At 67.7% G+C, this 40,799-nt stretch carries 41 protein-coding genes; 23 read left to right on the top strand and 18 right to left on the bottom strand.

The window, feature by feature from the left end:
• A partial coding sequence (locus V6M63_RS10270) for a trans-sulfuration enzyme family protein (protein WP_332741485.1) occupies positions 1 to 662 on the bottom strand: 662 nt, incomplete at its 3' end.
• 129 nt (positions 663 to 791) lie between these two features.
• On the opposite strand from V6M63_RS10270, the gene V6M63_RS10265 reads away from it, so the two are divergent.
• The 3 genes from V6M63_RS10265 to V6M63_RS10255 are packed head-to-tail and all read left to right on the top strand — an operon-like array spanning position 792 to position 4,076.
• Positions 792 to 1,250: an Lrp/AsnC family transcriptional regulator gene (locus tag V6M63_RS10265; protein WP_332741484.1), complete on the top strand. Its 459-nt coding sequence runs from the start codon at positions 792 to 794 to the stop codon at positions 1,248 to 1,250.
• 10 nt (positions 1,251 to 1,260) lie between these two features.
• A complete protein-coding gene (locus tag V6M63_RS10260; protein ID WP_332741483.1) occupies positions 1,261 to 3,573 on the top strand; it encodes a molybdopterin-dependent oxidoreductase in 2,313 nt (770 codons plus the stop codon).
• Between the two features lie 8 nt (positions 3,574 to 3,581).
• On the top strand, positions 3,582 to 4,076 hold the full coding sequence (locus V6M63_RS10255) for an NUDIX hydrolase (RefSeq protein ID WP_332741482.1): 495 nt from the start codon (positions 3,582 to 3,584) through the stop codon (positions 4,074 to 4,076).
• Here the strand turns inward: V6M63_RS10255 and V6M63_RS10250 are convergent.
• The gene (locus tag V6M63_RS10250) at positions 4,043 to 6,040 is read right to left on the bottom strand and encodes a sensor histidine kinase (RefSeq protein WP_332741481.1); all 1,998 of its coding nucleotides are present in this window, start codon (positions 6,038 to 6,040) and stop codon (positions 4,043 to 4,045) included. The genes V6M63_RS10255 and V6M63_RS10250 overlap by 34 nt on opposite strands.
• 465 nt (positions 6,041 to 6,505) lie before the next feature.
• Between V6M63_RS10250 and V6M63_RS10245 the strand changes: the two genes are divergently transcribed.
• The 7 genes from V6M63_RS10245 (at position 6,506) to V6M63_RS10215 (ending at position 15,616) form a co-directional block, all read left to right on the top strand.
• Positions 6,506 to 8,305, top strand: coding sequence for a sensor histidine kinase (locus tag V6M63_RS10245; RefSeq protein WP_332741480.1), 1,800 nt, complete (start codon positions 6,506 to 6,508; stop codon positions 8,303 to 8,305).
• A complete protein-coding gene (locus V6M63_RS10240) occupies positions 8,302 to 9,339 on the top strand; it encodes a response regulator (RefSeq protein ID WP_332741479.1) in 1,038 nt (345 codons plus the stop codon). The genes V6M63_RS10245 and V6M63_RS10240 overlap by 4 nt, the downstream gene beginning before the upstream one ends.
• A 76-nt stretch (positions 9,340 to 9,415) precedes the next feature.
• A complete protein-coding gene (locus V6M63_RS10235) occupies positions 9,416 to 10,777 on the top strand; it encodes a DUF3422 family protein (RefSeq protein WP_332741478.1) in 1,362 nt (453 codons plus the stop codon).
• 388 nt (positions 10,778 to 11,165) lie between these two features.
• Positions 11,166 to 13,292, top strand: coding sequence for a TonB-dependent siderophore receptor (locus V6M63_RS10230; protein ID WP_332741477.1), 2,127 nt, complete (start codon positions 11,166 to 11,168; stop codon positions 13,290 to 13,292).
• Between the two features lie 7 nt (positions 13,293 to 13,299).
• On the top strand, positions 13,300 to 13,599 hold the full coding sequence (locus tag V6M63_RS10225) for an iron uptake protein (protein WP_332741476.1): 300 nt from the start codon (positions 13,300 to 13,302) through the stop codon (positions 13,597 to 13,599).
• Positions 13,600 to 13,608: 9 nt separating this feature from the next.
• Positions 13,609 to 15,297: a PepSY-associated TM helix domain-containing protein gene (locus V6M63_RS10220; protein ID WP_332741475.1), complete on the top strand. Its 1,689-nt coding sequence runs from the start codon at positions 13,609 to 13,611 to the stop codon at positions 15,295 to 15,297.
• On the top strand, positions 15,290 to 15,616 hold the full coding sequence (locus V6M63_RS10215) for a DUF3325 domain-containing protein (RefSeq protein ID WP_332741474.1): 327 nt from the start codon (positions 15,290 to 15,292) through the stop codon (positions 15,614 to 15,616). Before V6M63_RS10220 ends, V6M63_RS10215 begins: the two co-directional genes overlap by 8 nt.
• A gap of 12 nt (positions 15,617 to 15,628) precedes the next feature.
• On the opposite strand, the gene mnmA is transcribed toward V6M63_RS10215, so the two are convergent.
• Positions 15,629 to 16,783 (bottom strand): tRNA 2-thiouridine(34) synthase MnmA, encoded by a 1,155-nt coding sequence (mnmA, locus tag V6M63_RS10210; protein ID WP_332741473.1) that lies wholly within the window; start codon positions 16,781 to 16,783, stop codon positions 15,629 to 15,631.
• 216 nt (positions 16,784 to 16,999) lie between these two features.
• Here mnmA and V6M63_RS10205 point away from each other — a divergent pair, with 216 nt between their 5' ends.
• The 8 genes from V6M63_RS10205 (at position 17,000) to V6M63_RS10170 (ending at position 23,255) form a co-directional block, all read left to right on the top strand.
• Positions 17,000 to 18,067: an extracellular solute-binding protein gene (locus V6M63_RS10205; RefSeq protein WP_332741472.1), complete on the top strand. Its 1,068-nt coding sequence runs from the start codon at positions 17,000 to 17,002 to the stop codon at positions 18,065 to 18,067.
• 3 nt (positions 18,068 to 18,070) lie between these two features.
• On the top strand, positions 18,071 to 19,186 hold the full coding sequence (locus V6M63_RS10200) for an ABC transporter ATP-binding protein (RefSeq protein ID WP_332741471.1): 1,116 nt from the start codon (positions 18,071 to 18,073) through the stop codon (positions 19,184 to 19,186).
• A 5-nt stretch (positions 19,187 to 19,191) separates the two neighbouring features.
• Positions 19,192 to 20,058 (top strand): ABC transporter permease, encoded by an 867-nt coding sequence (locus tag V6M63_RS10195; RefSeq protein ID WP_332741470.1) that lies wholly within the window; start codon positions 19,192 to 19,194, stop codon positions 20,056 to 20,058.
• 84 nt (positions 20,059 to 20,142) lie between these two features.
• Positions 20,143 to 20,997, top strand: coding sequence for an ABC transporter permease (locus tag V6M63_RS10190; RefSeq protein WP_332741469.1), 855 nt, complete (start codon positions 20,143 to 20,145; stop codon positions 20,995 to 20,997).
• A 134-nt stretch (positions 20,998 to 21,131) separates the two neighbouring features.
• Positions 21,132 to 21,389 carry a PepSY domain-containing protein gene (locus tag V6M63_RS10185; RefSeq protein ID WP_332741468.1) on the top strand — a complete coding sequence of 86 codons (258 nt, stop codon included), beginning with the start codon at positions 21,132 to 21,134 and terminating at the stop codon, positions 21,387 to 21,389.
• Entirely contained in the window at positions 21,386 to 21,913 is a 528-nt protein-coding gene (locus V6M63_RS10180) for a cytochrome b/b6 domain-containing protein (RefSeq protein ID WP_332741467.1), read from the top strand. Before V6M63_RS10185 ends, V6M63_RS10180 begins: the two co-directional genes overlap by 4 nt.
• A 27-nt stretch (positions 21,914 to 21,940) precedes the next feature.
• Positions 21,941 to 22,345 (top strand): alternative ribosome rescue aminoacyl-tRNA hydrolase ArfB, encoded by a 405-nt coding sequence (arfB, locus tag V6M63_RS10175; RefSeq protein WP_332741466.1) that lies wholly within the window; start codon positions 21,941 to 21,943, stop codon positions 22,343 to 22,345.
• 166 nt (positions 22,346 to 22,511) lie between these two features.
• On the top strand, positions 22,512 to 23,255 hold the full coding sequence (locus V6M63_RS10170) for a hemerythrin domain-containing protein (RefSeq protein WP_332741465.1): 744 nt from the start codon (positions 22,512 to 22,514) through the stop codon (positions 23,253 to 23,255).
• Here the strand turns inward: V6M63_RS10170 and V6M63_RS10165 are convergent.
• On the bottom strand, positions 23,252 to 24,625 hold the full coding sequence (locus V6M63_RS10165; protein WP_332741464.1) for a GAF domain-containing protein: 1,374 nt from the start codon (positions 24,623 to 24,625) through the stop codon (positions 23,252 to 23,254). The two genes, V6M63_RS10170 and V6M63_RS10165, sit on opposite strands and share 4 nt — an antisense overlap.
• Positions 24,622 to 25,119: a hypothetical protein gene (locus V6M63_RS10160; protein ID WP_332741463.1), complete on the bottom strand. Its 498-nt coding sequence runs from the start codon at positions 25,117 to 25,119 to the stop codon at positions 24,622 to 24,624. The genes V6M63_RS10165 and V6M63_RS10160 overlap by 4 nt, the downstream gene beginning before the upstream one ends.
• 141 nt (positions 25,120 to 25,260) lie before the next feature.
• Here V6M63_RS10160 and V6M63_RS10155 point away from each other — a divergent pair, with 141 nt between their 5' ends.
• The gene (locus V6M63_RS10155; RefSeq protein ID WP_332741462.1) at positions 25,261 to 25,863 is read left to right on the top strand and encodes a TetR/AcrR family transcriptional regulator; all 603 of its coding nucleotides are present in this window, start codon (positions 25,261 to 25,263) and stop codon (positions 25,861 to 25,863) included.
• A gap of 66 nt (positions 25,864 to 25,929) precedes the next feature.
• Entirely contained in the window at positions 25,930 to 26,817 is an 888-nt protein-coding gene (locus V6M63_RS10150) for an alpha/beta hydrolase (protein WP_332741461.1), read from the top strand.
• A gap of 1 nt (position 26,818) precedes the next feature.
• Here the strand turns inward: V6M63_RS10150 and V6M63_RS10145 are convergent, their stop codons facing one another.
• Entirely contained in the window at positions 26,819 to 27,292 is a 474-nt protein-coding gene (locus V6M63_RS10145) for a MarR family winged helix-turn-helix transcriptional regulator (RefSeq protein ID WP_332741460.1), read from the bottom strand.
• 101 nt (positions 27,293 to 27,393) lie between these two features.
• Here V6M63_RS10145 and V6M63_RS10140 point away from each other — a divergent pair, with 101 nt between their 5' ends.
• The 3 genes from V6M63_RS10140 to V6M63_RS10130 are packed head-to-tail and all read left to right on the top strand — an operon-like array spanning position 27,394 to position 30,402.
• Positions 27,394 to 28,596, top strand: coding sequence for a 3-hydroxybenzoate 6-monooxygenase (locus V6M63_RS10140; RefSeq protein ID WP_332741459.1), 1,203 nt, complete (start codon positions 27,394 to 27,396; stop codon positions 28,594 to 28,596).
• Between the two features lie 17 nt (positions 28,597 to 28,613).
• Positions 28,614 to 29,672 carry a cupin domain-containing protein gene (locus V6M63_RS10135; RefSeq protein ID WP_332741458.1) on the top strand — a complete coding sequence of 353 codons (1,059 nt, stop codon included), beginning with the start codon at positions 28,614 to 28,616 and terminating at the stop codon, positions 29,670 to 29,672.
• Between the two features lie 19 nt (positions 29,673 to 29,691).
• Positions 29,692 to 30,402, top strand: coding sequence for a fumarylacetoacetate hydrolase family protein (locus V6M63_RS10130; RefSeq protein ID WP_332741457.1), 711 nt, complete (start codon positions 29,692 to 29,694; stop codon positions 30,400 to 30,402).
• Here V6M63_RS10130 and V6M63_RS10125 read toward each other — a convergent pair.
• The 12 genes from V6M63_RS10125 to narH all read right to left on the bottom strand — a co-directional run.
• The gene (locus tag V6M63_RS10125; RefSeq protein WP_332741456.1) at positions 30,399 to 30,935 is read right to left on the bottom strand and encodes a GNAT family N-acetyltransferase; all 537 of its coding nucleotides are present in this window, start codon (positions 30,933 to 30,935) and stop codon (positions 30,399 to 30,401) included. The two genes, V6M63_RS10130 and V6M63_RS10125, sit on opposite strands and share 4 nt — an antisense overlap.
• 35 nt (positions 30,936 to 30,970) lie before the next feature.
• Positions 30,971 to 31,357, bottom strand: coding sequence for a PaaI family thioesterase (locus tag V6M63_RS10120; protein WP_332741455.1), 387 nt, complete (start codon positions 31,355 to 31,357; stop codon positions 30,971 to 30,973).
• 96 nt (positions 31,358 to 31,453) lie between these two features.
• A complete protein-coding gene (locus tag V6M63_RS10115) occupies positions 31,454 to 32,035 on the bottom strand; it encodes a hemerythrin domain-containing protein (RefSeq protein ID WP_332741454.1) in 582 nt (193 codons plus the stop codon).
• Position 32,036: 1 nt separating this feature from the next.
• Positions 32,037 to 32,441 (bottom strand): ribonucleotide reductase subunit alpha, encoded by a 405-nt coding sequence (locus V6M63_RS10110; protein ID WP_332741453.1) that lies wholly within the window; start codon positions 32,439 to 32,441, stop codon positions 32,037 to 32,039.
• 13 nt (positions 32,442 to 32,454) lie between these two features.
• Entirely contained in the window at positions 32,455 to 33,114 is a 660-nt protein-coding gene (locus V6M63_RS10105; protein WP_442909570.1) for a nitroreductase family protein, read from the bottom strand.
• Positions 33,111 to 35,525 (bottom strand): adenosylcobalamin-dependent ribonucleoside-diphosphate reductase, encoded by a 2,415-nt coding sequence (locus V6M63_RS10100; RefSeq protein ID WP_332741452.1) that lies wholly within the window; start codon positions 35,523 to 35,525, stop codon positions 33,111 to 33,113. The genes V6M63_RS10105 and V6M63_RS10100 overlap by 4 nt, the downstream gene beginning before the upstream one ends.
• 86 nt (positions 35,526 to 35,611) lie before the next feature.
• Positions 35,612 to 36,883, bottom strand: a complete 1,272-nt coding sequence (locus V6M63_RS10095; protein ID WP_332741451.1) for an NAD(P)H-dependent flavin oxidoreductase — start codon at positions 36,881 to 36,883, stop codon at positions 35,612 to 35,614.
• Positions 36,861 to 37,559, bottom strand: coding sequence for a carbonic anhydrase (locus V6M63_RS10090; RefSeq protein WP_332741450.1), 699 nt, complete (start codon positions 37,557 to 37,559; stop codon positions 36,861 to 36,863). Before V6M63_RS10090 ends, V6M63_RS10095 begins: the two co-directional genes overlap by 23 nt.
• Positions 37,556 to 38,413 carry a peptidylprolyl isomerase gene (locus tag V6M63_RS10085; protein ID WP_332741449.1) on the bottom strand — a complete coding sequence of 286 codons (858 nt, stop codon included), beginning with the start codon at positions 38,411 to 38,413 and terminating at the stop codon, positions 37,556 to 37,558. The genes V6M63_RS10090 and V6M63_RS10085 overlap by 4 nt, the downstream gene beginning before the upstream one ends.
• A gap of 26 nt (positions 38,414 to 38,439) precedes the next feature.
• A complete protein-coding gene (gene narI / locus V6M63_RS10080; RefSeq protein ID WP_291082832.1) occupies positions 38,440 to 39,171 on the bottom strand; it encodes a respiratory nitrate reductase subunit gamma in 732 nt (243 codons plus the stop codon).
• The gene (gene narJ, locus V6M63_RS10075) at positions 39,168 to 39,881 is read right to left on the bottom strand and encodes a nitrate reductase molybdenum cofactor assembly chaperone (RefSeq protein WP_332741448.1); all 714 of its coding nucleotides are present in this window, start codon (positions 39,879 to 39,881) and stop codon (positions 39,168 to 39,170) included. The genes narI and narJ overlap by 4 nt, the downstream gene beginning before the upstream one ends.
• 1 nt (position 39,882) lies before the next feature.
• Positions 39,883 to 40,799 (bottom strand): nitrate reductase subunit beta (narH, locus tag V6M63_RS10070; RefSeq protein WP_332741447.1); only part of this gene is annotated, 917 nt, incomplete at its 5' end.

Genomic DNA, 40,799 nt, shown 5'->3' with positions numbered 1-40,799 from the left:
GCCACGCCCAGCATCGCATCGGAATGGCCCACGATGTATTTGGTGGCGGCCTGCACCGACACATCGACGCCGTGCTGGAACGGCTTGAAGAACAGCGGCGTGCCCCAGGTGTTGTCCATCACCACGCGGGCGCCATGGCGGTGCGCCACCGCCGCGATGGCGGGGATGTCCTGGATCTCGAAGGTCTCCGAACCCGGCGACTCGACGTAGACCACGCGGGTGTTGGGCCGCATCAGCGCCTCGATGCCGGCGCCGATGCGCGGGTCGTACAGCGTCATCTCCACGCCGTAGCGCGAGAGCACGCGGGCGAGGAAGGTGCGGGTGGGCGAATAGGCGCTGTCGGTGACCAGCACATGGTCGCCCGCCGACAGCAGCGCCGTCAGCGTGGTGACGATGGCCGCCAGCCCCGAGGGGAAGAGCAGCGCGCGGTGGCCGCCTTCCAGCTGGGCCACGGCATCTTCCAGCGCATGGGTGGTGGGCGTGCCGAAACGGCCATAGGTGCTGACGCCGGCCACATCGTTGGCGCGGTCCGTCTTCTTCTGCTCCCATTCGGCCATGGAGCTCGACAGGATGGTCGAACCCCGGAACACCGGGGTGTTGACCATGCCGCCGAAGCGTTCGGGATCACGCCCGAGCGAGACCAATCGGGTACTTTCTTTCATGCGTTGCACTCCTTGCTGATGGCTCAGTCTAGGAGTGGCTGCGGTGACGATTCTTTCGTTGTTGCGCCTGTTCCGGCCTCAAAAGTGAAAAAAATTTACCATGGCTGTTTCAACAATCATGGACACACCATGGACAAAAAAGACCGCAGCATCCTCGCCCTGTTGCAGACCGATGCGCGGCTGTCGGTCAGCGACATCGCCGAGCGCATCAGCCTCTCCACCACGGCCTGCTGGAAACGCATGCAGCGCCTGCACGAAGAGGGCTTCATCCGCCAGCAGGTCTGTCTGCTGGACAGCGCGAAGCTCGGCCTGGGCGTCACGGTGTTCGTCTCCATCAAGACCAGCCACCACGACCTGCAATGGCTGCGCCGCTTCGCGCTGGGCGTGCGCGACCTGCCCGAGGTGGTGGAGTTCTACCGCATGAGTGGCGAGACCGACTACCTGCTCAAGGTGGTGGTGCCCGACATCCAGGGCTTCGACCGCGTGTACAAGAAGCTGATCCAGATCGTGGACCTGTTCGACGTCAGCTCCAGCTTCGCCATGGAAGAGATCAAATACACCACCGCACTGCCGCTGGACTACATCTGAGACCCCGTTCATGAGCCTTCCCGTGCAGCGCTTCCCCTCCCTGTCCCATTGGGGTGCATTCACCGCGGTCGTCCAGGGCGGTCGCCTGATCGCCTGCGAGCCCTTCGAGCGCGATCCAGCGCCCTCCGGCATCCTGGCGTCCATGCCCGGCACGATGCAGTCCGACCTGCGCATCGCGCGGCCCGCCGTGCGCGAAGGCTGGCTGAACCGGCGCGAGGCCAGCGACCGCAGCGCGCGCGGCCAGGAGCGCTTCGTCGAAGTCGACTGGGACGTCGCACTGGACCTGGTCGCCGGTGAACTGGCCCGCGTGCGCGCCCAGCACGGGCACGCCGCGGTTTTCGGCGGCTCGTACGGCTGGTCGTCGGCCGGCCGCCTGCACCACGCGCGCACGCTCACGCACCGTTTCCTCCACAGCGGCGGTGGTTGCGTCAACCAGGCGGGCAACTACAGCTGGGGCGCGGCCCAGTTCCTGCTGCCCCATGTCATCGGCACCTACGCGCCCGTCACGGGCCGCGTGACCGACTGGAACAACGTGCTGCACCACACCGAGCTGTTCATCGCCTTCGGTGGGCTGCCCCTGCGCAACGCGCAGATCACCTCGGGCGGCGCCGGTGTGCACAGCACGCAGGGCTGGGTGGAACGCGCCTGCCGCAGCGCGATCGAGTTCGTGGTCGTCAGCCCGACGCAGGCCGACGTGCCCGATGGCATGCGCGCGCGCTGGATACCGATCCGCCCCAACACCGACACCGCGCTGATGCTGGGCATGGCCCACACACTGCTCGTGCAAGGCCGGCACGACACGGCGTTCCTGCACAGCCACTGCGAGGGCTTCGACGGTTTTGCGCGCTACCTGCGCGGCGATGACGACGGCCAGCCCAAGGACGCGGCGTGGGCGGCGGCGATCTGCGGCGTCGACGCGCCCACCATCATCGAACTCGCCCTGCGGGCGGCCAGCCGGCGCACCCTGCTCAACTGCACCTGGTCGCTGCAGCGCGCCCACCACGGCGAGCAGCCCTACTGGGCCAGCATCGCGCTGGCGTCCATGCTGGGGCAGATCGGGTTGCCCGGCGGTGGCTTCGCCTTCGGGCACGGCTCCATCAACGGCGCGGCCACGCCCCGGCCCGATGTGCCGGCGCCCGAGATGTCGGCCGGGCGCAACCCGATCGGCCAGTCCATCCCGGTGGCGCGCTTCGCCGACATGTTGCTGGCACCCGGCCAGCCCTACGACTTCAACGGCCGCACCAGCACCTATCCCGACATCGAGCTCATCTACTGGGCCGGCGGCAACCCGTTCCACCACCACCAGGATCTCAACCGCCTGATGAAGGGCTGGCAGAAGCCGCAAACCATCGTCGTGCACGACAGCTGGTGGACCCCGGCCGCGCGCCGCGCCGACATCGTGCTGCCCGCCACCACCACGCTGGAGCGCAACGACATCGGTGGCTCCTCGCGCGACCGCTTCGTGCTGGCCATGAAGCAGGCGCTCGCGCCCCACGCACAGAGCCGCAACGATTTCGACATCTACCGCGAGCTCGCGGCGCGCGCAGGCCACGAGGCCGCGTTCACCGAAGGCCGGGACGAGGCCGCGTGGATCCGCTCCATCTACGACGACATGGCCGGCAAGTGGCGCGCCGCCGGCTTCGGGCTGCCCTCGTTCGACGTGTTCTGGGCCGAAGGTTTTGTCGAACTGCCCGAACCGGCGCGCGACATGGTGCTGTTCGAGGCGTTCCGCCAGGACCCGGTGGCGGCGCCGCTGGGCACACCGTCGGGCCGCATCGAGCTGTACTCGCAGAAGATCGCGTCGTTCGGCTACGACGACTGCCCGCCGCACCCGGCCTGGCTGCCGCCCGCGGAGTGGCTGGGCGCGCCCGAGGCCGCGCGCTGGCCTCTGCACCTGGTGAGCTCGCAACCGCCGGACAAGCTGCATTCGCAACTGGACGCGGGAGAGCGTTCGGTGCAGGGCAAGATCAAGGCCCGCCAGCGGGTGTGCATGCACCCGGACGAGGCCACGCGCCGCGGCATCGGCCCGCACGACCTGGTGCGCGTGTTCAACGCGCGCGGCAGTTGCCTGGCCGGCGCCGAGCTGGACGTGCGCGTCATGCCGGGTGTGCTGGTCATGTCCACGGGGGCCTGGTTCGACCCGCAGGACGAGACCCTGGAACGGCACGGCAACCCCAACGTGCTCACGCTCGACGTCGGCACCTCGCGGCTGGCGCAGGGCACCAGCGCCATGACGACCCTGGTCGAGGTGGAGCGCTGGCAAGGCGAAGCGCCGGCGGTGCAGGCGTTCAAACCACCTGCCTGGGTGCCCGCGCCACCATAATGCGCGCCATGGACACCCGATGGAAACCCAGCGTCACCGTGGCCGCCGTGATCGAGCGCGATGGCAGGTACCTGTTGATCGAAGAGCACACGCCTGAGGGTTTGCGCCTGAACAATCCAGCCGGTCACCTGGACCCCGGCGAAAGCCCGGCCGAAGGTGTGGTGCGCGAAACGCTGGAAGAGACCACCCACCGGTTCACCCCCACAGCGCTGGTGGGCGTGTACCTGTCGCGGTTTCAACGGGCCGGCCAGATCCCCGCCGAGGACGAGGACATCACCTACCTGCGGTTTGCGTTCTGCGGCGAGTTGGGGGATGTGGCGCCGGGGGTCAGTCTGGACACCGGCATCGTCAGGACGTTGTGGCTCACGCCCGATGAGATCCGTCGCAGCGCGCCACGCCATCGCAGCCCCCTGGTGCTGCGCTGCATGGAAGACCACCTGGCGGGTCTGCGCTACCCCTTGGCCCTGGTTCAAACCGATCCCTCCGTCAGAGGACCGGGCTGAAGGCCTGTCGCCCGGGCGAGGCTCGGCGACTGCGCTCGCGTCAGCGGGATGCGCAGCGAAAAGCAAGAGCCACGGCCCGGCACGGACCGCAACGACAGGCCCATGCCCAACATCGCGGCGAAGCTCTTGACGATGAAGAGACCCAGCCCGACACCGCTGTCGCTCTCGGTCTCTGGCTCCCCCCGAAAGTATTCGGTGAAGATGGTTTCGTGGAGAGTCGGCGCTATGCCCGCACCGGTATCCCAAACCTGCAGCAGCAGACACGCCCCGCTGGGACGACAAGACACCACCACCCCACCGGACTGGGTGAAGCGCACGGCGTTGGACACCAGGTTGTTGACCATGCGTTCCAGCAGCAAAGGGTCGCTGTGCACGCAGGCGATGCTCGGTGTGACCACCCAGCGCAGCCCCTTGGCCGTGGCCTGGGGCTCGAAAGTCAGGTCCACCCGATCCAGCAACGGCTGGATGGAGAAATCGGACATGTTCGCTCTCAATGAGCCGGTTTCCAGGCGCGCCATGGTCATGATCGAGTCCAGCAACCCATTGGCCGACCCGAGTGCGGATTTCATCTGCATCACGGCGGGGTCGTGCCTTGGCTCGCGCGCATGCAGGCTTTCAGTGGCTAGGCCCATGGCGAACAGCGGCTGCCGCAGGTCGTGGCTGACCGCCGCGAGAAACCGCGATTTTTCGACCGATTGACGCTCGGCCTCCTGTTTCTTCACCTGCTCGCGCAAGCCCATGGACAGCGCCAGATCCTTCGCTTCGCGATCGGCCTTGATGCGATCGGCCAAGGCAAACGACAGCAGCAGCATCTCGACCGCCGAGCCGACCATGACAGGGTGCGCCAGCAGCGTGTTCGTCGGCAACCATCCCAGCGAAATCAAGGACTCGGCAACACCGCACACCATCAGCAGAGTCCAGGCCAGCAAGAAATAGCGTGCGCCCCGGCGTCGGGCCATGAGCCGATTCCACCCCGCGAGCATGAGCGGCAGGATGGTGGCGATGACCATGGCGATCAGGACATGAGCCGCCAGCTTGTAGTCCATCCATGGCCGAAGCACGATGTAGATGGTCCAACAGACCAACAGCCCGCGCAGAACGCGGTCCAGCCCCGGCAGCTCAGCGGCACTGAGCAGGAACCGGCGCCCGAAGAGGATGGCTGCGAGACCACACGCTGCGTAGCCCAAATGCAGCGCGAGGTTGTTCCAGTCCGGCCGCTCCGGCCAGAAAAACTGGGCACCGAAACCGGAGGTGGTCAGTTGGGCCACACCCATCGCGGCGACGAACGCGATGTAGTAGAGGTATACGCGGTCGCGAACCGCCACATAAAGCAGCAGGTTGTAGGCGAACAAGCCCGTCAGCAGACCGAAGTACAGGCTCAACAGCGAATACAGGCGGTGGTCCTGGCTCAGGAGGGCCTGGGGCTGCAGCAGCGTGACGGGGATTTGCAAAGAGCTGGAGGACTGGACGCGCAGCACCAGGGTGCGTGGACCGGTCCCGTTGAAAACCAGCGGAAAAACCAGATGCCTGTGTGGGACGACGCGCGCCGAAAACGGCAGCTCATCGCCGCCCACGGACCGGCTGAGGCGGCCACCGGACTCCAGGACAAACACCTCGACCCGATCCAGTTGCGGGTTGGCCACCTGCATCAACCAGTGATCTGGCGCATGCGCAGAGACATCCAGTTCGACTTTGAGCCACAGGGTGGTGCTTTGGTAGCCGAAGTTGGGCGTGGCCGCGCCTTGCCGCAGGGGCCTGAAGCGCCACGCTTCAGGGCGAGACAGCACCTCGCGCACGGACAGTGCCCCGCTGTCGTCAAGCCGGTATGTGAACGCCGTGGACAAGTCGTAGGCCTCAGCTTCTCCCAGCACAAGGGCCTGGGCCGGGGCGCACAAGAGCGAGATCGACCAGAGCAATGCCCGGACCCACCGCCACGCCTTCTGTGCGCATTGTCGAAACGTCATGACTCCTGCGGCTCCCTTTTCGATTCAGTGGCTGGGTCTGAAATGCGCTTTGAGGGCCATCGTCTCGCGTCATGGCGAATCATCCGGTTTCCATACGGCGATTTCGATCTGCATTCTGCAAATGGGGTCGATTTGCCGCCAATACTGCATCAGCACTATATTGATTTTCAATTGAGTGCAGCCCTGAATTTGTGAATGCGCACACCACTCGTCAATTGAAATCCTGCGTATTTCCAGCCATCAGAATTGATTGGCGCGGATGGATTGCGAACAAATGCTCAATAGGTTGTCAGGCCCGCATTCAAAATACTGCCATCGCGGTATGTGGCCATCCATCGATCCTGAATACGATCAATCTTGCTGCGGTCGCCACACAATCCGGCGTCAATTCCCCAGCGAACCCGGAACCATGCTTCACGAAACCCTCAGAACATCTTTCCGCCCAATCTCATTCGATCAACCCCCATGCAACCCCGATTCAAGCTGATCAGGTATTTCACCATCACCAGTTGGTTTGCATTGGGTTGCGTGGCTGCGGCATTGATGCACTTTCAGGAAAACCAATCGAAACTCGTGGAATCCGTTCTGAACCAGGAGGCTCAGGCCATGCATGAGATGCAGACCTTGCTGGTGAACCGTTCGGAGGAAGCCGCGCGCCGCGATCTGTTGAGCACGCGCGAGGACAACAACGTCCAACTGGCCCGCCTCCTGTCGAGTGCGCTGTGGGAAGACCCGCTGACGCCGTTTCTGGCCACGGCCCGAACCATCGATTTCACCCACTGCCTGAACCTGGGCAAGCACGAAGGCACGGTCCGCGCGCCCATGCCTTCAGCGCAGACCCGGACATGCTTGAGACAACAAGGGGCACGCGTTCGGGCACTCCCCCAGTTCGCCGCGCTCGACACCCGGTTGCTCGGCGCCATGCGCGGCAGCCGGGTCGTGGAGATCCGGATCCTCGACCTTCAAGGCATCACCTTGTATTCCACCGACCACCCACAAGTGGGTGAAGACCAGTCGGGCCATCCCGGCTGGCGGCGCGCAGCACGCGAGGGGCAACCCGCCAGCGAGCGTTCATCCCCGGACCGGTCCGCCGCCATGCCAGGCGTGGTCGAACACCGCGATGTCATCGCCAGCCATTGGCCTGTTGTTGATCCACGAACGCACCAACCCATCGCGGTCTTTGAAGTGCATTCCGACATCACCGCCGACCTCAACCAGCTCCAGCAGACCGCCGCCGATGCCCGCCAGACTGCCGCCGACAACCAGGCTGGCCTTGAGCGGCAGGCGCGGGACAACCGCAACCTGGTGCGGCGCTCGGAGCAGATGCAACTCGTGATGCTGGCGGGCCTGCTCGTGCTCGTGTACGCAGCGCTCCACACCATCGTGCGGCGGGCTCAGGCGGCGATCGAAAAGCAGGCGCTGGAGAGCGAGGCGAACAAGCAGCGGCTCGCGCAGTCCGAGAAGATGGCCTCGCTCGGGCAAATGGTGGCCAGCGTTGCCCACCAGCTCAACACGCCGCTGGCATTTTCCAAAAGCAACGTGTTCATGGCCATCCGGGCGCTGGACGACATGGCGCCCGGCATCCGCAGCGCCTCCCAGGCGCTTGAGCGTGCGACCACCAGCGCGGGAGACACGGCGGCCTCCCGGCCCCTGGAGCTCGACACCGATTCGGTGCTATCGCGGCTGAGCCAGTTTCCCGACGAACTCCGCATGACGCAGGACATGCTGGGTGATGTGTTGATGGGTCTGGACCAAATGAATGAGATGGTGGACAACCTGCGCAGTTTCACCCGGCTGGATCGTTCGCGCACTGCGGTTGTCGACTTGAACACCACCTTGGCCAGCGTGATCTACATCGCCAAGGCCGTGATCTCCACCAAGATCCGGGTGGTCCACAAGTTCTCCAGGCTGCCCGGGCTGGAGTGCCACGTCTCGCAGCTCAACCAGGCCTTTCTGAACCTGATCCTGAACGCGGCCCAGGCCATCGACGGTGCCGGCGTGGTCACCGTGTCCACCGCCTCGGACGGTCAACGCATACGCATCACGGTCGAAGACACCGGCAACGGCATTCCCGATGACGTCCTGCCGCGCATCTTCGACCCCTACTTCACCACCAAACCGGTGGGGACGGGCACCGGGCTGGGGCTGGCCATCGCCCGGGACATCGTGACCGACCACGGCGGAACCTTGACCGTGAAGACCCAGGTGGGCGTCGGCACCACCTTCCAGATCGAACTTCCCATCCCAGCAGGTCAAGCCGCATGAATGCCCTCCGCAAGCCCCGTGTCCTGTGTGTGGACGATGAACCCAGTGTGCTGCGCTCGCTCAACGGGCTTCTGCAAGACCGCTTTGGCGTGTCGTCGGCCACCGATGCCTGGGAAGGTCTCGAGCTCATTTGCAACAGCGATTTCGACGTGGTGATCAGCGACCAGCGCATGCCCGGCATGACCGGCACCGAGTTCCTCAAACGGGTCAAGGAAGCGTCTCCCCACACCATGCGGCTGCTGCTCACCGGTTACTCGGAATACGCCGACGTGCTGCGCTCGATCAATGACAGCGAGGTGTTCCGCTTCATCAACAAGCCCTGGAACAACCAGCACCTGATCGACACGGTCGCCTATGCAGCGACGGTGGCGCGCGAGGTCCCCCTGCCCCGGCCTTCGAACCCCACGACCACCACGGAAATCGACATGGACCGCCTGCGCGGCAGGCGCACCGAAGCCGTGCTCCTGATGGACGAAGACCCTGCCATCGAACACCAGCTCCGAGCCATTCTGGGCGACGAGATGTTGCTGTTGTGGGCGCGAAACCCGAGTGACACGATCAGGCTGCTCCATCGCCACAAGGTGGCCGTGATCGTGGCCGATACCCGCGCGGGCTACGGCGCCACCCTGGATCTCATCCGGGCAGTGAAGCGCAGCAGCCCGAACATCGTGCCCCTGATCTACACGGCGGAAGGCGACGGCAGCAACATCGGCCGACTGATCAACGAAGGTCAGATATTCCGCTTCATTGCCAAACCCGCGGGCCCGAGTCATTTGAATCGCATGATCAGATCGGCGCTCAGGAAGCATCGGGATCTCATGGCACAACCCGCCCGCATCGCCAGGCACGCGGTGGAAGTGTCGCGCAGTCGCGAGCTCGAACACGCCGTCGATGGAGCGACTGGGTGGGAGCCCACCGAAGTGGCTCCTCGGGTGACCGCACCCGTCGACCCGTGCATGGCGGCTCGCGAGGTCACGAGCACCGCGCCCGTCTCCGGCGTGGCCTGGCTCAAGCGCCTGTTCGGCAAATCCTGATCGGGCGCGGCGCAAGCGCGCAACCCGCCTTGGCATACAGTTGACGGCAGCCCCAAATCCCGGAGTCCACGCGCCGATGAATTCGCCCACACACGCTGCCGACAGTCCCGTCCCACCCAGTGCATTGCCGCCCGACGACGCCCTGCGCATGGAGCTGCACAACGAAGTGCATGCGCGGCCTTCCGCGCGCATCCGCCTGCCGGTGCTCATCGTTTTCGTGGCGGTGCTCAACGACGGCGTGAGCCGCGAGCAGGAATGTGAGCATCTGCGCCGACTGCCCGGGCAGGACGCCCTGACCCCCGACCAGTTGCGCGGCAACTTCCTGCGCCTGCGCTTCGAGGGCTACACGCTCAAATGGGAGCGCCACACCGAGTTCACCCGCTACTCCATCGTGCAGCCCCTGCCCGAAGGCACGGGCCTGGGCACCAGCGAGCCGGCGCTGCTGGACGCGCTCGTCACGCCGCCAGGGTGGCTGAGCGAGATTCCGGGACGCACGGTGGCCGCGATCAAGATGGTCATGCTGCAGGCCGTGCTGCCCGATCAGAGTCCGGCGGCCCAGGCCGCGCTGATGGGGCCTGCGCAGCGCTGGTTCGGCGGACGCACCGTGGTCGCCTCGCAACTGGGTGGCGGCCATTCCTGGGCACTGACGGACTTCCACCTGCGGCCCTCGGGCTTCGAGCGCATGCTGGTCATCACCCCGCAGGACACCAGCGAAACCCGGGCCGGTCGCATTTCCCAGCGCCTGTTCGAAATCGAAACCTACCGTCTCATGGCACTGCGCGGCCTGCCCGCGGTCAAGACGCTGGCGCCCATGCTGGCGCAGGCCGAAACCCAGCTGGCCTCCATCACGGCACAGCTGGAGAACAAGTCCACGTCCGAGCAGGAACTGCTGGACCAGCTGATCTCGCTGGCGGCCCGGGTGGAGCGCGCCACGGCCGAGAACACCTACCGCTTTGCGGCCACGCGCGCCTACGACGCGGTGGTCACGCAGCGCATCGCCGAGTTGCGCGAGAAGCCGATTCCGGGCACGCAGACCATCGGCGAGTTCATGCAGCGCCGGCTCTCGCCGGCCATGGCCACGGTGGCCGCGAGCGCGCAGCGCCTGGCTTCGCTGTCCGAGCGCGTCTCGCGCGCCAGCGCGCTGCTGCGAACGCGGGTCGACATCGTCACGGAAGCACAGAACCAGCAGTTGCTGGCCAAGCTCACCCGGGGCCAGGAACTGCAACTGCAACTGCAGGCCACGGTGGAAGGTCTGTCGATCGCGGCCATCTCGTACTACGTGATCAGCCTGCTGCTCTACGTTGCCAAGGGCGCCAAGGCCGCTGGCCTGCCGGTCCAGCCGGAGATGGCCGCGGGCGCTCTGGTGCCACTCGTGCTGTGGGTCGTGTGGCGCACCACGCGGCGCATTCACGCACGCCTGGGCTCGCCCGCGCACTGAGCATGCACGGCCGCTGCCATCGGCATTGCTGCCGTTGTTGTTAATGAGAATTATTCCCATATAATTCGCCAACTGCTGTGCACACAGCAGTCATGCAGCCAGCCGAAAGGGCGAACACCGTCCGCCGCCAGCCATTTCTCTGGAAACCGAAGCGGCGTGGCCGTTGGCCCCCTTCCGATCTGCCTGTCTGTGCGCTCGCGCGGGTGCGGCCGTCCGCGCCGGCAGCGATGGCGTTCCCGGCAACGGGCGTCGCGCTGAAGCGATCGAGGGGGAGCCACCGGCACCCTTTACGACCATGCACACACTCCAAGACCCGTTCGCCCGCTCCTGCGGATGCCTCTGCGTTGATCCAGGCGCACCCTCACCCCTGACCCGAGCGATGGCCGCCATGATGCTGTCCGTCCTGCCGACCGTGACGCTGGCCCAGGCCGCCACTTCCGCTGCCGATGCGGCGTCAACGCTGAGCGAGGTCACGGTGACTGCGCCCGCGCAGCCGGAGGATGCGCGTGGCCCGGTGCGCGGCTACGCGGCCAAGCGCAGCGCCACCGCCACCAAGACCGACACGCCGCTGAACGAGACGCCGCAGTCGGTGACCGTCATCACGGCCGACCAGATCCGCGACCAGGGTTCGCCCAACCTGCAGGAAGCGCTGCGCTACGCGGCTGGTGTGCGCAACGAGCTTTACGGCATCGACAACCGCGGCGATTGGTTCTCGCTGCGCGGCAGCGAAGAGTCCACCCTGCTGTACAACGGCCTGCGCGAGCCGCTCACGGGCTACTACGGCACGGTGCGCACCGAGCCCTACAACTTCGAGCGCATCGAAGTGCTGCGCGGCCCCTCGTCCATCATCGCGGGGCAGAACGACCCGGGCGGCGTGGTCAACCTCGTGCCCAAGCGGCCGCTGGCCGAGCCGCTGCGGGAGGTGGGCATCCGCCTGGGCAACGACTCGCTGCGCGAGGTGCATGCCGACCTCGCCGGACCGCTCAACGCCGACGGCTCGCTGCTCTACCGCCTGGTCGCGGTGAAAAAAGACAGCGGCACGCAGGTCCGCTTCGCCGACGAGGAGCGCACCTTCGTCGCGCCCTCGCTCACCTTCAAGCCCAACGCGCGGGACAGCTACACCGTCTACGCCGAGCACCAGAAGGATTACAGCCAGAACACCAACGCCTTCCTGCCATTGGCCGGCACCTTGCTGCCCGCGCCCAACGGCCCGATCCCGCGCGACCTGTTCGCCGGCGAGCCCGACTGGGACACCTACGGCGGCACGCGCAAGCGCGTGGGCTACGCGCTGGACATCGGCCTGGGCGACCAGTGGCGCCTGAGCCACCAACTGCGCCACGACCGCGTGGACGGGCTCATGGAATCGATGTACATGGACTGGTGGTCCGGCTTCCTCGACGCGGGGGGCCACCCCGATGCGAACGGCCAGTACCTCGGGCGCCCCTGGTACATCTATGAGGACGGCTTGCGCCTGACCACCGGCGAGGCGCTGCTCAAGCGCGACTGGGAGCTGGGCGGTGTGACGCACCGCGTGGTGTTCGGCTTCGACGTCACGGACATGAAAACCAGCCTGGCCCAGGCCGACGGCATGGGCACGCCGCTCAACGTGTACGACCCGGTCTACGGTACCTTCCCGCGCCCTTCGCTGGGCAATGCCACGCCGACCGAGACGCACATCAAGCGCCACGGCTGGCTGGTGCAGGATCAGATGAAGTTCAACAACGGCCTGAGCGTGCGCCTGGGCGCACGGCACGACAAGGTGCGCAACACCGTGGTGGGCGGCGAGACCACGCGCGACTCGGCCACCAGCCTCAACCTCGGCGTGGTCTACGAGGTGCTGCCGGGCGTCTCGCCCTACGCGAGCTACTCGGAGTCGTTCAACCCGGTGGCGGGCACCGACGCCTTCGGTCGGGCCTTCAATCCCAAGCGCGGCGAGCAGGTGGAAGTGGGCGTCAAGTGGGAATCGCAGCGCTTGCCGGTGCAGGCCACCGCCTCCGTGTACTCGCTCAAGGAAAAGAACCGCTTGGGCGACGACCCCGACAACATCGGCTTCAGCAAGCAGATCGGCGACTCGCGCGTGAAGGGCGTGGAACTGGAGGGCCAGGCCCGCGTCGGCGCCTGGCAGTTCCTGGCCAGCACCACGTACACCCATGCCCGCGCCAGCGCCACCTCCTGGGGCGGCGCGCTCGATCCGGCCCAGCAACTCGAAGGCATTCCGAAACACATGAGCTCGTTCTGGGCCGTGCACAACTTCCGCGACGTCGGCCTGCCCGGCGTGTCGGCGGGCGCGGGCGCCCGCTACATCGGCCGCATCGGCGACGGCACCGGCAACGTGTTCGTGCCCTCGGTCACGCTGTTCGACGCCATGGCCGCCTGGGAGACCGGCCCCTGGCGCTTCGCCCTCAACGTCAACAACCTGGCCGACGAGGACTACATCGCCGTCTGCCTGGCGCGCGGCGACTGCTGGTTCGGCAGTCGGCGCAAGGTCATCCTGACCGCCGACTACCGCTGGTGATACCCGCATGACCACCGCCACCTCGCCCACCACCGCCCACGTGATCGGCCGCATCGCGGCCAGCCTGCTGGGCGGCTACGCCTTCACCTGGGGCATCGCCACGCTGGGCATCACCAGCCTGGTGGCGCTCGGCGTCGACTACCACGAAGCGCACACCGTGCTGATGCTGCTGGCCTTCCTGGTCTTCCTCGTCGCCTTCCTCTGGGCCTTCGCGGCGCGCAGCCTGGCGCGCGTGTGGCTGGTGCTGGGGCTGGGCGGTGTGGGCATGACCGGGACGGCCTGGCTGCTGCAGCAACAACTCGTTTAGGAGACGCCCATGCTGTCGAACTTCCGCCTCTCCATGACCTGGCTGCACACCTGGTTCGGCCTCGTCCTGGGCTTCGTGCTCGTGGTCGTCTTCTTCTTCGGTTCGCTCTCGGTGTTCGACCGCGAGTTCGACCGCTGGGCCATCCCCGAAACGCGCTTCGAGCCGCAGCCCATGCCCTCGTTCGACCGCGTGCTGCTGCCCATCCTGCAGCGTGTGCGGCCCGACGAAGTGGACTACGCGGCCAACATGCCGCTGCTGCACGACCCGAAGCAAGGCCCGATGACGCCGCGCCTGGAACTGCCGGCCGACGAGTTCTGGGCCTACACCACGCACCGCGACCCGGTGCTGGCCATGGGCGTGGGCTTTCGCGTGCCGCAGCCCAAGGACCCGCTCGGCCACAACCACATCCACGGCGACACCACCATCGACCCGCGCAGCGGCCAGGCCCTGCGCGAAGGGCAGCAGAAGATCGGCAGCGAGTTCTTCTACCCGCTGCACTACAGCCTGCACCTGGAGTGGAAGCTGATCGGCTTCTGGATCGTGGCCCTGGCGGCGCTGACCATGCTCGCCATGCTGGTCACGGGCCTGGTGATGCACCGCAAGGTGCTGGCCGAGCTGTTCACCTTCCGCCCCGGGAAGCACCTGCGCCGCGGCTTGCTGGACCTGCACAACCTCACCGGCGTGGTGGCTCTGCCCTTCCACTTCTTCTTCGCCTTCACGGGCCTGGTCATCTTCGCGCAGTTCTACTACCTGCCGGTGTCGCAGACCGTGCTGCGCCCGCTGGCGCAGGCGCACGAGGTGGCCGAAGCCGCTGCCACCGGCCTGCCACACGCGCGCGCGGGCGTGGCCGCTTCCCTGGCCTCGGTGGACGCCATGATGCTCGAAGCCCAACGCCGCTGGGACGCGCGCGGCATGCCCGGCCAGGTGGGCTTTCTGCAGGTGCACCACGTGGGCGACGCCAACAGCTACGTGAGCATCTACCGCGCCGGCAGCGACCGCGTGGCGCTGGTGGGTCAGGCCGTGCACTTCAAGGGCTCCACCGGCGAGGTGCTGCGCGAGGAGCCGGCGCCCACGGTGCCGCACGGCATCGAGGAATTCCTCACCGGCCTGCACCTGCAGCACTTCGAGCACTGGCTGCTGCGCTGGCTCTATGTGTTCGGCGGGTTGCTGGGCTGCGTCTGCATCGCCACCGGCTTCCTGTTCTTCGTGGAAAAGCGCAAGCGCCAGCACGCGCAGCGGGGCGTGGCGGGCAGCCGCATCGTGGACGCCCTGGCCGTGAGCACCGTCACCGGCATGCTCATCGCCACCGCCGCCATCCTGGTGGCCAACCGGGTGCTGCCCGCCGCTCTGGCCGAGCGGGACGAGTGGGAGCGGCTGGCCTTCTGGGGCGCGTGGCTGATCGCTGCGGCGCATGCGTTCTGGCGCAGCGCCCCTGTGGCGCAGGGCGCGGTCTCACCCGCCTGGCGCGAGCAGTGCCGCGCCTTGTCGGCGCTCGCGCTGCTCGCGGTGCTGTTGAACTGGGCCAGCACAGGGGACCACCTGGGCAAGACCCTGTTCTCCTACTGGCCCGTGGCCGGCGTGGACCTCGCCTTGCTGGTCTCGGCCGGCCTGGCGTGGGGGGCGGCACGCCGCCTCGCCCGCCGCAACGCGCCACAAGCCCTTCCCAGACCCGCGCCCGAGGAGACCGCCCATGTCTGAAGCGGTGCTGCTCGGGCTGGCCGCTCTCGCGGCATGGGTCTCCATGGCCTGGCTGGCGCTGTCGATGGAGGTGCACTGGCAGCAGGTCTGTGGAGCGCCGGTGATGGTGCCTCGGGGACTTCGCCGCAGCCTGCGGCAGGCCGGTGGACTGGGCCTGCTGGTGTCGCTCGCGCTGTGCCTGGCGGCCGACCACCCGTCCATGGCCGCGCTCGTCTGGGTGATGTTCGTCGCCGCTTGCGCCTTCGGGGTCGCCATGCTGCTCACCTGGCGACCGCGCGTGCTGCGCGCGCTGCTGGTCGGTGTCCGTGTGAACGTCTGAACGCTGGTCGAATCAGGCCGGCACGGGCCCCGAGCGGGCGAGTGCCTCGGCGGCCATGGACGCGGCATCGGAGGTGATCACACCGCCGCCCAGGCACACCTCGCCGTCGTACAGCACCGCGCTTTGCCCGGGTGTCACGGCCCACTGGGGGTCGGTGAAATCGAGCGCGAAGCCGGCGTCACCGTCGGCCTCGAAACGGCAGGGCGCATCGGCCTGACGGTAGCGCGTCTTGGCGGCCATGTCGCCGGTGGCCGGCGCGTGGCCCGAGACCCAGCTCGCGTCCTGCGCGCGCAGCCGCGGCGTGAGCAGCCAGGGGTGGTCATGGCCCTGCACCACCCAGAGCGTGTTGGTCTTGATGTCCTTGCGTGCAACGAACCAGGGCGCGTGTTCGTTGCCGCCCTTTTGCGCGCCCTTCTCGCGCACCCCCCCGATGCCCAGGCCCTGGCGCTGCCCCAGGGTGTAGAAGCTCAAACCCACGTGCTGGCCGAGCACGCGGCCTTTGTGGTCCTTGATCGGGCCCGGTTCCTTGGCGATGTAGCGGTTCAGGAAATCGCGGAAGGGCCGCTCGCCGATGAAGCAGATGCCGGTGCTGTCCTTCTTCCTGGCGTTGGGCAGCGCGATCTCGGCCGCGATGCGGCGCACCTCGGTCTTGGGAAGCTCACCCACCGGGAACAGCGTCTTGCTCAGCTGGGTCTGGTTCAGGCGGTGCAGAAAGTAGCTCTGGTCCTTCAGGGGATCGCGCCCCTTGAGCAGCTCGAACGAACCGTTGCGCTCGCGCACCCGGGCGTAGTGGCCGGTGGCGATCTTCTCGGCGCCCAGGCGCATGGCGTGGTCCAGGAAGGCCTTGAACTTGATTTCGGCGTTGCACAGGATGTCGGGGTTCGGCGTGCGCCCGGCCTGGTATTCACGCAGGAACTCGGCGAACACGCGGTCCTTGTACTCGGCGGCGAAGTTCACGTGTTCGATGTCGATGCCCAGCACGTCGGCCACGCTGGCGGCGTCCAGAAAGTCCTGCCGGGTCGAGCAGTACTCACTGTCGTCATCGTCTTCCCAGTTCTTCATGAAGATGCCGATGACCTCATACCCTTGCTGTTTGAGCAGGTACGCGCTCACCGCGGAGTCCACGCCCCCGCTCAACCCGACCACCACCCGCTGTTTGTTTGCCATCGGGGGATTATCCCAGCCGCGCACATGGCCCCGCACGTTGCGGGGCTGTCACCGGACCGTCACCCGTTCGACGTACGCTGATGTCGGCGCGCTTCGTGCTTGCCGTCTTGACAAGCCATGCCGTTGGACCATAGTGGTGCCCGACCTGTCACACCCGGTCCATCCCGTCGTCACGCCGTTTTCATTGTCCTGTCACCTTTGAAAGTGAGTCACCACATGAGCCGACCCCTCCACCGCATGGCCCTGGCCGCCCTGGCGCTGTGCGCCGCCACCGGCGCCATTGCACAAGACAAGACGCTGCGACTGCTCACCTGGGGCGGCTATGCGCCCAAGGAGGTCGTCGAGCAGTTCACCAAGGAAACCGGCATCAAGGTCGAGGTCACGCTCTCGAACAACGAGGAAATGATCTCCAAGCTGCGCGCCACCGCCGGCGCCGGCTTCGATCTGGTGCAACCCAGCCAGGACCGCATCGCCGGCCCGCAGACCGAATTCAAGATCTACAAGCCCATGGACCTGAGCAAGCTCAAGTCCGAGCTGTTCATCCCGTCCATGCTCGACGCCACCAAGAAGAACACCACCGTGGCCGGCAAGGTCTATGGCGTGCCGCACATCTGGGGCACCGACGGACTGGTGGTCAACACCAAGACCTCCAAGGCCACCGATTACGCCGACCTGTGCGCCGCGGAGAACGCCGGCAAGGTCAGCATGCGCCTGAAGCGGCCCACACTGATTGCGATGGCGTTTGCATCCGGCAAAGACCCGTTCAAGCTCTACAACGACCCCAAGGCCTACACCGCCCTGATGGATGACATGGGCAAGAAGCTCGCCGAGTGCAAGAAGAACGTGAAGTTCTACTGGGACGGCAAGGACCAGCTGCTCGCGGGCATCCGCTCGGGTGAACTGACCACCGCCATGATGTGGGACACCGGCGGCTGGGAACTGAACAAGACCAACCCGGACATCAAGTTCATCGCGCCCAAATCCGGTGCGCTGGGCTGGGTCGACACCTTCGCACTGCCCGCCAAGGGCCGCAACGACGAAGCCGCCTACGCCTGGATCAACTTCAACATGCGCCCTGAAGTCGCCGCCAAGGTGGCCAGTGCCGCGGGCAACTTCACCGCCAGCAAGGGCGCCGACCAGCTGGCCGACGCCACACTCAAGAAGCAGTTCGCCGACAGTTTCCCCGACGCCGCGCTGAAGAACATCAAGTGGTACCCACCGGTGCCCGCCGGCATTGAAGACATCGAAGGCCGCGTGCTCGACCGCGTCAAAGCTGCGCAGTAAGCGGTGCCCACACCCGGCGCCGCATCCCCCGGCGACAACGATCTCGACGTCCTGGCCGTCGACAAACGCTATGGCGCGTTTGCGGCGGTGCAGGCCTTGAGCTTCAACGTCCGTCGCGGCTCGTTCTTCTCCATCCTCGGCCCTTCGGGCTGCGGCAAGACCACGCTGCTGCGCATGATCGCGGGCTTCATCGCGCCCGACAGCGGCGACCTGCGCATCAAGGGTGCGTCCATGCTCGGCGTGCCGCCCAACCGGCGGCCGGTGAACATGGTGTTCCAGCATCTGGCCCTGTTCCCCATGATGAGTGTGGGCGAGAACATCGCCTACGGCCTGGAACGCCGCGGCGTCAAAGGCCCGGTCATCAAGGCCAAGGTCACCGACATGCTGCAGCGCGTGGGCCTGCCCGGCAGTGCCGACAAGCGCATCGACCGGCTCTCCGGCGGGCAGAAACAGCGCGTGGCCATCGCCCGCTCGCTGGTGCTGGAGCCCACCCTGCTGCTGCTCGACGAGCCGCTGGGCGCGCTGGACCTCAAGCTGCGGGAGCACATGAAGGTCGAGCTCAAGCAGCTGCAGGCCGAGATCGGCACCACCTTCGTCTACATCACGCACGACCAGTCGGAGGCGCTGGTGATGTCGGACCAGGTGGCGGTGATGAACCAGGGTCGCTTCGAGCAGGTCGGCAGCCCGCAGCAGCTGTACTACGAGCCGGCCACGTCCTTCGTGGCCGGCTTCGTGGGCAACAACAACCGTTTCGAGGGCCACGTGGAGCAGCTCAACGGTGCCCAGGTCCAGCTGCGCACCGGCAGCGGCATGGCCCTGTGGGCGCAGGCCGTGGGCACGGTCACCGTGGGCCAGACCGCGGTGCTCTTCGTGCGACCCGAGGCCATCGAGATCGGGCGCAGCCCGAAAGAGCTGCCCGCCGGCGACCCGGCCTGGAGCGCGGTGGTCGACAGCGTGCTGTTCGACGGCGGCAACTCCACCGTGCAGGTGCGCGAGGCGCGCAGCAACACGCCGCTGCACATCGCCCTGCCCCTCACCGGGCGCCTGGCCGATCTGAAGCCGGGTGAGACGGTGCACTTCGCCTACCAGAGCGCGCAGGCCTGGTGCTTCGCGGCCTGATCACCATGACCCCGGGCACCCACCGCCGTTTCTTTCTGGGCGTGCTGCTCGCGCCGGCGCTGCTGTGGCTGCTGGGCCTGGTGATCCTGCCGCATGTGGAACTGCTGGTGCTCTCGCTGCAGGCGCGCACCGGGCCGGGCGAGTACGGCTTCAGCCTGGATCAGTACCGCACCTTCGTGGACGAGCCGCTCTACTGGAACACCTTCGTGCGCACGGCCACGCTCTCGGTGCTGGCCACGCTGCTCACGCTGCTGCTGGCCTTTCCGGCCGCCTGGTACATCGCCAAGGTGGCGCGCGGCCGTGCCAAGACCGTGCTGCTGGTGCTGTGCCTGCTGCCATTCTGGGTCAGCGAGATGGTGCGCACCCTGGGCTGGCTGATCCTGCTGCGCGAAACCGGGGTGGTCTCCAGCCTGCTGCAGCGTCTGGGCCTGGCCAGCGCGCCGGTGGAGCTGCTCTACCGCGACACCACCATCCTGGTGGGCCTGGTCTACGCCTCGTTGCTCTTCATGGTGATCCCGCTGGTCAACAGCCTGGAGAGCCTGGACGACAGCCTGATCGAGGCCGCCTACGACCTCGGTGGCAGCACCACCAACATCGTGCGCCGCATCGTCATTCCGCACGCGGCGCCGGGCATCGCGGCCGGTTGCATCGTGGTCTTCATGCTGTGCCTGGGCAACTACCTCACGCCCACGCTGCTGGGTGGCAAGAACTCGCTGTGGTTCACCGAGCAGATCTACACGCAGTTCATCACCCGCTTCAACTGGAACCAGGGCGCAGCCTTCGGTTTCCTGCTGCTGTTTCTCTCCACCGTGCTGGTGTGGGCGGGCCTCAAGCTCACCGGCCAGCGCTTTGGCGCGGTGATGAAGACCTGAGGCCATGAAGCCCCCACGTTCACTTCGCACTCTGCCCCCCGAGGGGGCGCTCGGCGTCCTTCGGGCGGCCGTGCGGCCACTGACATGATCCCGAGTCTTCCCCGTTCCCTCACCCAGCGCATCGGCCTCAACACCTTCGTGTTGCTGTTCTTCGTGTTCCTGTTCGTGCCGCTGCTGGTGGTGGCGCTGTTCGCGTTCAACAACGCGCCTTACCCCACACCGCCCTGGATGGGCTTCACGCTCGACTGGTTCGTGGCCGACAACGACAGCCGCACCGGCCTGCTGGCCGACGGCGAGCTGATCCAGAGCCTGGGCACCAGCGCCTGGGTCGCCACCTGGGTCACGGTGCTCTCGGTCGGCGTGGGCACCTGCAACGCCTTCCTGCTGGAGCGTTTCGACTTTCCCGGCAAGAACGCCATCGCCCTGCTGAGCATGCTGCCGCTGGTGATCCCGGGCGTGATCCTGGGCATCTCCATCCTCGCGTTCGCCAGCCGCATCGCCAACTTCGCTGACGAGACCTGGGGCCTGGAGCTGGACTTCCTGCGCCCGGGCCTGCCGCTGGTGATCCTGGGGCAGTTCTGCTACATCGTCACCATCGCCACGCTCACCATCTCGGCCAGCCTGCGCCGCTTCGACCGCACGCTGGAAGAGGCCGCCTACAACCTCGGCGCCAGCCGCGCCGCCGTGCTGTGGACGGTGACCCTGCCCTACCTGCGCCCGAGCATGATCGGCGCGGCCGCCATGGCCTTTCTCATGTCGTTCGAGAACTTCAACACCACGCTGATGTTGGTCGGCTCGGACTCGCCGCTCACCGTGTTGATGTACAGCCGCATGCGCGAAGGCGCCACACCGGTGCTCAACGCGATCAGCCTGTTCCTCATGATCGCCTCGGCCCTGCTGGCGTTGATGCTGTTGTGGCGCAAGCCCGCCACCCCCTGAGCCCGCGGGCTCCCCGCGCGGTGCGTTACCGCTGCTCACATCCGTCACACACGGCTTAAGGCTGGCTTCAAGTTGGGCCGGTGCAATGCCTTCACCCGCACTCCGGCGGGCTTCATTGCACAGGAAATACCCACATGAAATCGCTTGTTCTCTCCGCCCTCCTGCTCGCCGTGGCCGGTACCGCCATGGCCTCCCCCACCTGCACCGCGCCCAAGGACAAATGGCAACCCGAGGCCACCTTCAGGAAGGATCTGGAAGCCCAGGGCTACCAGATCAAGACCTTCAAGGTGAGCAAGGGCCAGTGCTACGAGATCTACGGCACCGACAAGGCGGGCAAGAAGGTCGAGATCTACTTTGATCCGGTGAGCGGCAAGCCGGTCGAGCAGAAGTGACCACCGTCGCATCGAAGCGGGTCTGGGACCCGCTGGTGCGCGTCTTCCACTGGTCGCTGGTGGCTTGCGTGCTGCTCAACCTGTTCGTGGTGGAGGACGGCGAAGCCCTGCACCAGTGGCTGGGCTACGCGGCCGCCGCGCTGGTGGGCGTGCGTGGGGTGTGGGGCTTCATCGGCCCGCGCCACGCGCGCTTTGCCGACTTCTTCCCGACACCGCGCCGCGTGGCCGACCACGTTCGCGCGCTGTTCGGTGGTGAAACCGAACACCACTGGGGCCACAACCCGCTGGGTGGGCTCATGGTGCTCGGCCTCATGGCCGTGGTGCTGGCGCTGGGCCTCACCGGCTGGATGCAGGGCCTTGACGCCTTCTGGGGCGAGGAGTGGCTGCAGGAGCTGCACGAAGGCCTGGGCGAGTGGTTGCTGCCGATGGTCGGCCTGCACGCAGCGGCGGCCATCGTCATGGGCCGCATCGAACGCACGCGGCTCGTCAAGGCCATGGTCACCGGCGTGAAGGAACGCTACTGAATCGGCACCGCATGGCACACTGCGCCGATGCCGATCCCCATCGATCCTGCCGAGGTCGAGTTCACCGCCATCCGCGCCCAGGGCGCGGGTGGGCAGAACGTCAACAAGGTCTCCAATGCGGTGCACCTGCGTTTCGCCGTGCACGCCTCTTCGCTGCCCGAGGCGGTCAAGGAGCGGCTGCTCGCGCTGAGCGACCAGCGCATCACCACCGAGGGCGTGGTGGTCATCAAGGCGCAGACCAGCCGCAGCCTGGAGCAGAACAAGGCCGAAGCGCTGGAGCGCCTGCAGGCGCTGGTGGACAGCGTGGCCACGCTGCCCAAGGCACGCAAGGCCACCAAGCCCACCTTCGGCTCGAAGCAGCGCCGGCTGGAGGGCAAGGCGACGCGCTCCACCGTCAAGCAGCTGCGCGGTCGCGTGCGCGGACTGGACTGAACAAAGCTGCCGCGCGCTTCGCTTAAGGTTTTTTTACGATTCCTTTAAGCGCTATTTAGCAGCGCGCGCCGCGGTGGATTCCTAGACTTGCCTCCATGATTCGTTGCACATGGGGTGCCGCGGTCATCACGAGACAAACCGGGCTCTGCCCGCCCAAGGAACCACCATGCAATCCCACGCACTCGAAATGGCCCACGTGGCCGCCACCGCCCGCATCCACCTCGGCCGATTCAACATGTACGCCGGCATCCACAAAGCCTTGCGCGCCTTGATGGCCGACACCCTGATCACCGTCGGCCGCGCCGACCCCACGGACGCCGCCGATGTGGCCCATGCCGCGACCCGGGTGGGTGAACTCATGGACCTGTGCGCCAGCCACGTCGCCCACGAGAACAACTTCGTGCACCCCGCACTCGAGGCGCGTTGCCCCGGCGTCTGCGGGCCCGTCGCGCAAGACCACGAAGGTCACCTGCATCACATCGCCCACCTGCGTGACGCCGCCCAGGCCCTCGCCGGCCTGGAGGCCGCCGAGTGCGAGGCCGCGCTGCAGGCGCTGTACCTGGCGCTGGCCCTCTTCGTGGCCGACAACTTCCAGCACATGCACGTTGAGGAGACGGCGCACAACACCGCGCTCTGGGCCGCCTACAGCGATGCCGAGCTGATCGGCATCCATGACGCCCTGCTCGCCACCATCCCGCCGGCCGAGATGATGCTGGTGATGCGCTGGATGCTGCCGCAACTGAACGCGCCCGAGCGCCTGGGCGTGATGCAGGGCATGCGCGCGGGCGCGCCCGCGCCGGTGTTCGACGGCATGCTGAGCGCAACGCAAGGACTGCTGAACCAGCGCGACTGGACCAAGCTCGCGCGCGGCCTGGACGTGCCGCCCGTGCCCGGCCTTGTGGTCGGCTAAGTGGCCATCTCTTCGAGCTCGACCGGGCCGTTCGCCTCGAAGCGAAAACAACCGCGCCCGGTCTTCTGGATGCGCAGTTGCGGGCACTGCTCGGCGAGCCGGCGGTGCAGCAGCAGCAAGCGGGCTTCGAGGTTGTCGGCCACATCGGGCAGGCGCAGCGATCGGTCCAGCCGCAGTTCGCGGTTGGTGAACTCGCTGCGGCCCTGCTGACTGTGGCGCAGCAGCGTCCACAGGATGGCGCCCGCCACACCCTTGATGAGGTAAGCGTTGTTGATGAACACGCTGTCGTTGCTGCGGTAGTGCCGCACGCACAAGGCCGGACCCGCCGCGACCGGGAGACCTTTCGCCGTGGCGGCCTGCACCTCGTCCTCGGTGCACGGCGCTTCGGCTTCCTGCATGACGTCGATGACCGCGCCCAGCTGGCCGCCCAGCGCCACCAGCAGATCTTCGTCTTCGTAGCTGAACTGCATGTCCAGCGGACTCTCGACGAACAGCACACCCACCACCCGCCCGGCCGAGCGCAACGGCACCGCCAACTGGCTGTGCGGCTCGGGCAGGCCGGGGTAGGGGATGTCGGTGTTTTGCGGGTGCGCGTCGCCCAGGCTGTTGCGCATGGCGCTGCTGTAGAGGTAGGCGCTGGTCATGTGGGTGATGCGCACCGGCGTGCACTCGCGCGCGGCCACACCGATCACGCCATCACCCAGCGCAATCTCGGAGCCCACGCCCGAGGTCTCGTAGCCACGGCTGGCCACGGTGTAGAGGCGCTGCGTGGAGGCGTCCAGGATCAGCACCATGGCGTGGCGCACGGCCAGGTCTTGCTCCAGCGTATCCAGTGTGGCTTCGAGTGCCGCGCCCAGACTGCGCGCGGCCGAGAGGCGCGCACTGCCGCGGCGCAACACGGCGAGAAAGTTGGGCTTGGGCGGCGGCGGCGGCAAGGCCTCGGACAGCGGCTCCTGCGGCAAGCGCTCGACCTCCATCACCTCGTGGATGTCCGAGCCGCGCAGGCGAAACACGTCGGCCATGCCGGCGTGTGAGGCAATGCCGGCCAGCTGCGCCTTCATGCTCTCGAACACCGGACCGGCATCTTCGGTGCGCAGATAGCGCAGGTGCAATCGGTAGAAAACGGCGTTGTGCGGGTTGAGCACCAGCACGGTCGAGCGCGGGTTGGCCAGCAGGTTCTGCCGGGTCTTGTTGAAGAACTGAAACGACAGCGCCACGTGGCCTTCGTCCACGTAGTGGACCTGCGAGATGTAGGCCACGTTGGGCGTGCCGTCGGCGGCGCAGGTGGCCATGATGGCGGGGATGGCGCCCTCCAGGCAAGGGCGCACCTCACCCAGGTCCACCGCGGGCACCGAGAGGGCGGCCGTCACGGCGTCCCCGCGATGGGCTGGCCCGCCTTCGAGCCGGGTGTCTGGTCGAAGGCCAGCTCAGGTTCGAACTCGATGGCCACCACGTCGTCGAGCCGGTGCGCGAGCATGGCGCGCGCATAGACCGGACCGATGCCGATCAGGGTCAGCTCGCGCTCCATGCCGCGCAGGTAACGCTGCAGCGCCGGCACGTCGTCCTCGCACGCCTCGCGCAGGCGCGCCCCGCGCGTCTTGAGCTGCACGGTCTTGTGGCTGCTGGGCTGGCTGAACACCACCGCCAGACGCCCGCTGCGCGCGACATCGCCCAGCAACTGCGCCGACTGGCTGCGGCACACGTAGATGCAGATGTGGCGGCCCTGCGCCTCGATCCGGCTGCCGACCGCGCGCATCACGCTGGGCGTGAGATCGGGGCCGCAACTGCTGGCGATGACCGAGATGCCCCCGTCCATCATGGTCAGGTGCGCCGGTGTCAACAGGGGTGGGCTGGGTTGTTCCAAGGGGGCCGGCGTCGGTGGACGGGACGCCGCGATCATAGCGAGCGGGTGTCGCCGCGCCAAGCGCCCAGGCGCGCGACACGCGACACGGCCCGCGCAACACCGTTGCTTGCATTTTCGCACGATCGTGCCAAAATGCCGCCCATGGACGCCCGGACCCAGAAAAGTGAAATGACGCGCGCCGCCATCGTGGGCGCGGCGCTGGACCTGGCCGCGTCCGACGGGCTGGAAGCCATCACGCTGCAGGCCGTGGCGGACCGCATCGGCATTTCCAAGAGCGGTGTGTTCTCGCGCGTGGGCTCGCGCGAGGCCTTGCAGAAGGCGGTGATCGAGGAGTTCGGCCGCCGCTTCCTTGCCGACGTGTTCGTGCCGGCCATGCAGGTGCCCAAGGGCCTGCCGCGGCTGAGCGAGATCGTGCGGCGCTGGTTCATCCGCCTGCGCGATGTCGAGGCCCACACCGGCTGCCTCTACACCTCGGGCGCCTTCGAACTCGACGACCGCGAGGGCGAGCTGCGCGAGCTGCTGCTGGGCGAGGTCACGCGCTGGCGCGCCGCGTTGCGCCGCACCGTGCTGCAGGCGGTCGAGCTTGGCCAGCTCCAGCCCGACACCGACCCCGAGCAACTGGTGGGCGAGATCTGCAGCCTGGCGATCGGGCTGGTGCACGACGTGCGCTTTCTGCGCGACCCCCGAGCCACCGAGCGCGCCCAGGCCACCTGGGCGCGGCTGGTCAAGACCTATCAAAGCTGAGTCCTTTTTTGCCCGACCTTTTCCTTGAACCAATTTCGCACAACCGTGCGATTACAGGAGCATCCCATGACCACGAACCCACTTCAGACCGCTTCCGCGTACTACCAGGCCAGCCCCGGCACGCGCTGGCTGCGCTGGGCGCTGGGTTTGTCGGAGCGCGTCTGGCCGGCGCTGGCCGTGCGCGGCGCCTACCGCCTGTTCGGCACGCCGCTGCCACCGAAATGGCTGCACCGCCGGCAGCCCGCACTGGCCACCTGGCAGGCCACACCCTGGCCGTTCGAGCAGGCCAGCCTCACGCTGTACCAGCCACCGCCCGGCCCACCCGGCCCGGTGGTTCTCCTGCTGCACGGCTGGGGCGGCCACGCCGCGCAGATGCTGCCGCTGGCGCAGGCCTTGATGACCCTGGGCCTGCGGCCCCTGCTGGTGGACCTGCCCGCCCATGGCCGCAGCCAGGGCAGCACCAGCAACCTGCCGCAGTTCGCGCGCGCCATCGAGTACGTCACCGCCCGCCTGCAGCAACAAGGCCACGAGGTGCGCGCCGTGGCGGCGCATTCGCTGGCCGCCAACGCGCTGGCCTACGCCGCCGCGCGCGGCCTGCCGGTGGCACGGCTGGCGCTGCTGGCGCCACCGGCCTCGCCCCACGCCTACACGCGCCTGTTCGCCATGGTGTTCGGCCTGAGCGAGGACACGCGCTCGCGCATGCAGCAACGGGTGGAAGCGCGAGAAGGCATTCTGATGCGCCAGTTCGAGCCGGCGGCGGTCGGCCCTCGCGTGGCCCTGCCCACGCTCATCGTGCACGACCGTGAAGACCGCATCAACCGCTTTGCCGATGCCGAGGCCTACCGCGATGCGATCGCCGGTGCGCGCTTGATGGAAACCAGGGGCCTGGGCCACACCCGGCTGCTGCGCGACGAGCAGGTGCTGCAAGCCGTGGCAGCACACCTGCGGGGCTGACTCATTTCATCGCTTCGCTCGGCGCGCGGCTGTGTTCGTTGTTGGTGTCCACCAGCAGGCGCAGCAGCTTCATGAACTGGGCGCGCTGGCGCTCGTTCAGCGGCCCCAGGATCAAATCTTGCGCGCCCAGCATGGCCGGCACCGCCTCGCCCAGCAGTTGCACGCCGGCGTCGGTGAGCGCAAGCTGGCGGGCCCGGCGGTCCTCGGGCGCGGTCTTGCGTTCCAGCCAGCCGCGCGCCTCCAGACGGTCGACCACGCCGCCGGTGGTGGAAGCGTCCAGTGCGATCGCGCGCGCCAGCGTGCGCTGGTCGATGCCCGGGTGGTTGGCCACGGTCTGCAGGGCGGCGTATTGCACCGGGGTGATGCCGATGTCGCCCAGCTCCTGCAGGAAGATGCCCACCGATATCTGGTGCAGCCGGCGGATGTAGTGGCCGGGCTGGTGGTCGATGTCGACGGCGGGTGGGCTGCGTTTCATGGAGAAGAGGCGTCGAGAGCGGGGGGTTGCGGGAATCCTAGCACCGGTCATACAATAAGTACACTGATCATCAGCATACGATGCATATCGAGGAGACACCGATGAGCACACCCCCTTCAGACTTGCCCGTCATCGTGGCCGGCGGCGGCATCGGCGGCCTGGCCGCCGCCCTGGCCCTGGTGCGCCAGGGCTTTCGCGTCCAGGTGCTGGAGCAGGCGGCCGAGCTGGGCGAGATCGGCGCGGGCATGCAGCTCGGGCCCAACGCCTTTCACGCGTTTGATGCGCTGGGCGTGGGCGAGGCCGCGCGCAAGCGCGCTGTGTACACCGAGTTCATGGTCATGCACGACGCCATTGACGAATACCAGGTTGGCAAGATCCCGACCGGCGAGGCCTTCCGCCAGCGCTTCGGCAACCCTTACGCGGTGATCCACCGGGCCGATGCGCACACCTCGTTGCTGGAGGGCGTGCAGGCCAGCGGGCAGATTCAGTTCCACACCTCCACCCGCGTGGCGCGCGTCGAACAGGACGCCGATGGCGTGACCGTGCACGACCAGAACGGCAACGCCCACCGCGGTCTGGCACTCATCGGCGCCGACGGCGTGAAGTCGGTGGTGCGCCAGCAGTTCGTCGGCGACGAGGCGCGCGTGACCGGCCACGTGGTCTACCGCGCGGTGGTCGACAAGGCCGACTTCCCCGAAGACCTGCGCTGGAACGCCGCCAGCATCTGGGTCGGCCCCAACTGCCACCTGGTGCACTACCCGCTGCGCGGCGGCGAGCAGTACAACGTGGTCGTGACCTTCCACAGCCGCGAGCCCGAACAATGGGGCGTGACCGAAGGCAGCCAGGAAGAAGTGCAGAGCTACTTTCAAGGCCTGTGCCCCAGGGCGCGCCAGCTGATCGACCTGCCCAAAAGCTGGAAGCGCTGGGCCACGGCCGACCGCGAACCCATCGGGCAGTGGAGCTTCGGCCGCGTCACGCTGCTGGGCGACGCGGCCCACCCCACCACGCAGTACATGGCGCAGGGGGCGTGCATGGCGATCGAGGATGCGGTGACGCTCGGTGAAGCGTTGCGCGCGCACGGCAATGACATCGAAAAAGCCTTCGACCTCTACCAGCGCTCGCGCGTGGCGCGCACCGCGCGCATCGTGCTGAGTTCGCGCGAGATGGGCCGCATTTACCACGCCAAGGGTGTGGAGCGCCTGGTGCGCAACGACCTGTGGAAGGGCCGCACCCCCGAGCGTTTTTACGACGCCATGGAGTGGCTCTATGGCTGGAATGTCCAGAACTGCCTGGCCGACCACTGAACACACGGAGACATCTCATGAACGACCTCGGACGACTCGAAGACCTGCCCGCCGACTACGTGGCCGAACTGCGCGCGCTCAACCTGGTGCCGCTGTGGCCCAGCCTGCGCGGGGTGCTGCCGCCCACCATCCCCACGCGCCAGACGCGGGCCACGCACTGGCCCTACAAGACCATCAAGCCCCTGCTGCTGAAAGCCGGCGAGCTCACCCCCATCGAAAAAGCCGAGCGCCGCGTGCTGGTGCTGGCCAACCCGGGCCACACGCTGGAGAAGATGCAGGCCAGCGCGGCCATGTACCTGGGCATGCAGCTGCTCCTGCCGGGCGAATGGGCACCCAGCCACCGCCACACGCCCAACGCGGTGCGCATGGTGGTGGAAGGCGAGGGCGCGTGGACCACGGTGGACGGCGAGCGCTGCCCCATGAGCCGCGGCGACCTGATCCTCACGCCCACCGGCCTGTGGCACGAGCACGGCCACGACGGCAGCGAACCGGTGATCTGGCTCGACGTGCTCGACCTGCCGCTGGCCTACACCCTGGAGGTGAGCTACCACCTCAACGGCACGCGCCAGGAAACGAAACCCGGCCAGGGCGACCGCGCCTACGCGCGCGCAGGCGTGGTGCCCACGCCCGTGTTCGGCCGCAGCGGCAAGCGCTACCCCATGCTGCGCTACCCCTGGGCCGACGCCAGGGCCGCGCTGGAGTCGATCGCAGCGGACCGGCCCGACGTGGACGCGGTGCAGGTGACTTATGTGAACCCGGAAACCGGCGAGGACGTGGAAAACATCCTCGGCTTCCACGCCCTGATGCTGCGCCCGGGCCAGACGCTGCAACTGCCTGCGCGCTCACCGGCCGCCGTCTACCACGTGATCGAGGGCGCGGCGCGCGTGGCCACCGAGGCGCAGGGTTTCGACCTCGTCGCCGCCGACACCTGCTGCATCCCCGGCTACACCGCCACCACGCTCACCAACGCCTCGGCCAGCGCACCGGCCTTCCTCTTCATCGCCGACGAATCGCCGCTGCACCGCAAGCTCGGCGTGTACGAAGTGCGTCCCGACAACCAACCCCACATGCCCTGAGACGGCCTTGAACCCTGCCATGACCACCTACCTCTTCCCGCCTCCCCCCGTCGCGTCCGTGCCCGTGCGCGGCCAGACCGAACACTTCCCCGTCAACCGCCTGTTCTTCGTCGGTCGCAACTACCACGCGCACGCGGTGGAAATGGGCAAGCCGGTGGACAAGTCGGTCGAGCGGCCGTTCTACTTCACCAAGGCGCCGCAGACGCTGGCGCTGTCGGGCGCGACCACGCCCTACCCGAGCGAAACGGCCAACTACCACTTCGAGATGGAACTGGTGCTGGCCATCGGCAAGCCGGGCTTTCGCGTGAAGGCCGAAGACGCACACGAGATCATTTACGGCTATGCGGCCGGCCTGGACATGACGCGGCGCGACCTGCAACTGGTGGCGCGCGACAAGGGCCGGCCCTGGGACCTGGGCAAGGACGTGGAGCACTCCTCGGTGTGCAGCGAGATCGTGCCCATGCCGGGTGTGGTGATCGAGCACGGCGCGATCGAGCTGTCGGTCAACGGCGCGGTGAAGCAGAAGTCCGACGTGGACAAGCTGATCTGGAACATCCGCGAGATCATTGCCGACCTCTCGCTGTTCTACCACCTGCAACCCGGTGACCTGATCTACACCGGCACGCCCGAAGGCGTGGGCGCTGTGCTGCCGGGCGACCGCATCACCGGTTCGGTGGCCGGCGTGGGTGAGGTGACGCTGACGGTGGGGCCGCCGGCAGTCCAGCCCTAAAGGCGCTTGCCCATGCGCAAGAGGGGCACGGCGGCACCGCCCCGGGCGTCCTGCACGGGTTCGATCACCGCATAGCCGCAAGCGCGGTACAGCGGCTCACCGGCCATGGTGCCCATCAGTTCCACCTGCGTGAAGCCTTCATTCCGCGCAGCGGCCTCGCACAAGCCGAGTACGAGGCGGCCCACCCCCTTGCGCACATGGTCGGGGTGCGTGTACATCGCACGCACCCGAGCGGCGTCACGCGAGGGATCGAGCAGAGCGGCGCTCCGACCTGGCGACTGATCGCCGCCGTACAGCGTGGCACGGCGGCTCCAGCCGCCGCAGCCCGCCAACTCACCGTTGCACTCCACGACAAAGTAGGTGCCGTCTTCGATCAACTGGGTGTCCAGTCCCATGATGGTCTGACTGGATGCGATCTGCTGATCGTCCAGGAACGGCTTTTGCAGCTCCAGGATCGCAGCGTTCATCAGGGCCCGGAGCGCATTCAGGTCGTCCAGGTGTGCGATTCGATGAGTGAGTTCGGTGTTCGACATGGGGATTCCCCTTTTGACGCAAGTGTGAACAGTCCCTAAGCGGCACCTGCCGACCTGCGTCTGAAGACGGAAAACGTTCCGAATCCCCGAGCGACAACTTCCCCCTCCACGAGGATCTGCGCTTCCAGAGACGCAATGTTCTTCGAGCGATGGATCAGCTCGCTCGTGCAGGTGATGTTGCCGCCTTGAACGGGTTTGAAGTAGTTGATCTTCGCCTCGATGGTGGCGCAGGCGTGTTCCGGTTCCAGCGTCGAGAACAAGGCAGCCCCCATGCCCGTATCGACCAGGGCGAAGAGCACGGCGCCATGAACGACGCCGCTGGAGTTCATGTGGATCTCGCGGACATCAAGTGCGCAACGGCTCATGCCCGAGGCGGCCTCCTCGATCACGAGGCCGAGATGATTGACAAAGGGCAAGTGCATGGCGGCGTGTTGTTCATCGGGGCGTGCAGTGTAGGTTCCAACGGCCGATCCGGGCAATGCCAGAGGCCCGATGACCGACCTGTTGTGCGCTGCCGTTCAACCCGCAGGCGGTTCCAGCCCTCGCCGCCGCATCATGTCTTCGCTCATGGCGCGCAAGGCATCGGCCGACAAGTGCGCCTGGGCTGCCGGGTAGACCAGACCGTCTTCCTCACGCAGGTGGTGGTCGTACAGCCGGACGAAGCCGATGAGCGTGGCCTCTTCCTGCGGGCTGAAATGGGCCCATCCCGGGGGTGGCGCCTGCGCCACGGACACCAACACCGCACGCACCGACACCCAGGCCGCTTCCATGTCGCGGTGGTCCTGCTGCAGGCCCAACACCACCTGGCGCAGCGCCGCGTCGTCGCCGGCCAGCAGGGGCGGGAACACATGGCACTCCTCGTCTTCGTGGTGCAGCGGGGCGGCCAGATCGAAATACCGCATCACGTCCAGCGCGGCGCTGGCCACGCTCTCGTCCCAGCCGTGCAGCAGCACGTGCCGCTGCAGCTTGGTCAACAGGCTCAGCATGCGCTCGACGCGCTCGTGGCAGGCGCCCAGCATCTCGAAGGGCGCCTCAAAACCGGCGGCGGGCGCGCGGTGCCCCGGCATCGTGATGGCAGTGAGCGGGATAGCGCTGGCCATCTCAGTTCAGCTGCAGGGCCTGCCCCTGCGGGTCGAACGGGATGAAGGTCTGCAGCTGGCCCTGGCGGATCGCCTCCACCATGTCCTGCAGCGGCTGCTCGGCGTCGGTGCTGCTGGGCAGGCGACCCGGCGTGCCCGCGATGGCGGCGGCAAACACCATGCCCCAGGGCTGACCAAAGGCCTCGGCCTCCTGCACCAGCTGATCGAACGAATGGAGCTCGTCCAGGCCCTTGTCCACGCACATCTGCGGCACCAGCGCGCCGCCCTCGCCGCGTTCGAATTCGAGCCGCTGGGCCGGCGTCGCGTCGTCGGGCAGCTCCACGCCGGCAAACACGAACAGCAGGCGCTGCGGCAGGGGTTGCTGGCGCGCGGCGCTGAGCAGGTCGTCGAAGGTTTGAATGTTCATGGGGTCTCCAGATTCAGTTGGCGTTCGTTGGCGCGGGGCCCAGCGTGCTGCAGTAGTCGGCCACGGTCGGGCGCGCGCGCGCGGGCCGGCGCGCCGCCACCGTGCCCACGCTCAGAAAACACAGGGCATGTTCGCCCGCGCTCAGGCCGAAGCGCTGGCGCAAGGCGGTGGCGCCCAGCGCCTTGCCACTGGTGAGCGCCGAGCCAAAACCCATGGCGGTGGCCATGAGCAGCATGTTCTGCACCGCGCAGCCGGCCGAGAGGATGCGCTCGTGCAGGTCCACCGCCGGGTCGCCGCGCTGCCCGTCGACCACCACCAGCAGCAGAAAGGGCGCGCGGTGCGCCTTCTCGCGCGCCTGGTCCAGCTGCTCGGGCGTGGCGCTGGCGTCGCGCTCGCGCAGGGCCTGCGCGAACACCTCGGCCAGCGAGCCGCGTTCGGTGCGAGGCACGATCACGAAGCGCCAGGGCAGCAACTGGCCGTGGTCGGGCGCGGCCGCGGCCGCACCGAGCAGAGCCTGAAGCTGGTCCGCATCGGGGCCGGGCGCCAGCAGGCGCTTGGGCAGCACGGTCTGGCGCGCGTGGATCAGGTCCGCCGCTGCGCGGGCGCACTCGCGCTCCACCGCATCGGGCTCACAGGCCATGGGTGGCAACCGCGTGAGTTGCGCGGTGTTCATCCGCACACCCCCAGGTGTCCACATTGCGTGCAGTAGTCGCAGCCGTCCTTGCGGATCACCGCATGCGCGCCGCACTCGCCGCACTTTTTGCCCGGCATCATCCCGGGCGTGGCTTGCACCACCACCGGTGAAGCTTGTCCCGACGCGGGTGTGACGCCCGCGCGTTGCGCGATCAGCGTCTGCACCGCGTAGGCGATGGCCGCCACCACCGAGTCGTGCCACATCGGCACGTGCGTGCCGTCGGCTTTCTGGTGCGTGCCCATGCGCACCGGTCCGCGATCCCACACCACCTTGCGCATGTCGCGCAGGGCGCGCTCCAGGAAACCGCCGCGCGCAGCCAGCGAGAGCAGGCGCATGCTGGACGACACCCACTGCTGCGACTCGCCGCTCTGCCCCACCGGCATGAAAAATTCGATCGCGCGTTCCACCGTGCCCGCGCCGTCCGCCGTGGGCACCGGCAGGAACGACACCAGCAGGTACAGCGTCTGGTGGCCCTCCTGCGTCCAGTACTCGATCTTGTCGGCCACCGCCGCCAAGGCACCCGGCGGCCGGCTCTCGATCACCGTGCGCATCGGGTCCACCGTGGCCACGCTCGCGGTGGTCTCCGGCGTGGGGCCGGTGTCGAGCACCGAGCCCAGGATGGCGTTGGGCCGGTAGGTGGCCAGGCCCTTGAGCTGCGCGCGCCAAGCCTGCTGGTACAGACCCTTGAAGTCCTCGTACGGGTAGTCGGCCGGCACGTTCACCGTCTTGGAAATGGCGGTGTCCACGAAGGGTTGCACCGCCTCCATCATGGCCAGGTGGTCGGCCGCCGGCATGGACAGCGCGCTCACGAAGAATTCGGGCAGCTGCGCCATGTCGCCGCCGAGCTCACGGTAGAGCCGCCAGGCGTGGTCTTCCACCGCGTAGTCGGTGGTGCTGCCGTCGGCCTCGCGCTTCTTGCGCCGGTACATCCAGGAAAACGGCGGCTCGATGCCGTTGGACGCGTTGTCGGCAAAGGCCAGGCTGACCGTGCCGGTGGGCGCGATCGACAGCAGGTGGCTGTTGCGGATGCCGTGCGTGCGGATCGCCGTGCGCAGCGCCTCGGGCAGGCGGCTGGCGAAGGTGCCTTCGGCCAGGTAGCCGTCGGCGTTGAACTTCGGAAACGCGCCCTTCTCCCGGGCCAGCGCCACCGAGGCCGTGTAGGCCGCGTCGCGCATGCGCTCGGCGATCTGCGCCGCCAGGGCTCGCCCCTCGGCACGGTCGTAGCGCACGCACAGCATGGCCAGCGCATTGCCCATGCCGGTGAAGCCCACGCCGATGCGCCGCTTGGCCGCCGACTCTTCGCGCTGCTGCGGCAACGGCCAGTAGGTCAGGTCCAGCACGTTGTCCAACGCGCGCACCTGCAGCGCCACCGCCTGCTCGAAGGCCTCGAAGTCGAAGCTGGGCAAACCGCCGAAGCCGAAGGGGTGGCGCACGAAGCGCGGCAGGATCACCGGCCCGAGGTCGCAGCAGCCGTAGGGCGGCAACGGCTGCTCGCCGCAGGGGTTGGTCGCCTCGATGGTCTCGCAGTAGCGCAGGTTGTTGTCGCGCTGGATGTGGTCGAGGAACAGGATGCCGGGTTCGGCGAAGTCGTAGGTGGAGCGCATCACCGTGTCCCACAGCTCGCGCGCGGGCAGGCTGCGGTAGACCCACAGGCCATCGGCGCGCTGGTGGGCGCCCTGGGCCAGCAGCGCCGCGCCGGGGCGCGCGCGGTGCACCAGCTCCCAGGGCTGGTCATCGGCCAGCGCGCGCATGAAGGCATCGCTCACGCCCACCGACACGTTGAAGTTGTTCCAGCGCCCCGGTGTGCGCTTGGCGGTGATGAACTCGAGCACGTCGGGGTGGTCGATGCGCAGCACGCCCATCTGCGCGCCGCGCCGCGCGCCCGCGCTCTCCACCGTGGCGCAGGACTGGTCGAACACGTTCATGTAGCTGCACGGACCCGAGGCCAGCGAAGCCATGGCCTTGACCTCGGCACCGCGCGGGCGGATGCGCGAGAAGTCGTAGCCCACGCCACCGCCACGGCGCATGGTTTCGGCGGCTTCGCGCAGCGCTTCGTAGATGCCCGGGTAGCCACCGTCGTCCACGCCCTGGATGCAGTCGCCCACCGGCTGCACGAAGCAGTTGATCAGCGTGGCCTGGATCGCCGTGCCGGCCGCGCTCATGATGCGGCCGGCCCCGATGGCGCCGGCCTGCAGGTTGTCGAAGAAGCGTTGTTCCCACAGCGCGCGGTCGGCCTCGGGCTCCACCGAGGCCAGGGCGCGCGCCACGCGGCGGTGGATGTCCTGCTCGCTGGTCTCACCGTCCTTGAGGTACTTCTCTTTCAGCACGTCCAGCGTGATGGGTTGTTGTCCGATGGCGGTGGAGGCCGATTTCAATGCATCGCGTTTCATGTTCAGACTTTCCTTTCAATCCGTTGCCACCACACCGAGCGGCGTGCCTTGTTCCAGAGACACCGAGGAACTGGCTCCGCCAGGCCTCAGGTGTCGCCCCCCTTGAGGGGGGTGGCGCCGAAGGCGACGCGGGGGGTGTTCCACATCCTGCCTCCCAACAGCCACCGCATGAGGTCCTTGACCGGGCGTATCTGCTGGCCAAACGGCAGCACGCCCGCACCCCGGAAGAACAGGCCCTTCTGCGCGTCGCCGTCGAGCGCGTGGCCGAGCTGCTGGTCGATGCAGAACTGCCCCATCTCGCCCTTGCCGTCTCGCAATCCGCAATGGGCCAGGCAGTCAAACGCCATGTTGCACTTTTTCTTCACATGCGCAACCGCCTTCAGTCGCGGCTCCAGGCGCAGGTATTTCTCCAGCCAGGGCGTGCGCACGGCGCGCGCGGGCAGCCCGGCCACGCTGATGAACTCCACCAGGTCTTCGGGCCGGGCCTCCGCCAGCACGCGCTTGAAGGCGGGATCGGCGTCGCATTCTTGCGTGACGGCGAACGCCGTGCCGAGTTGCACCGCGCTGGCGCCCAGGGCCTGCAGGCGCAGGATGTCGTCGCGGCAGCCGATGCCGCCTGCCGCGATGAGCGGGATCTCGCGCTCGATGCCGGCGGTCTTGAAGAACTCGAGCACCTGCGGGATCACGACCTCGAAGTCGAACCGGGTGTCCTGCAGATCGGCCACTTTCGCCGCACCCAGGTGGCCGCCCGCCAGCCGCGGGTGTTCGATCACGATGGCATCGGGCAGGCGGCCTTTTTTCTCCCACTTGCGCACCAGCAGCTGCACGCCGCGTGCATCCGACAGGATGGGGATGAGCGCGGTGTCGGGGTGGTCGCGCGCCAGTTCGGGCAAATCCAGCGGCAGGCCCGCACCCACCACCACCGCGTCGGCGCCGCTTTCCAGCGCCAGCCGCACGTACTGTTCGTAGGCGCTGAGCGCCTTCATCACGTTGACCGCGACCAGGCCACGGCCCTGCGCGATGGCCTTGGCGCCACGGATCTCGCGGTCCAGCGCGACCAGGTTGGCGGTATCGATGCGCTCGCGTGCATCGGGCTCCTTGTCCAGGTGGGCGGTGGCCGCCATCAGGTCGGGGTGGCGGCGGCGCAGGTCGACCGCGGAGATCGTGCCCAGGCCACCGAGGCCGGCCACGGTGCCCGCCAGCGAGGCCGCCGACACGCCCACGCCCATGCCGCCCTGCACCACCGGCAGCAGCTCGCGGCCACGCAGGCGCCAACTGCGCAGGCCGCCCTCGCGGGCCAGGGCCTGGAGTTCGGCCGCCAGCGCCACGGCGTCTTCAGTAACTGATGACTTGTCCATCGTGTTCCACATAAGGTTGGTACGGCCCGGTGCCGCTGTTGGAGGCTAACGAAGCCGCGATGAAGTCACCTTGTTGTGCATCAAACACATGCACTTCTCCTTCTTCGATCACGTAGTGCCAGCCGTGCAACGTGAGTCGGCCGGCCTCGACCTCGCGCCGCACCATGGGGTAGCCCATGAGGCGTTCGAGCTGCAGCACCACGGCGCGCTGCTCGGTGCGGCGCATGGATTCGGCACAGGGCTGCACCGGCAGCAGGGCCTCGTCGACCAGCCTGAGCCAGGCGGTGAGGGCCACGGCCTCGGCGGGCGCACCTTCGTAGGCGGTGCGGATCGCGCCGCAGTGGCTGTGACCGCAGACGACGATGCGCTCCACGTGCAGGCTGAGCACGGCGAACTCGATCGCCGCCATGGTGCCGTGCAAACCGTGGGACTGGTCGTACGGTGGGATCAGCGCGCCCACGTTGCGCACGATGAACAACTCGCCCGGGCCGGCGCCGGTGAGCAGGTAAGGCACGAGGCGCGAGTCGGAGCAGCCGATGAACAGCGTCTTGGGGTGCTGGCCCTCGGCCACCAGGTCCTGAAAGCGCTGCTGGTGGCGCGGGAAGTAGTCGGAGCGGAAATGCCGCAGGCGCAACAGCAGCTCGTCCGCTGATGCGCCCGCGGCCGGTTCGTTCATTGCACCAGCGGGGTGTCTGCCCCCTCCAATTCGACGCCCTCAAGTTGTGCCTGCCCCACCAACAACTGCATGTACTGGCGCAGCGCGGTGGCCTGCGACTGCAGGGCCAGCCGCGCGCCGATCTGCGCCTGCAGCTCGGTGAACTCGGGCAGGCGCCCAGGCTCGCGTGCCAGCACCTCGACGATGTGCAGGCCGAAGCGGCTGTGCACCAGACGCGGGTGCAGGCCCACGGCCTGGATGGCGTCGTTCTGCAGGAACAGCGCCTTGGCCAGTTCGGGCGCGCAGTCCTGCGGCGTGATCCAGCCAAGGTCGCCGCCCTGGGCGCTCGACGGGCAGTTGGAGAGTTCACCCGCGAGCTGCGCGAAACGATCGGCCGACACCCCCTGGCGCGAGAGCTCCAGCAGCGCGGCCTCGGCGCGCTGGGCGAGCGCGTTCACCGGCACGCCCGGCGTGACCGCGAACAGGATGTGGCGCACGTGCAGCGCCTGGCCGACCACGAAGCGCGGCTTGTGGGCCTCGTAGTGGCGCCGGCATTCCTCGGCGCCGGGCTCGGGCGAGTGCACCTCGGCTTCGAGCAGGGCCTCGATCGCGCGGCGTGTGTCGGCATCGGGCTCGGGCGCGCTCAGGCCGGTGAAACGCGGCAGCAGGCCGGCGCGCACCGCCTGCTGGCGCAGCAGCTCGGTGCAGGCGCGCTCGCGCAGGGTCTGCGCGTCCAGCACCTCGCCGGCTTCGTGCAGGGCGATGCCATTGACGCTGGCGATGTCGACCGGGAGCGCAGCGGCCGCAGGGCCTTTGCACGCGCAGGCGCTGCCGCCGCAACCGGTGGCAGCAGATGTGGAGAGGTCTTGGCTCATGGGGGCTCCCGTGGTGGGTGATCGGATCAGCGGGGCTGGTTCGGGTGGGCCGGGTTGGTCGGGTTGGCCGGCACGCCCAGGCGGCGGCTGCGCACCACCTGGTAGGGCCGCACCAGGTAGGCCACGCTCGCGAAGCCGCTCCACACATGCACCAGGCGCGAGAACGGGAACAGCAGGAAGATCGTCATGCCCAGCACCAGGTGCACCTTGTAGGGCCAGTCCATGTTGACCAGGGCGGAGGCCTCGGGACGGAAGGTGACGATGCGCTGCGCCCACTCGGCCAGCACCAGCATGGCGCTGCCGTCGGCGTGCGAATACGAGTACGGCAGCGTGATCAGGCCCAGGGTCAGCTGCACCCACAGGATGACCAGGATGGCGATGTCGGTGCGGTGGCTGGTGAGGCGGATGCGCGGGTCGAAGATGCGCCGATGCAGCAACATCGACAGACCCACGAAGCAGATCACGCCGGCGGTGCCGCCCGCGTAGATGGCCAGGCGCTGCTTGACCGCGGCATCCAGGAAGCCTTCGTAGAAGAAGTGCGGCGTGAGCAGGCCCACGGCGTGGCCGAAGAACAGGAACAGGATGCCGATGTGGAACAGGTTGCTGCCCCAGCGCAGCTGGCCCTTGCGCAGCAGCTGCGACGAATCGCTTTTCCAGGTGTACTGGTCACGGTCGAAGCGGGCCAGGCTGCCCATGAGGAAGACCGCCAGGCAGATGTAGGGATAGACGCCAAAGAGGAAGTGGTGCAGTGAGGTCATGCCTGTGCTCCTGGTGGTGGGGAGGGGTGGCGGCCGGTGGCCGCCTTCACGATGCGGATGGGTTGCGGCTGGCCGGGCCGGGCCTGGCCTTCGGTGGAGCAGCCACCGAACACCGCGGGTTCGGCCCAGCTCTCGTCGATGCCGGGGTCGGCCGCCACCGGCACCGGCTCGGCTTTCTCACCGGCGATCTCGAGCACGGCGGCCAGCACGCTGGCGTACGGGCTCTCGCGCTTCTGCAGCGCGCTGAAGATCACGCGCACGATGTGCGCACTCTCGCCGAGGAACTCGCGCGCCACCGCAGCGGGCTGGGTGGAAGCGAATTCGAGCAGCACGCTCAGGTGGTCGGGCAGCTCGGCCGGGCCGAAGAAAAGGCCGGCCTTCTCGTAGGTCTGGATCAGGTCGATCATGGCCGGGCCCCGGTCGCGCGAATCGCCGAGCACGTGTTCGAACAGGTGCAGCGCGGTGCTGCGCCCGCGGTCGAACAGCTCGACGTATTCCGCTTCGACATCCAGCGCCGGTTGCTGGCTCAGGTGCACCAGCAGGGCGTCGAGTTCGACCAGGCGCGTGGGCGGCAAGGCGGCCTCGGCGCGCAGCGCGTCGCGCAGTTCACCGGCGTGCTCGCGCAGCTCGGCGGTGGGGTAACGCAGCAGGTGGGCGAGCACGCGCAGCGTGTGCACGGCGGGCTTCTGGGGAGATGAGAAAAATGCCATGTCAGACCCCCGCCTTGATCGGGATCGTTCGTTTTTTCTCGCTGCCGAACAGGCTGGTTTCCGTCTGCCCTTCCGAGCAACCGTTGCCGAAGCTGAAGCCGCAGCCGCCCTTGATGTTGAAGGTGTTCTCGGCGTATTCGCGGTGGGTGGTGGGAATCACGAAACGGTCCTCGTAGTTGGCGATCGCCATGGTCTGGTACATGTCCTCGACCTCGCGCACACTGAGCTGCACCTGGTCGAGCACGTCCTGGTTGATCACGCCGTCCACGTGTTTGGCGCGCTGGTAGCTGCGCATGGCCAGCATGCGTTCGAGCGCGCGCACCACGGGGATCGTGTCGCCGGCGGTCAGCAGGTTGGCGAGGTACTTCACCGGAATGCGCAGCTGGCTCACGTCCGGGATCTCGCCGTTGTCGCCCAGGTGCCCGGCGTTGGCCGCGGCGGTGATGGGCGAGAGCGGCGGCACGTACCAGACCATGGGCAGCGTGCGGTACTCCGGGTGCAGCGGCAGCGCCACCTTCCAGTCCACCGCCATCTTGTAGACCGGGCTGTGGCGCGCGGCCTCCAGCCAGTTGTCGGGGATGCCGTCGGCGCGCGCCTGCGCGATCACTGCCGGATCGTGCGGGTCCAGGAACAGGTCGATCTGCGCCTTGTAGAGGTCCATCTCGTTGGGCACGCTGGCGGCTTCCTGGATGCGGTCGGCGTCGTACAGCAGCACGCCGAGGTAACGGATGCGGCCCACGCAGGTCTCGCTGCACACGGTGGGCTGGCCGGCCTCGATGCGCGGGTAGCAGAAGATGCACTTCTCGGCCTTGCCGCTCTTCCAGTTGTAGTAGATCTTCTTGTAGGGGCAGCCGCTCACGCACATGCGCCAGCCGCGGCACTTGTCCTGGTCGATCAGCACGATGCCGTCTTCCTCGC

The sequence above is a fragment of the Hydrogenophaga sp. genome, from assembly GCF_036675665.1.
Taxonomy (GTDB): Bacteria; Pseudomonadota; Gammaproteobacteria; order Burkholderiales; family Burkholderiaceae_C; genus Hydrogenophaga.
This window is presented reverse-complemented; position numbering and strand designations above follow the sequence as displayed.

Excerpts from the sequence above, each read along its gene's own strand:
- V6M63_RS10265 (WP_332741484.1), top strand. The coding sequence starts at position 792 with ATGGACAAAAAAGACCGCAGCATCCTCGCCCTGTTGCAGACCGATGCG.
- V6M63_RS10260 (WP_332741483.1), top strand. The coding sequence starts at position 1,261 with ATGAGCCTTCCCGTGCAGCGCTTCCCCTCCCTGTCCCATTGGGGTGCA.
- V6M63_RS10255 (WP_332741482.1), top strand. The coding sequence starts at position 3,582 with ATGGACACCCGATGGAAACCCAGCGTCACCGTGGCCGCCGTGATCGAG.
- V6M63_RS10250 (WP_332741481.1), bottom strand. The coding sequence starts at position 6,040 with ATGACGTTTCGACAATGCGCACAGAAGGCGTGGCGGTGGGTCCGGGCA.
- V6M63_RS10245 (WP_332741480.1), top strand. The coding sequence starts at position 6,506 with ATGCAACCCCGATTCAAGCTGATCAGGTATTTCACCATCACCAGTTGG.
- V6M63_RS10240 (WP_332741479.1), top strand. The coding sequence starts at position 8,302 with ATGAATGCCCTCCGCAAGCCCCGTGTCCTGTGTGTGGACGATGAACCC.
- V6M63_RS10235 (WP_332741478.1), top strand. The coding sequence starts at position 9,416 with ATGAATTCGCCCACACACGCTGCCGACAGTCCCGTCCCACCCAGTGCA.
- V6M63_RS10230 (WP_332741477.1), top strand. The coding sequence starts at position 11,166 with ATGATGCTGTCCGTCCTGCCGACCGTGACGCTGGCCCAGGCCGCCACT.
- V6M63_RS10225 (WP_332741476.1), top strand. The coding sequence starts at position 13,300 with ATGACCACCGCCACCTCGCCCACCACCGCCCACGTGATCGGCCGCATC.
- V6M63_RS10220 (WP_332741475.1), top strand. The coding sequence starts at position 13,609 with ATGCTGTCGAACTTCCGCCTCTCCATGACCTGGCTGCACACCTGGTTC.
- V6M63_RS10215 (WP_332741474.1), top strand. The coding sequence starts at position 15,290 with ATGTCTGAAGCGGTGCTGCTCGGGCTGGCCGCTCTCGCGGCATGGGTC.
- mnmA (WP_332741473.1), bottom strand. The coding sequence starts at position 16,783 with ATGGCAAACAAACAGCGGGTGGTGGTCGGGTTGAGCGGGGGCGTGGAC.
- V6M63_RS10205 (WP_332741472.1), top strand. The coding sequence starts at position 17,000 with ATGAGCCGACCCCTCCACCGCATGGCCCTGGCCGCCCTGGCGCTGTGC.
- V6M63_RS10195 (WP_332741470.1), top strand. The coding sequence starts at position 19,192 with ATGACCCCGGGCACCCACCGCCGTTTCTTTCTGGGCGTGCTGCTCGCG.
- V6M63_RS10190 (WP_332741469.1), top strand. The coding sequence starts at position 20,143 with ATGATCCCGAGTCTTCCCCGTTCCCTCACCCAGCGCATCGGCCTCAAC.
- V6M63_RS10185 (WP_332741468.1), top strand. The coding sequence starts at position 21,132 with ATGAAATCGCTTGTTCTCTCCGCCCTCCTGCTCGCCGTGGCCGGTACC.
- arfB (WP_332741466.1), top strand. The coding sequence starts at position 21,941 with ATGCCGATCCCCATCGATCCTGCCGAGGTCGAGTTCACCGCCATCCGC.
- V6M63_RS10170 (WP_332741465.1), top strand. The coding sequence starts at position 22,512 with ATGCAATCCCACGCACTCGAAATGGCCCACGTGGCCGCCACCGCCCGC.
- V6M63_RS10155 (WP_332741462.1), top strand. The coding sequence starts at position 25,261 with ATGGACGCCCGGACCCAGAAAAGTGAAATGACGCGCGCCGCCATCGTG.
- V6M63_RS10150 (WP_332741461.1), top strand. The coding sequence starts at position 25,930 with ATGACCACGAACCCACTTCAGACCGCTTCCGCGTACTACCAGGCCAGC.
- V6M63_RS10145 (WP_332741460.1), bottom strand. The coding sequence starts at position 27,292 with ATGAAACGCAGCCCACCCGCCGTCGACATCGACCACCAGCCCGGCCAC.
- V6M63_RS10140 (WP_332741459.1), top strand. The coding sequence starts at position 27,394 with ATGAGCACACCCCCTTCAGACTTGCCCGTCATCGTGGCCGGCGGCGGC.
- V6M63_RS10135 (WP_332741458.1), top strand. The coding sequence starts at position 28,614 with ATGAACGACCTCGGACGACTCGAAGACCTGCCCGCCGACTACGTGGCC.
- V6M63_RS10130 (WP_332741457.1), top strand. The coding sequence starts at position 29,692 with ATGACCACCTACCTCTTCCCGCCTCCCCCCGTCGCGTCCGTGCCCGTG.
- V6M63_RS10125 (WP_332741456.1), bottom strand. The coding sequence starts at position 30,935 with ATGTCGAACACCGAACTCACTCATCGAATCGCACACCTGGACGACCTG.
- V6M63_RS10120 (WP_332741455.1), bottom strand. The coding sequence starts at position 31,357 with ATGCACTTGCCCTTTGTCAATCATCTCGGCCTCGTGATCGAGGAGGCC.
- V6M63_RS10115 (WP_332741454.1), bottom strand. The coding sequence starts at position 32,035 with ATGGCCAGCGCTATCCCGCTCACTGCCATCACGATGCCGGGGCACCGC.
- V6M63_RS10110 (WP_332741453.1), bottom strand. The coding sequence starts at position 32,441 with ATGAACATTCAAACCTTCGACGACCTGCTCAGCGCCGCGCGCCAGCAA.
- V6M63_RS10105 (WP_442909570.1), bottom strand. The coding sequence starts at position 33,114 with ATGAACACCGCGCAACTCACGCGGTTGCCACCCATGGCCTGTGAGCCC.
- V6M63_RS10100 (WP_332741452.1), bottom strand. The coding sequence starts at position 35,525 with ATGAAACGCGATGCATTGAAATCGGCCTCCACCGCCATCGGACAACAA.
- V6M63_RS10095 (WP_332741451.1), bottom strand. The coding sequence starts at position 36,883 with ATGGACAAGTCATCAGTTACTGAAGACGCCGTGGCGCTGGCGGCCGAA.
- V6M63_RS10090 (WP_332741450.1), bottom strand. The coding sequence starts at position 37,559 with ATGAACGAACCGGCCGCGGGCGCATCAGCGGACGAGCTGCTGTTGCGC.
- V6M63_RS10085 (WP_332741449.1), bottom strand. The coding sequence starts at position 38,413 with ATGAGCCAAGACCTCTCCACATCTGCTGCCACCGGTTGCGGCGGCAGC.
- narI (WP_291082832.1), bottom strand. The coding sequence starts at position 39,171 with ATGACCTCACTGCACCACTTCCTCTTTGGCGTCTATCCCTACATCTGC.
- narJ (WP_332741448.1), bottom strand. The coding sequence starts at position 39,881 with ATGGCATTTTTCTCATCTCCCCAGAAGCCCGCCGTGCACACGCTGCGC.